This is a genomic window from Roseovarius conchicola (assembly GCF_041403425.1).
GTDB lineage: Bacteria > Pseudomonadota > Alphaproteobacteria > Rhodobacterales > Rhodobacteraceae > Roseovarius > Roseovarius conchicola.
In genome coordinates this window covers 1-55,404 of sequence record NZ_JBGEHK010000009.1, presented here as the reverse complement: position 1 = coordinate 55,404, position 55,404 = coordinate 1, and the positions used below count along the sequence as shown (strand labels likewise).

The 55,404-nt window shown below is 57.6% G+C and carries 61 protein-coding genes and 2 pseudogenes; 37 read left to right on the top strand and 26 right to left on the bottom strand.

Annotation, left to right across the window (positions count from 1 at the left end; genetic code table 11):
- Positions 1-75 precede the first annotated feature (75 nt).
- The 3 genes from V6N02_RS19225 to argF all read left to right on the top strand — a co-directional run bounded on the left by V6N02_RS19225 (position 76) and on the right by argF (position 2,952).
- Positions 76-576, top strand: a complete 501-nt coding sequence (locus tag V6N02_RS19225) for a ClbS/DfsB family four-helix bundle protein (RefSeq protein WP_371228315.1) — start codon at positions 76-78, stop codon at positions 574-576.
- Positions 577-796: 220 nt separating this feature from the next.
- Positions 797-1,972, top strand: coding sequence for an aspartate aminotransferase family protein (locus V6N02_RS19220; RefSeq protein WP_371228313.1), 1,176 nt, complete (start codon positions 797-799; stop codon positions 1,970-1,972).
- A 53-nt stretch (positions 1,973-2,025) separates the two neighbouring features.
- The gene (argF, locus tag V6N02_RS19215) at positions 2,026-2,952 is read left to right on the top strand and encodes an ornithine carbamoyltransferase (RefSeq protein ID WP_371228311.1); all 927 of its coding nucleotides are present in this window, start codon (positions 2,026-2,028) and stop codon (positions 2,950-2,952) included.
- 2 nt (positions 2,953-2,954) lie between these two features.
- On the opposite strand, the gene V6N02_RS19210 is transcribed toward argF, so the two are convergent.
- Entirely contained in the window at positions 2,955-3,506 is a 552-nt protein-coding gene (locus tag V6N02_RS19210; protein WP_371228309.1) for a MarR family winged helix-turn-helix transcriptional regulator, read from the bottom strand.
- Positions 3,507-3,593: 87 nt separating this feature from the next.
- Here V6N02_RS19210 and V6N02_RS19205 point away from each other — a divergent pair, with 87 nt between their 5' ends.
- The 3 genes from V6N02_RS19205 to V6N02_RS19195 all read left to right on the top strand — a co-directional run bounded on the left by V6N02_RS19205 (position 3,594) and on the right by V6N02_RS19195 (position 6,353).
- Positions 3,594-4,346 carry a hypothetical protein gene (locus V6N02_RS19205; protein WP_371228307.1) on the top strand — a complete coding sequence of 251 codons (753 nt, stop codon included), beginning with the start codon at positions 3,594-3,596 and terminating at the stop codon, positions 4,344-4,346.
- Between the two features lie 75 nt (positions 4,347-4,421).
- Entirely contained in the window at positions 4,422-5,825 is a 1,404-nt protein-coding gene (gndA, locus tag V6N02_RS19200) for an NADP-dependent phosphogluconate dehydrogenase (protein ID WP_371228306.1), read from the top strand.
- Positions 5,826-5,993: 168 nt separating this feature from the next.
- The gene (locus tag V6N02_RS19195; protein WP_371228304.1) at positions 5,994-6,353 is read left to right on the top strand and encodes a hypothetical protein; all 360 of its coding nucleotides are present in this window, start codon (positions 5,994-5,996) and stop codon (positions 6,351-6,353) included.
- Positions 6,354-6,457: 104 nt separating this feature from the next.
- On the opposite strand, the gene V6N02_RS19190 is transcribed toward V6N02_RS19195, so the two are convergent.
- From V6N02_RS19190 to V6N02_RS19150, 9 genes are all read right to left on the bottom strand, one after another.
- A complete protein-coding gene (locus V6N02_RS19190; protein WP_371228302.1) occupies positions 6,458-6,910 on the bottom strand; it encodes a molybdenum cofactor biosynthesis protein MoaE in 453 nt (150 codons plus the stop codon).
- Positions 6,911-6,913: 3 nt separating this feature from the next.
- Complete coding sequence (moaD, locus tag V6N02_RS19185; protein WP_371228300.1) at positions 6,914-7,162, bottom strand: molybdopterin converting factor subunit 1; 249 nt, start codon at positions 7,160-7,162, stop codon at positions 6,914-6,916.
- A complete protein-coding gene (gene pgsA / locus V6N02_RS19180; protein WP_371228298.1) occupies positions 7,159-7,830 on the bottom strand; it encodes a CDP-diacylglycerol--glycerol-3-phosphate 3-phosphatidyltransferase in 672 nt (223 codons plus the stop codon). The genes moaD and pgsA overlap by 4 nt, the downstream gene beginning before the upstream one ends.
- A 55-nt stretch (positions 7,831-7,885) precedes the next feature.
- Positions 7,886-9,748 carry an excinuclease ABC subunit UvrC gene (uvrC, locus tag V6N02_RS19175; protein WP_371228296.1) on the bottom strand — a complete coding sequence of 621 codons (1,863 nt, stop codon included), beginning with the start codon at positions 9,746-9,748 and terminating at the stop codon, positions 7,886-7,888.
- Positions 9,749-10,053: 305 nt separating this feature from the next.
- The gene (locus tag V6N02_RS19170; RefSeq protein WP_371228294.1) at positions 10,054-10,833 is read right to left on the bottom strand and encodes an SDR family oxidoreductase; all 780 of its coding nucleotides are present in this window, start codon (positions 10,831-10,833) and stop codon (positions 10,054-10,056) included.
- A 13-nt stretch (positions 10,834-10,846) separates the two neighbouring features.
- Positions 10,847-11,806 (bottom strand): calcium/sodium antiporter, encoded by a 960-nt coding sequence (locus V6N02_RS19165; protein ID WP_371228522.1) that lies wholly within the window; start codon positions 11,804-11,806, stop codon positions 10,847-10,849.
- 171 nt (positions 11,807-11,977) lie between these two features.
- Positions 11,978-12,775, bottom strand: coding sequence for a S49 family peptidase (locus tag V6N02_RS19160; RefSeq protein WP_371228292.1), 798 nt, complete (start codon positions 12,773-12,775; stop codon positions 11,978-11,980).
- 88 nt (positions 12,776-12,863) lie between these two features.
- The gene (locus V6N02_RS19155; RefSeq protein ID WP_371228290.1) at positions 12,864-13,625 is read right to left on the bottom strand and encodes an ABC transporter permease; all 762 of its coding nucleotides are present in this window, start codon (positions 13,623-13,625) and stop codon (positions 12,864-12,866) included.
- A complete protein-coding gene (locus tag V6N02_RS19150) occupies positions 13,622-14,551 on the bottom strand; it encodes an ABC transporter ATP-binding protein (RefSeq protein WP_371228288.1) in 930 nt (309 codons plus the stop codon). Before V6N02_RS19150 ends, V6N02_RS19155 begins: the two co-directional genes overlap by 4 nt.
- 215 nt (positions 14,552-14,766) lie before the next feature.
- On the opposite strand from V6N02_RS19150, the gene V6N02_RS19145 reads away from it, so the two are divergent.
- Entirely contained in the window at positions 14,767-15,465 is a 699-nt protein-coding gene (locus V6N02_RS19145) for an SGNH/GDSL hydrolase family protein (RefSeq protein ID WP_371228286.1), read from the top strand.
- A gap of 75 nt (positions 15,466-15,540) precedes the next feature.
- On the opposite strand, the gene V6N02_RS19140 is transcribed toward V6N02_RS19145, so the two are convergent.
- Positions 15,541-16,059, bottom strand: a complete 519-nt coding sequence (locus tag V6N02_RS19140; RefSeq protein ID WP_371228284.1) for an SRPBCC family protein — start codon at positions 16,057-16,059, stop codon at positions 15,541-15,543.
- A gap of 133 nt (positions 16,060-16,192) precedes the next feature.
- Here V6N02_RS19140 and V6N02_RS19135 point away from each other — a divergent pair, with 133 nt between their 5' ends.
- Entirely contained in the window at positions 16,193-17,179 is a 987-nt protein-coding gene (locus V6N02_RS19135; RefSeq protein WP_371228282.1) for a DMT family transporter, read from the top strand.
- Between the two features lie 6 nt (positions 17,180-17,185).
- Positions 17,186-18,271 (top strand): CaiB/BaiF CoA transferase family protein, encoded by a 1,086-nt coding sequence (locus V6N02_RS19130; protein WP_371228280.1) that lies wholly within the window; start codon positions 17,186-17,188, stop codon positions 18,269-18,271.
- Here the strand turns inward: V6N02_RS19130 and V6N02_RS19125 are convergent.
- Positions 18,268-18,957 (bottom strand): helix-turn-helix transcriptional regulator, encoded by a 690-nt coding sequence (locus tag V6N02_RS19125; protein WP_371228279.1) that lies wholly within the window; start codon positions 18,955-18,957, stop codon positions 18,268-18,270. The two genes, V6N02_RS19130 and V6N02_RS19125, sit on opposite strands and share 4 nt — an antisense overlap.
- A gap of 76 nt (positions 18,958-19,033) precedes the next feature.
- Here V6N02_RS19125 and V6N02_RS19120 point away from each other — a divergent pair, with 76 nt between their 5' ends.
- Genes V6N02_RS19120 through V6N02_RS19110 form a run of 3 tightly spaced genes read left to right on the top strand, consistent with a single transcriptional unit; the run spans position 19,034 to position 20,120 of the window.
- On the top strand, positions 19,034-19,486 hold the full coding sequence (locus V6N02_RS19120) for a hypothetical protein (RefSeq protein WP_371228277.1): 453 nt from the start codon (positions 19,034-19,036) through the stop codon (positions 19,484-19,486).
- A 12-nt stretch (positions 19,487-19,498) separates the two neighbouring features.
- Positions 19,499-19,681 carry a hypothetical protein gene (locus V6N02_RS19115; protein ID WP_371228275.1) on the top strand — a complete coding sequence of 61 codons (183 nt, stop codon included), beginning with the start codon at positions 19,499-19,501 and terminating at the stop codon, positions 19,679-19,681.
- The gene (locus tag V6N02_RS19110) at positions 19,674-20,120 is read left to right on the top strand and encodes a YqfO family protein (protein ID WP_371228273.1); all 447 of its coding nucleotides are present in this window, start codon (positions 19,674-19,676) and stop codon (positions 20,118-20,120) included. The genes V6N02_RS19115 and V6N02_RS19110 overlap by 8 nt, the downstream gene beginning before the upstream one ends.
- Here V6N02_RS19110 and V6N02_RS19105 read toward each other — a convergent pair.
- Positions 20,117-20,707 carry an invasion associated locus B family protein gene (locus tag V6N02_RS19105; protein WP_371228271.1) on the bottom strand — a complete coding sequence of 197 codons (591 nt, stop codon included), beginning with the start codon at positions 20,705-20,707 and terminating at the stop codon, positions 20,117-20,119. The genes V6N02_RS19110 and V6N02_RS19105 overlap by 4 nt on opposite strands.
- A 118-nt stretch (positions 20,708-20,825) precedes the next feature.
- Between V6N02_RS19105 and smpB the strand changes: the two genes are divergently transcribed.
- The 4 genes from smpB to V6N02_RS19085 all read left to right on the top strand — a co-directional run bounded on the left by smpB (position 20,826) and on the right by V6N02_RS19085 (position 23,857).
- Positions 20,826-21,302, top strand: a complete 477-nt coding sequence (smpB, locus tag V6N02_RS19100; protein ID WP_371228269.1) for an SsrA-binding protein SmpB — start codon at positions 20,826-20,828, stop codon at positions 21,300-21,302.
- A 139-nt stretch (positions 21,303-21,441) separates the two neighbouring features.
- Positions 21,442-21,717 carry a hypothetical protein gene (locus V6N02_RS19095; protein ID WP_371228267.1) on the top strand — a complete coding sequence of 92 codons (276 nt, stop codon included), beginning with the start codon at positions 21,442-21,444 and terminating at the stop codon, positions 21,715-21,717.
- A gap of 98 nt (positions 21,718-21,815) precedes the next feature.
- Positions 21,816-22,673, top strand: coding sequence for a 3-mercaptopyruvate sulfurtransferase (gene sseA, locus V6N02_RS19090; RefSeq protein ID WP_371228265.1), 858 nt, complete (start codon positions 21,816-21,818; stop codon positions 22,671-22,673).
- Positions 22,673-23,857 carry an amino acid aminotransferase gene (locus V6N02_RS19085; protein ID WP_371228263.1) on the top strand — a complete coding sequence of 395 codons (1,185 nt, stop codon included), beginning with the start codon at positions 22,673-22,675 and terminating at the stop codon, positions 23,855-23,857. The genes sseA and V6N02_RS19085 overlap by 1 nt, the downstream gene beginning before the upstream one ends.
- Here V6N02_RS19085 and V6N02_RS19080 read toward each other — a convergent pair.
- The 6 genes from V6N02_RS19080 to V6N02_RS19055 form a co-directional block, all read right to left on the bottom strand.
- Entirely contained in the window at positions 23,854-24,471 is a 618-nt protein-coding gene (locus V6N02_RS19080; RefSeq protein WP_371228261.1) for a TetR/AcrR family transcriptional regulator, read from the bottom strand. The genes V6N02_RS19085 and V6N02_RS19080 overlap by 4 nt on opposite strands.
- Positions 24,472-24,582: 111 nt before the next feature.
- Positions 24,583-24,747 carry a hypothetical protein gene (locus V6N02_RS19075; RefSeq protein WP_371228260.1) on the bottom strand — a complete coding sequence of 55 codons (165 nt, stop codon included), beginning with the start codon at positions 24,745-24,747 and terminating at the stop codon, positions 24,583-24,585.
- A 166-nt stretch (positions 24,748-24,913) separates the two neighbouring features.
- On the bottom strand, positions 24,914-26,311 hold the full coding sequence (locus V6N02_RS19070; protein WP_371228258.1) for a TRAP transporter large permease: 1,398 nt from the start codon (positions 26,309-26,311) through the stop codon (positions 24,914-24,916).
- Between the two features lies 1 nt (position 26,312).
- A complete protein-coding gene (locus tag V6N02_RS19065) occupies positions 26,313-26,942 on the bottom strand; it encodes a TRAP transporter small permease subunit (protein WP_371228256.1) in 630 nt (209 codons plus the stop codon).
- 12 nt (positions 26,943-26,954) lie between these two features.
- Entirely contained in the window at positions 26,955-27,971 is a 1,017-nt protein-coding gene (locus V6N02_RS19060; RefSeq protein WP_371228254.1) for a C4-dicarboxylate TRAP transporter substrate-binding protein, read from the bottom strand.
- A gap of 101 nt (positions 27,972-28,072) precedes the next feature.
- Entirely contained in the window at positions 28,073-28,783 is a 711-nt protein-coding gene (locus V6N02_RS19055) for a class I SAM-dependent methyltransferase (RefSeq protein ID WP_371228252.1), read from the bottom strand.
- Between the two features lie 128 nt (positions 28,784-28,911).
- On the opposite strand from V6N02_RS19055, the gene V6N02_RS19050 reads away from it, so the two are divergent.
- The 4 genes from V6N02_RS19050 (at position 28,912) to V6N02_RS19035 (ending at position 32,780) form a co-directional block, all read left to right on the top strand.
- Positions 28,912-29,985, top strand: a complete 1,074-nt coding sequence (locus V6N02_RS19050) for a glycosyltransferase 61 family protein (protein ID WP_371228250.1) — start codon at positions 28,912-28,914, stop codon at positions 29,983-29,985.
- 73 nt (positions 29,986-30,058) lie between these two features.
- The gene (gene mbfA, locus V6N02_RS19045) at positions 30,059-31,036 is read left to right on the top strand and encodes an iron exporter MbfA (protein ID WP_371228248.1); all 978 of its coding nucleotides are present in this window, start codon (positions 30,059-30,061) and stop codon (positions 31,034-31,036) included.
- A gap of 101 nt (positions 31,037-31,137) precedes the next feature.
- The gene (locus tag V6N02_RS19040; protein WP_371228246.1) at positions 31,138-32,076 is read left to right on the top strand and encodes an AEC family transporter; all 939 of its coding nucleotides are present in this window, start codon (positions 31,138-31,140) and stop codon (positions 32,074-32,076) included.
- 2 nt (positions 32,077-32,078) lie between these two features.
- Positions 32,079-32,780 carry a nitroreductase family protein gene (locus V6N02_RS19035; protein ID WP_371228244.1) on the top strand — a complete coding sequence of 234 codons (702 nt, stop codon included), beginning with the start codon at positions 32,079-32,081 and terminating at the stop codon, positions 32,778-32,780.
- Positions 32,781-32,819: 39 nt separating this feature from the next.
- Here V6N02_RS19035 and V6N02_RS19030 read toward each other — a convergent pair whose 3' ends face one another.
- On the bottom strand, positions 32,820-34,421 hold the full coding sequence (locus V6N02_RS19030) for a hypothetical protein (protein WP_371228242.1): 1,602 nt from the start codon (positions 34,419-34,421) through the stop codon (positions 32,820-32,822).
- 471 nt (positions 34,422-34,892) lie between these two features.
- Here V6N02_RS19030 and fghA point away from each other — a divergent pair, with 471 nt between their 5' ends.
- Genes fghA through V6N02_RS18990 form a run of 8 tightly spaced genes read left to right on the top strand, consistent with a single transcriptional unit; the run spans position 34,893 to position 41,750 of the window.
- Entirely contained in the window at positions 34,893-35,726 is an 834-nt protein-coding gene (fghA, locus tag V6N02_RS19025) for an S-formylglutathione hydrolase (protein ID WP_371228240.1), read from the top strand.
- A gap of 4 nt (positions 35,727-35,730) precedes the next feature.
- Positions 35,731-37,176, top strand: a complete 1,446-nt coding sequence (sthA, locus tag V6N02_RS19020; RefSeq protein WP_371228238.1) for a Si-specific NAD(P)(+) transhydrogenase — start codon at positions 35,731-35,733, stop codon at positions 37,174-37,176.
- Positions 37,173-37,622 (top strand): YaiI/YqxD family protein, encoded by a 450-nt coding sequence (locus V6N02_RS19015; protein WP_371228236.1) that lies wholly within the window; start codon positions 37,173-37,175, stop codon positions 37,620-37,622. The genes sthA and V6N02_RS19015 overlap by 4 nt, the downstream gene beginning before the upstream one ends.
- Positions 37,619-38,563: a DMT family transporter gene (locus V6N02_RS19010; RefSeq protein WP_371228234.1), complete on the top strand. Its 945-nt coding sequence runs from the start codon at positions 37,619-37,621 to the stop codon at positions 38,561-38,563. Before V6N02_RS19015 ends, V6N02_RS19010 begins: the two co-directional genes overlap by 4 nt.
- Positions 38,560-39,180, top strand: a complete 621-nt coding sequence (locus tag V6N02_RS19005; RefSeq protein WP_371228232.1) for an HAD family hydrolase — start codon at positions 38,560-38,562, stop codon at positions 39,178-39,180. The genes V6N02_RS19010 and V6N02_RS19005 overlap by 4 nt, the downstream gene beginning before the upstream one ends.
- The gene (locus tag V6N02_RS19000) at positions 39,177-40,091 is read left to right on the top strand and encodes an ornithine cyclodeaminase family protein (protein WP_371228230.1); all 915 of its coding nucleotides are present in this window, start codon (positions 39,177-39,179) and stop codon (positions 40,089-40,091) included. Before V6N02_RS19005 ends, V6N02_RS19000 begins: the two co-directional genes overlap by 4 nt.
- Entirely contained in the window at positions 40,091-41,017 is a 927-nt protein-coding gene (locus V6N02_RS18995) for an alpha/beta fold hydrolase (RefSeq protein ID WP_371228228.1), read from the top strand. Before V6N02_RS19000 ends, V6N02_RS18995 begins: the two co-directional genes overlap by 1 nt.
- Position 41,018: 1 nt before the next feature.
- Positions 41,019-41,750, top strand: coding sequence for a class I SAM-dependent methyltransferase (locus V6N02_RS18990; protein WP_371228226.1), 732 nt, complete (start codon positions 41,019-41,021; stop codon positions 41,748-41,750).
- A gap of 597 nt (positions 41,751-42,347) precedes the next feature.
- On the opposite strand, the gene rlmN is transcribed toward V6N02_RS18990, so the two are convergent.
- Together rlmN and V6N02_RS18980 are read right to left on the bottom strand one after the other, a co-directional pair.
- Complete coding sequence (rlmN, locus tag V6N02_RS18985; protein WP_371228224.1) at positions 42,348-43,544, bottom strand: dual-specificity RNA methyltransferase RlmN; 1,197 nt, start codon at positions 43,542-43,544, stop codon at positions 42,348-42,350.
- An 82-nt stretch (positions 43,545-43,626) separates the two neighbouring features.
- Positions 43,627-44,331 carry a helix-turn-helix transcriptional regulator gene (locus V6N02_RS18980; RefSeq protein ID WP_371228222.1) on the bottom strand — a complete coding sequence of 235 codons (705 nt, stop codon included), beginning with the start codon at positions 44,329-44,331 and terminating at the stop codon, positions 43,627-43,629.
- 61 nt (positions 44,332-44,392) lie between these two features.
- Between V6N02_RS18980 and V6N02_RS18975 the strand changes: the two genes are divergently transcribed.
- Positions 44,393-44,767 carry a DUF1801 domain-containing protein gene (locus V6N02_RS18975; RefSeq protein WP_371228220.1) on the top strand — a complete coding sequence of 125 codons (375 nt, stop codon included), beginning with the start codon at positions 44,393-44,395 and terminating at the stop codon, positions 44,765-44,767.
- 218 nt (positions 44,768-44,985) lie between these two features.
- On the opposite strand, the gene rnr is transcribed toward V6N02_RS18975, so the two are convergent.
- The gene (rnr, locus tag V6N02_RS18970) at positions 44,986-47,241 is read right to left on the bottom strand and encodes a ribonuclease R (RefSeq protein ID WP_371228218.1); all 2,256 of its coding nucleotides are present in this window, start codon (positions 47,239-47,241) and stop codon (positions 44,986-44,988) included.
- A gap of 929 nt (positions 47,242-48,170) precedes the next feature.
- A complete protein-coding gene (locus V6N02_RS18965; RefSeq protein WP_371228216.1) occupies positions 48,171-48,887 on the bottom strand; it encodes a Crp/Fnr family transcriptional regulator in 717 nt (238 codons plus the stop codon).
- A 150-nt stretch (positions 48,888-49,037) separates the two neighbouring features.
- Between V6N02_RS18965 and V6N02_RS18960 the strand changes: the two genes are divergently transcribed.
- From V6N02_RS18960 to V6N02_RS18945, 4 genes and pseudogenes are all read left to right on the top strand, one after another.
- Positions 49,038-49,613, top strand: a complete 576-nt coding sequence (locus V6N02_RS18960) for an HdeD family acid-resistance protein (protein WP_371228214.1) — start codon at positions 49,038-49,040, stop codon at positions 49,611-49,613.
- A 13-nt stretch (positions 49,614-49,626) separates the two neighbouring features.
- The gene (locus V6N02_RS18955) at positions 49,627-50,367 is read left to right on the top strand and encodes a SpoIIAA family protein (protein ID WP_371228212.1); all 741 of its coding nucleotides are present in this window, start codon (positions 49,627-49,629) and stop codon (positions 50,365-50,367) included.
- Between the two features lie 106 nt (positions 50,368-50,473).
- A pseudogene (locus tag V6N02_RS18950) lies at positions 50,474-50,728 on the top strand (twin-arginine translocation signal domain-containing protein); the annotation flags it as partial.
- A gap of 84 nt (positions 50,729-50,812) precedes the next feature.
- Positions 50,813-51,076 (top strand): annotated as a pseudogene (locus tag V6N02_RS18945) (integrase core domain-containing protein); the annotation flags it as partial.
- 126 nt (positions 51,077-51,202) lie between these two features.
- Here V6N02_RS18945 and V6N02_RS18940 read toward each other — a convergent pair.
- Both V6N02_RS18940 and V6N02_RS18935 read right to left on the bottom strand, forming a co-directional pair.
- Positions 51,203-51,487 carry a hypothetical protein gene (locus V6N02_RS18940; protein WP_371228210.1) on the bottom strand — a complete coding sequence of 95 codons (285 nt, stop codon included), beginning with the start codon at positions 51,485-51,487 and terminating at the stop codon, positions 51,203-51,205.
- A gap of 40 nt (positions 51,488-51,527) precedes the next feature.
- The gene (locus tag V6N02_RS18935) at positions 51,528-51,800 is read right to left on the bottom strand and encodes a 3-ketoacyl-ACP reductase (RefSeq protein WP_371228208.1); all 273 of its coding nucleotides are present in this window, start codon (positions 51,798-51,800) and stop codon (positions 51,528-51,530) included.
- Positions 51,801-51,977: 177 nt separating this feature from the next.
- On the opposite strand from V6N02_RS18935, the gene V6N02_RS18930 reads away from it, so the two are divergent.
- From V6N02_RS18930 to V6N02_RS18915, 4 genes are all read left to right on the top strand, one after another.
- Positions 51,978-52,553: a hypothetical protein gene (locus V6N02_RS18930; RefSeq protein ID WP_371228206.1), complete on the top strand. Its 576-nt coding sequence runs from the start codon at positions 51,978-51,980 to the stop codon at positions 52,551-52,553.
- A gap of 39 nt (positions 52,554-52,592) precedes the next feature.
- On the top strand, positions 52,593-53,768 hold the full coding sequence (locus V6N02_RS18925; RefSeq protein ID WP_371228204.1) for an MFS transporter: 1,176 nt from the start codon (positions 52,593-52,595) through the stop codon (positions 53,766-53,768).
- A gap of 196 nt (positions 53,769-53,964) precedes the next feature.
- On the top strand, positions 53,965-54,603 hold the full coding sequence (locus V6N02_RS18920; RefSeq protein ID WP_371228203.1) for a YfdX family protein: 639 nt from the start codon (positions 53,965-53,967) through the stop codon (positions 54,601-54,603).
- 124 nt (positions 54,604-54,727) lie between these two features.
- The gene (locus V6N02_RS18915; protein ID WP_371228201.1) at positions 54,728-55,288 is read left to right on the top strand and encodes a DUF1269 domain-containing protein; all 561 of its coding nucleotides are present in this window, start codon (positions 54,728-54,730) and stop codon (positions 55,286-55,288) included.
- Positions 55,289-55,404: the final 116 nt, after the last annotated feature.

The following is a 55,404-nucleotide window of genomic DNA, read 5'->3' as shown; positions in this document are numbered from 1 at the left end:
TATTGCGACGGATCAAGGCGGCCAAGGCTCACAAGGTCTATAATTATGCCCGCCCCCAACAGGAGAAACTCAACCATGCCTGCCGCTACTACAAAGGCCGATCTGATTGCCGTGACCGAAAAGGAATACAACAAGCTGCACAAAATGATCAGCGAAATTCCTGATACGCAGGCCACGCAAAAGCGAGAGGATGACTGCTCGATCAAGGATATCATCGCCCACCGTGCCCATTGGATACAGCTGTTCTTTGGCTGGTACGCGGATGGTCAGGCCGGAAAGCAAGTGCATTTTCCTGCGCCGGGGTACAAATGGTCCGATCTCAAGGCCTATAATGCCGACCTCAGGGCGAAACAAAACGGGCTTGATTGGGGTCATGCCCGCCATCACCTGGCCGCGTCGCATCAGGCATTGCTGACCTTCCTGCAAGTCCACAATGATGACACGCTTTACGGCGGCCCGATGAAAGGTGCGAACAATTACTGGACACCAGGCCGCTGGGCCGAAGCGGCAGGCGCCTCGCACTACCGCTCGGCTGCCAAATGGATCCGGGCCTGCCTGAAGGCCGAGGCGCACTAGAGGGTCAGGGCGTTTTTCCCTTCCCTTTCGTGTCACAACCTTTTATCAGGCCCGCCATGATCAAACGTTTTGCACACACCGAAGCCCGACGCCGACGCAGCTGACGCCCGTCGCCTCTTTTTCTGTTTGATCCCTGCGCATAGCGCATAACCACCCCAAAAGATTGACTTGAAGCTGCCCTTGCGGCACTCACAGGACTTCTGATTTGAAGGAAACTCTCATGATCCCGTCCGTTCTGCCTACCTATGCACGCGCTCCTCTGACTTTTGTCAAAGGAGAAGGAAGCTGGCTGATCGAGGCAGATGGCCGACGCTTCCTTGATCTGGGTGCTGGTATTGCGGTGAACGCGCTGGGTCATGCCCATCCCGCTTTGGTCGCGGCCCTGACGACCCAAGCCAACGCGCTATGGCACACCTCCAATCTTTATCACATCCCACAGCAAGAGGCGCTGGCCGACAAGCTGGTCGATACCAGTTTTGCCGATACCGTGTTCTTCACCAATTCCGGGACGGAAAGCTGCGAACTGGCGGTCAAGATGACCCGCAAGTACTTCCATGAAAAAGGTCAGCCCGAGCGGGTGAACATCCTGACGTTTGATGGCTCGTTCCATGGTCGTTCCTCGGCCGGAATTTCAGCCGCAGGGTCCGAAAAGATGACCAAGGGCTTTGGGCCGCTGCTGCCCGGTTTTGTGCATCTGCCCTGGGGTGATCACGACGCGCTTGAGGCGGCCATTGATGACAAGACCGCCGCCATTCTGGTTGAGCCGGTACAGGGCGAAGGCGGCATTCGCCCCCTGCCCGATCAATGCCTGAAGGGCCTGCGCGATCTGTGTGATCAACACGGGCTGCTATTGGTTCTCGACGAAGTCCAATGTGGCATGGGCCGCACCGGCAAACTGTTTGCCCATGAATGGGCCGGGATCGAACCGGACATCATGATGGTGGCCAAAGGCATCGGTGGCGGCTTCCCCCTGGGCGCGGTCCTGGCCACCGAGGAGGCGGCCTCGGGCATGACGGCGGGCACGCACGGGTCGACTTATGGCGGCAATCCGTTGGCTTGTGCTGTAGGCTGTGCGGTGATGGATCACGTCGCCATACCCGAAGCCCTTGCCCATGTTAACCGCATGTCCGGCCAGTTGCGTCAGGGTCTCGAAGGTCTGATTTCAGCGCATCCCGATGTGTTTGAAGAAGTGCGCGGCACCGGCCTGATCCTTGGCCTCAAATGCAAGGCCGCCAATACGCATGTTCTGAACGCCTGCTATGACGCCGATCTGATCACCGTGCCCGCCGCCGACAATGTGATCCGCCTGCTGCCTCCTCTCAACATCTCAGAGAGTGAAGTGGCCGAGGCGCTGAGTCGACTGGACCATGCCGCTCGACAGGTCGGGACCAGCTGATCTTCATCTTGCCAAAAATACTCAAAGCTCCACGATTGCCCGAAGGCACCGCCATGACCCATTTTCTTGATATACACAAAACCGACCCCGCTGACCTGCGGACCATCATCGACAACGCCCAGATCATGAAGACTGCGCGCGCTGGCCGCCCACGTGGTGCCGTGGATGATGATGAACCGCTCAAGGGCCATATGGTCGCTCTGATTTTTGAGAAACCTTCAACCCGCACCCGGGTCAGCTTTGACGTAGGGGTGCGCCAGATGGGCGGCGAAACCATGCTGCTGTCCGGTGCCGATATGCAGTTGGGCCATGGCGAAAACATTGCCGACACCGCCCGTGTGCTCAGCCGGTATGTCGACCTGATCATGATCCGGACATTTGACGAATCCGTTCTGCTGGAAATGGCGGAATACGCCTCTGTGCCAGTGATCAACGGCCTGACTGATCGCACGCACCCGTGTCAGATCATGGCCGATGTCATGACCTATGAAGAACATCGCGGCCCGATCAGAGGCAAGAAAGTTGTCTGGTCGGGCGACGGCAACAATGTCTGCTCATCCTTCCTGCACGCCGCCGGGCAGTTTGGGTTTGACCTCACCTTTTCCGGCCCCGCTCAACTGGACCCGGAAGACGAATTCATGGGGCTGGCCCGCAAGGCCGGCAGCAAGATCACCATCGAACGCGACCCGCACAAGGCGGTAGAGGGCGCCGATCTGGTGGTCACGGACACCTGGGTCAGCATGCATGACAGCCAATCCACCAAGGAACGTCGCCATAACATGCTGCGCGGCTATCAGGTGAACGAAGAGCTGATGCGCCATGCCAAGCCCGACGCGCTGTTCATGCATTGCCTGCCTGCCCATCGCGAGGAAGAGGCGACAAGTGCTGTGATGGACGGCCCTCATTCGGTGATCTTCGACGAGGCCGAGAACCGTTTGCATGCACAAAAGGCGATCATGCGCTGGTGTCTGGGCGTGTGATCTCAGACGGGCGTCTGTTCGTGGCAGATCTGACCGGCCTCGTCCAATGCAAGCGCGACACCCAGCAGGGCACAGCGGGCCTTGCCGCCTGTTCCGGTGACGTGATGTCGGCAATCGCGGCAAAACCCGAAGGGCCGCGCGCCGCGCTTTGTCACCATTTCGGTTAACAACGCCCGCATGCCTTGGGTGAGCGCCTTGCGGTCATCCTCGGGCAATGCGGACACCGCGGCGTCCAGCCCGTCGCAGCTGCCTGTCGCCGCCTGCCCGTCGGCGGTGATGTCATAACTGATCCGGCGTTTATCCTCGGTTGAGCGCTGTTCTTCGATCAGCCCCTTACGTTCCAGCGTTCTCAGCGTTTGCGACACGGTTCCGCGGGTCGCACCAAGGTAGTCGGCCACCTGTGAGGGCGCGCGGGAATACCGGTTGGCCCGGTTGAGGTAATCCAGCGCGGCCATCTGCGTGGGCGTCAGGTGATCGGCCCAGGCATCTGCTGCCGACAAACGGGTCAACCGGTCAAGCAGCGGGCGCAGTTGCAGAGAATCAGTGTTGGTCATGGGTAATTAATAGCGATACGAAATCAGTATTGCAATAATAGCGATTCGCTACTAGTTTGTCGCCACCTGACATCAAAGGAGACCGACATGATCAGAATTTCCATCGCGGCACTGGCCGCTGTCATCGCAACCCCTCTTCTGGCCGGCGGCAACCACGCGCCTGCGGCGGAACAGGATGGCGCAGTCACTTCATCCCCGGCAGAGAACGTCAGCGCATCTTTCGACATTCTGGCAGCCCACGCGCATCGCTCGGGCCATACTGTGACCTTCCACATGACGACAGCCGGTGGCGCCGGGTCCGAGATACCCGACCCGGCGGGCGCGCTGGGCGGTGCGCCGGTACTGTCTTATGTCTGGCCCACGACACTTGATCCAAACGTGGTAGGGTTCGAGCCGGGCACCGGCATCCTGGCGCTGGCCGCCACCAGCCATCCGGATTTCGATGATACGCCGCTGTTCGACGAAAACGGCGATGGCGATCTGGCCAATGACGGGGCGGGCTGGCACAGCCACTGGGTGGTGCTGGCCCCGCATGACGATTGCGGTGAGGGCGCATTGTCGGTGCGCGACATACCCGAGGGTGAAACCCCGGCGCTTCCTGCCACCTGGCCAGGGCTGCCGCTTTTCATCGACAGCCCCGGCTTCACACCGGTCTTTGACGGCCCCGAGATTTCACTGACTGTGGCCATCCCCTTTGCCGGTGAGATTGCGGGTACCGGTTATGACGGCGTCACTGCCGCACTTCGTGTCAACGCCAATGTGCATGCCCCGCTGCTTTGCGTGACGGATGTGTTCGATGTCGCGTCGGGCGATCTCAGCCTGCCTGGCGTGCTGGACTAAGTCTGGCCGACCGAACTGCTTGCATTCGCCCGCGCCGTGCCTACGCTTGGTCAAAACAAAAGGCGGGGGCACGGCATGGCGAGAAATACAAAAATCGGCGTCTACGGGTTGGGAACCATGGGCAGCGCGCTGGCGCTGAATATGGCCCAGAACGGGTTCGAGGTTGCAGTCACCAACCGCGAGGTCGAGTGGATTGTCGGTTTCATGGACGAAGCCGGCGATCTGGCCGCACGTCTGCACCCGCATGAGACGCTCGTGGATTTTGTCGCCGGACTGCCCAGCCCTAGGCTGATCCTGTTCATGATCCCATCTGGCAAGCCCATGGATATGATGATCGACACCATCGCTCCGCTGCTGTCACCCGGCGATACGATCATTGACGGCGGCAATGCCAATTTCCACGACACCCGCCGCCGATCGGCCACCTTGGCCGAGAAGGATATCCATTTCGTCGGTATGGGGGTTTCGGGTGGGGAATACGGTGCGCGCCATGGGCCGTCGATGATGGTCGGCGGCACTGATCACAGCTGGACCCAGTTGAAGCCGATCCTCACCACGATTGCGGCCAAGTTCGAGGGCGACCCTTGTGTCGACCATCTTGGTCCCGATGGCGCCGGGCATTTCATCAAGACCGTTCACAACGGCATCGAATATGCCGAAATGCAGGTCATTGCCGAGATATACAGCCTCTTGCGCAATGGCGCGGCCTGGACCCCACCCGAGATCGGCCAGATGTTCGCCGAATGGGACCAAGGCCCGCTGAAATCCTACCTGATCGAGATCACCGGCAAGGCCCTGCAATATGACGACCCGATCACCGGCCACCCAATGGTCGATGTGATCAAGGACGCCGCCGGACAAAAGGGCACAGGCCGCTGGACCGTAGTCGAGGCCGTCCTTTTGGGTCAAGCGGCGAACATGATCGAGGCCGCCGTTGGTGCGCGTAGTTGGTCATCGGAGAAAGACACCCGCCAGCAAGCCGAGGCCATTCTGGGCGGTGCGCGGGGCGCAATCACGCTGGGGTCGGCCACCATGGCCGAGGCCTTCACCGCCGCACGCATCCTTGGTTATGCGCAGGGGTTTCGCGTGCTCGATGCTGCAGCGGAAGAATATGAATGGCCGCTGGACTATGCCCGCATTGCCGAGATTTGGCGTGCGGGCTGCATCATCCGGTCGGCGATGTTGGATGATATCTCTGAAGCGTTTGGATCAGACATGCCCGCCGGTCAGCTGATCCTGTCGCCCAAATTCGCTGAAACCCTCGCCCGCACCATTCCCGCCCTGCGCGAAGTGGTGGGTGCCGCCGTGACCACGGGCCACGCGGCCCCAGCCCTGACTGCGGCGCTGTCATGGTATGACACCATGCGCCAAGGGTATGGGTCCGCCAACATCATTCAGGCCCAACGCGATTTCTTTGGTTATCACGGATTTGAACGGCTGGGCGAAGAGGGCAAACATCACGGCCCCTGGTGGGATTGATCAGCCCCACTGCCGAACCTTACAGGTGAAACGGCTCACCTCACGATTCGACGCGGTGGACTGTCAGGGTCTCTAAATCGGCTAAAAGCATCAGATGGCGGTTTTGAGCCCAAAGCGGATAACAAATTGAGACTGGCATCATTTAGGTGCATCTACGAAAATGTTCTAATGGAACCAATATCTTCTCAGCCGCAGATTAAACTTTCTCGATTGCGAGATATCGGCTGGAAGCTTTGGGACCCCATTTGCCTGTTAGCTCCAGGAGGTCCGTTTGCGGGCAGGTGGGATGATGACGACAACATTTCTTTTGCCGATGAATATGACAGCCATTTGGTTGCAGCGGCCTCTCAACTGCGACGGGGGGCTTGCCGCGAGCAGGTCGTCAACTACTTTATCGAAATTGAGATCAATAACATGGCGCTACGCGAGAACTCGACCACACGAGAGAGGGCAGCGGCAGTGGTGGACGCTATCCTTTCTGATGACGAGATATGGACATGGCCAGATGAGAACGGAAATTTCGCTTAAACTACTGTTTGATTCGCCCGCCAAACCGACTTTCACCACCTCTGTGTTTTAGACTCTGGCTCCAGGCGCGCCGCGAACGCCTTTAGTAAGAAACAGGGTAAACATTACGAGCTGTCGCTCCACCGCCCCAACGCCATCTCATCCTCATCCTTCGCCGCCACCCAATCGGCCCCGTCCTTGGTCTTTTCCTTCTTCCAGAACGGTGCGCGGGATTTGAGGTAATCCATCAGGAATTCCGCCGCTTCAAATGCATCCACGCGATGGGGTGCAGAGGTGGCCACCATCATGATCATGTCATTGGCATGCAGCGGGCCGTGCCGGTGAATGACCAGAACATCGCCCAAGTTCCAACGGCTTAACGCCTCTTCGGCAATCCCGCGCAGGGCGCTTTCGGTCATGCCGGGATAGTGTTCGATCTCCATCACCTCAAGACCACCGGCGATGTCACGCACGATCCCGCTGAAAGTGACAACCGCGCCCATGCCGCTTTGCCGGTTGGCAAAGGTTTCGGCCTCGGCCCCGAATTGAAACGGCTCGGATTGGACACGGATATCCATCGCTTAACCTCCCGTCATGGGCGGGAAAAACGCCACCTCTCGCGCGCCCTTCAAAGGCGCATCAAAGCCGGTCAATTCCTGATCCACGGCCACTCGCAAAGCATCAAGGTCAGCAAAAGCCGCCTCGTAGCGCGGTTCTCGGGCACGCAGTTCTTCGACTAGCTCCATCACCGTCGCGGCGCTGCTGTCCACTTGGTCTTTGGGGTGTCCGATCCGTTCGCGCACCCAGGCAAAGTAAAGCACATCAATCATGGTCTATCCTTCAGGTAAGGAACTGATTTCTTGAAGTAATCAAAACCCGATATAAGCGTCATAGCCGCCGCAATCCATAGCATCCAGAAGCCGATCCGCCCCGACCAGATCATGGCATGGTAATACCCGCGCAAACCGTTTACGTCCTCAACTTGACCCCGCAGCACCTCATCAATCATCGCCTGATCCATGCCAAAGCTGTGCATGACCAGATGATGCTCGAAAATCCCACGGGAAAACAGGATCGCGATTGCCACCATCTGCGCCGTTGTTTTCCACTTGGCCAGTTGGGTCACTTGCAACGTGCCCGCCGTATCCCCCAGAAATTCCCGCAGGCCCGACACGAACACTTCGCGGAACAGGATCACCGTTGCGGGCAGCACCAGCCAAGGGGTCCAGTAGACATCGGAGAACCCGACGATCACCATCAACGCGATCACCACCATCGCCTTATCGGCAATCGGGTCCAGCATCGCACCCAGCTTTGTGGTCTGTTTCCAGGTCCGGGCAAGATGCCCGTCCAGCCAATCTGTCAGTGCTGCCGTGATGAACAGGACCAGCGCAAACCAGTCCGCCCAGGGCCTGTTGAAGTAAAGAAACATCACCGCCACCATGGGTGCCGCCAGCAACCTCAGGATGGTCAGGATATTTGGAATGTTCCACGTCATGGCAACTGTCTAACGAGTATCTGAGGGTGGGGGAAGACACAGGCGCACCGGAGCCCTAGCCATTTTCATGGAAATAATCATAGACCTTTTGCGCAAGGGCATCTGACACACCGTCCACGGCCTTCAGATCGGCCAGCGCCGCGCGGCTGACCGCCTTGGCGGATCCGAAATGCTGCAACAGGGCCCGTTTGCGGGCCGCACCAACGCCCGCCACATCATCCAGAGGCGTCGCGCCAACCGCCTTGGCGCGTTTGGCCCGGTGGGTACCAATAGCAAAACGGTGGGCTTCGTCGCGCAGGCGTTGCACGAAATAAAGTACCGGATCGTTGTGGCGCAGGGCCATGACCTGTTTGCCTATCCGGTGAAACTCTTCCTTGCCCTGATCCCGGTCCACGCCCTTGGCAACGCCGACCATCGGGATATCTTCGACCCCCATTTCGCGCATGATCTGGGCCACGGCACTGACCTGCCCGGCACCGCCATCAATCAGCAACAGATCGGGCCAATGCCCTTCGTCGCGGTCTGGATCATCCTTTAAAAGACGTTTGAACCGCCGGGTCAGCACCTCTTTCATCATCCCGAAGTCATCACCCGGGGTCAGGCTTTCGCCCTTGATGTTGAACTTGCGATAGTGGTTTTTCATAAAACCATCCGGCCCCGCCACGATCATCGCACCAACGGCATGGGCCCCCTGAATGTGGCTGTTGTCATAAACCTCGATCCGCTGCGGCGGGGCGTCCAGATCAAACGCCTCGGCCAGACCTTTAAGCAGTTTTCCTTGTGTCGCCGTCTCGGCCATCTTGCGCGCAAGGCTTTCGCGGGCATTGCGCAGCGCGCCGTCGATCAACTCGGCTTTCTCGCCTTTCTGCGGCACCAGCAAAGTGACCTTGCGGCCCAGCTTTTCGCTCAGGGCGGCCTGCATCAGGTCATCATTCTCAATCCCATGAGACAGGATCAACTGTTTGGGCGGCTCTTTGCTGTCGTAGAACTGCCCGATGAAAGCCTCTAGCACCTCGGGTTCCGCCACATCCGGCCCGACGCGCGGATAGAAATCACGATTGCCCCAGTTCTGGCCGCCGCGGACGAAGAAGACCTGAACACAGGCCTGTCCCTTATCCAGATGCAGGGCGATCAGATCGGCCTCGTTCACCGTGCGCGGGTTGATGCCTTGGGCGGTCTGCACCTGCGTCAACGCTTTGATCCGATCCCGAAGCGCAGCGGCGCGCTCGAACTCCATCGCCTCGGAGGCCGCTTGCATCTGCGCGGCCAGCTTTTCCTGGATCTCGGTCGATTTGCCGGCCAGATAGCGTTCTGCATCGGCCACCTGCCCCCCATACTCCGTCTTGCTGATATGCCCGACGCAAGGGGCCGTGCAGCGTTTGATCTGGTATTGCAGGCAGGGGCGCGTGCGGCTTTCGAACATCGCATCGCTGCAATTGCGCAATTGAAACACCCGCTGCAATTGCCCCAGTGTCCGGTTCACCGCTCCGGCGCTGGCGAAGGGGCCGTAATACGCACCCTTTTCCTTTTTTGCCCCGCGATGCTTTTTGATCATCGGGAAATCATGCGCCTTGGTGACCAGGATATTCGGGAAACTTTTGTCATCCCGCAGCAGCACGTTGAACTTTGGTTTCAGCTGCTTGATCAGGTTCTGTTCCAACAACAGCGCCTCGGTTTCCGTCGCCGTGGTCAGAAACATCATCGAGGCGGTGGCATCAATCATCCGGGCGATCCGGGGCGTATGCCCGGTGGGGCGCGCATAGCTGGACACCCGCGCCTTGAGGTTGCGCGCCTTGCCGACATAAAGCACCCGCGCCTGCGCATCGAGCATACGATAGACGCCCGGAGAACCGTCCAAGGTCTTGAGATAAGACTGGATCACGCCATGGCCTGTTTTTGGGGCAGTTTGCTCGTTCACGGGGCGGGTATACTTTCAGATATGATTCTCGTGTGGTGCTGCAATCTTACCAACCCGGGGGCAAGAGAAAACCTGTCCACGGAACATGTGGATAACTCTGCCTATAAGTTTCGCCGATCTGGAAATTACTGTTGTTTTTGGCCCATTTCCATGATCTGCCTAATTTTTAGGCACTTTTGTAAGCTACTGATTTTATGAGTGAAAAAACTTACCAAATGACAAAACACTGAAAACATTAGTATTTTTGTAACACTTTCGTGACGAACGGAAGCAGTAGTGCAAAAGTCAGGCTCAGACTCACCAATCTACTCGACACCCACCACGTCCGGCGTCTGCCAACCCAGATGCTGACCACCGTCAACACAAAGCAACTGACCGGTCACGGCAGGAGCTTTCAGCAGGTAATCGAGCGCCGCGATGATTCCCTCTGGATCAGCCCCGCGTTGCAGGATGGTCGCCTGCCGCTGGCGTCGAAACTGCTCGGCGCTCTGGGCCGGGCCCTGCAAGGTCGGCCCCGGCCCGATTCCATTCACCCGCACCCGAGGGGCAAGCCCCTGTGCCATCGTCTGTGTCATCATCCAGAGGGCGGATTTGGCGATCGTGTAACTCATGAATTCAGGGGTCAGCTTGCGCACGCGTTGGTCAATCATGTTGATGACCACACCCTGCGCCACCGGTTCGCCCTGAGCGTCGATTTTGGGCTCGGGCACTTGCGCCGCCAATGCCTGGGTCAGCACGAAGGGCGCGCGCAGGTTGCTTTCAAGATGCCGGTCCCAGCTTTCCCGCGTGGCCGTTTCCACCGTGTCATGTTCAAAGATAGACGCATTGTTGATCAGTGTCGTGATCGGCCCGCCCAGCCCCTCAACTGCTCTGGGAAACAGATTTTGCATCTGCGCCTCGTCCAGCAAGTCGGCCTCAAGCACCACGGCCTTGCGGCCCATCGCGGTGATCAGATCAGCCACCTCTTGCGCCTCATCTTCGGAACCAGCGAAATGCACGGCAACATCATGGCCCCGTTCCGCCAAGGCCAATGCCATCGCCCGGCCCAGCCGCCGTGCCGCCCCAGTTACCAGTGCGCGTGTCATCTATCGTCTCCGTTCAGGTCAGGACGATTACAACATAGATCAGATAAAGCGCCGTCAAGATAATCCCCCAACCGCGCCTGATGTCCTGCTTGAAAAAGACAAATGGGATTAAGAGCAGCGACGCCGCCAGCATCACCCAAAGATCGAAACGCAGGAATTCAGGATCGACCGGAATTGGCCCCACCAGCGTGGTGATCCCGATGATAGCCAGCAGGTTGAACATGTTCGACCCGATGACATTGCCCAAGGCCACATCGGCCTGTTTGCGTAGCGCGGCCATCACCGTAGTCGCCAATTCCGGCAAGGACGTACCCAGCGCCACCAAGGTCAGCCCGATCACCGCATCGCTGACCCCAAAGGCCTTGGCGATGATCGACGCGTTGTCCACCAACAGATCCGCCCCCAGGGGCAGGCCGATCAACCCAAGGCCAAGGAAGACATAGATCTGCCACCATGGCATGTCGGGGTCAGCGCCCTCGACCTCTTCGTCATCCTCGTCTTCAGCCTGTACGGCGACCGCCTTGCGGTGCCGATGCGCATCGCGAAACGCGTCAAACAGGACATAGCCAAGGGCCGCCAGCAGAACGATCCCGGCATACCAGTCAAAGACCCCTCGGAACGCCAAGGCGATAAACAGGAAGGTGGATGCGATCATGAACAGAAAGGTTTTCTGGCAACTGCACGAACTGGTGTGCAGCCCGGCCAGCAGCGCAGGCACCCCCAGAACCAGCAGGATATTGGCGGTATTTGATCCCACCACATTGCCCAGCGCCAGACCGGGTTTTTCATCCAGCACGGCGTTGATGGAAATCAACAGCTCGGGGGCCGAGGTGCCAAAGGCGACAATCGTCAGGCTGACAATCAGGGCCGGGATACCGACCCGCAGGCTGAGATTCACCGCCCCTTTGACCAATGCATCACCCGCCAGAAGCAGGATCAGCAGGCCCAGGCCCGACAAAAGCCAGGCCATGATCATGTGCGCGGACCTTTCTGACAGGAACAGGGGCCTTTACCGATCCGGTAGCGCCCGCATTTGGGACACTTGGCCGAGGCGAGGCGCTTTTGCCCCGGAAACCTCAGTTTCCCGAACATGCCCAACACGGCAATAAACACCAAAAAGAGAGCAACGATTTTTGCAATCACGTCAGAGCCCGAAACGCGCGTAATCCGCACGCTCCTCAACCGTAGCCACCGCATCGCGGGCCAGATCAGTGCTGAAACGGCTCAGCAACCCGCGCTTACGGCCATACCATTTCAGGCGTACTTTCTCGCCGTAAAGATCCTGCAGCTTGGGCACCAGATGTGCCTCACCATCCACCAGACCCAGCTCCACGGCGCGACGGCCCAACCAGAATTCACCGGTGAACAAGTCTGTCTTGTCCGTCAGCTTGTCTCCTCGGCGCGTCTTAACTTGTGTTACAAACTGCTCGTGGATTTGTTCCAGCAAAGACTTCAGCCGCGCGACATCCTCTTTTTTCTCGGGCAGGAACGGATCGAGCAGGCTTTTGGATTTCACCGACGTATGCACCCGGCGTTCAATCCCTTGCCGGGCCAAAAACACGGGCGCCCCGAAACCAGCCGAGATCACTCCGATCGAACCGACGATCGAGCCAGCGTCGACCCAGATGTCATCCGCCGCAGTGGCCAGCCAATACCCGCCCGAGGCGGCCACATCCTCGACAAAGGCATGCACGGGAATGGCATGCTCTTCAGCCAACCGGCGAATGCGCGCGCCAATCAGCGAGGATTGCACCGGCGATCCACCGGGTGAGTTGATCAGCAAGGCCACCGCGGCGGGTTTGCCACGCTTGAACGCCTTTTCGATCACCGGGCCCATGGCCTCGTCGTTCAGCTGAGAGCGGCTCGTCGCGCCAATCGACCCGGTCAGCCGGATGACGGCCACGCAGGGTTCAGATTTCAGGAAGGGGACAAGATGCTTCATGCAGGCCGATTTAGAGCCCCGGTGCCCCGCAAACAAGGTGGTGCCTACCCACAAACCACAATGTGGCTGAAAAGATACGCCGATCCGGTCAGGATTTGATCCGATATCCCGTCTTGAATACCCACCAGACGACGCCAAGGCACATCATCGTAAAGCCAAAGATCGCCAGCAGGCTCCACATCACGGGCACGTCCGCCACCCCGAAGAACGACCATCGGAAGCCCGAGATCAGATAGACCACCGGGTTGAACAAGGTCACCGTTTGCCATGCCGCTGGCAGCATCGAGATTGAATAGAACGCCCCGCCCAGGAATACCAAGGGGGTGATCACCAGAAGTGGAATCAATTGCAACTGCTGGAAATTCTCGGCCCAGATGCCGATGATAAACCCGAACAAGGCAAAGGACACGCAGGTGAGGATCAGGAAAGCGATCATCGCCCCGGGATGCAAAATCTCGATATCGACGAACAGTTTCGCGGTGACCAGGATTACCACCCCGATCAACAAGGCCTTGGTTGCCGCCGCCCCGACATAGCCCACCACCACTTCGAGAAAACTGACCGGGGCCGAGAGCAGCTCAAAGATCGTGCCGATGAATTTCGGGAAATAAATGCCGAAACTGGCATTGCTGATCGCCTGTGTCATCACGCTCAGCATGATCAGACCGGGCACGATAAACGCGCCGTAACTGACACCTTCGACCTGATCTATCCGGCTGCCAATCGCTGCACCAAACACAACGAAATACAGCGAAGTCGAAATGACCGGCGACAAAAGGCTCTCCATCAACGTGCGGAAAAACCTGTTCATTTCGTACATGTAGATGGCTTTGATCGCATAGAGGTTCATGCCGCATCCTCCTGCACCAAGCCGACAAAAATCTCTTCCAGGCTGGATTGACTGGTGTGCAGGTCGCGCAGTTGCAGCCCTTCTGCAGCCAGCGCCTGCAACAGTTTGGTAATGCCCGTGCCCTCGCCACGCGTATCGTAGTGATAAAGCAGCGCCGCGCCCTCATCGGCCAGTTCCAGATCATACTCTTTCAAGGCATCCGGCATCGTCTGCACGCGCTCGCGCAGGTCAATCTGCAAGGTCTTGCGCCCCATGCGCGCCATCAACGCCGCCTTATCCTCAACCAGCAGCAGGTCCCCCTTGGCAATCACACCAACGCGGTCGGCAATCGCCTCGGCCTCTTCGATGTAATGCGTGGTCAGGATGATCGTGACGCCGTCGGCCTTCAGCCCTTTGACGATGTCCCACATGTCGCGGCGCAGTTCGACATCCACCCCGGCGGTCGGCTCATCCAGAAACAGCACGCGGGGTTCGTGACACAGCGCCTTGGCGATCATCACGCGCCGCTTCATGCCGCCCGACAACTCGCGGGTGCGGGCCGTGCGCTTGTCCCACAAAGAGAGCTGCCGCAGGATTCGTTCGATAAGTGCATCATCACGTTTCTTGCCAAACACGCCCTGAGAAAACCGCAGCGTGTTGATGACGCGCTCAAACGGTTCCAGTGCGATCTCTTGCGGAACCAGACCGATCAGGATTCGCGCGGCACGATACGCGCTCACGATGTCATGCCCACCAACGCGTGCGCTGCCCGAAGAGGGCGTCGTGATGCCGCAAAGCGTTGAAATCAAAGTGGTCTTACCTGCCCCATTCGGGCCGAGAAGGGCCAGAATCTCACCTTCCTCGATGCTCAACGACACACCTTTGAGCGCCTCAAACCCGCCTTTGTAGGTTTTGCGCAGGTCATTCACATCCACAATCGGGGCCATGCTGCAGTTCCTCTGAGCCATTCTCGGGCACAGTAGGCGAAAGTTACCGGGGTGCAAATCTTCGAAAGCGCAGGGCGGAATGTGCGGAAGTGCGGAAACAGAGTGTTCAGCCCCGGCACCGCCATTCGTTGTCGATTTTTTAACAGTGGTTAGAGATACTACTCTGGGAACTTTGGGTAATCGGCAATGGTCGGTGGACACGAAGGATTGGGGAATTGACTATAAATCACCATTTTATCTGGGCTTTTTGCGCTCTCTTTGCCTTGGCCAGCTGCGGCGAGGCCGTTACCAGAAGTGATCAGGCACGCATCCTATTGGTCGGCGATTCGCTGATGGCGACCAATGGCGGCGTGGGCAAGGCGGTCTCGCACACTCTCGAGAATGAACTCGACGAACAAGTCATCGACCGCTCGGTCGTCGGCGCGCGGATGATCTATGCGCTGCCCATTTCCGGGGCTGCCGGGTTGAACATCACCAAGCAATATCGCCCCGGAAAATGGGATTGGGTGATCGTCAATGGTGGCGGCAATGATCTGTGGCTGGGCTGCGGGTGCAGTTTTTGTGACAACAAGATGGAGCGGCTGATTTCCGAGGACGGTCGCAAGGGCACGATCCCCGGTTTTGTCTCGCAACTGCGCCAGGATGGCGCCAAGGTTCTTTACGTCGGTTATCTGCGCTCACCCGGAGTCGGCTCTCCGATCGAATACTGCAAGGATGAGGGCGATGAGCTTGAACGCCGGATCGACAAGCTGGCCGATCTGGACAAGGGCGTCTACTTCCTGTCCCTTGCCGATCTGGTCCCGCATGGTGATCGAAGCTATCACGCGTTTGACATGATCCATCCGTCGTCCAAGGCCAGTGCCGAGATCGGAAAGCGAATCGCCGAGGTGATTGGGCGGACTTCCAATCGTTGATGTGTCCCCCGGGAAAACCGCCGGTTGATCTATGCGAAACTCTGCGCACCCCCAAAAGTGCTTGCGCGTTTTGCATTAACTGATCAATCGCTTTAACCACCCCTTCTTTTTCGTCTCTTCCGTATCGTCAGCCTCTGGCGCGTCGTCTTCCCCGGGGCCTTCAATCACTTCTTCCAGCCGGACAAAGAACTGATCGGCCATCTTCTTGGCGAACCCATCAACGATGCGGCTGCCCAACTGGGCCAGTTTGCCTCCGACCTTGGCCTCGACATCATAGGTCAGCCGGGTACCGTTTTCGCTGTCTTCCAGCCGCACATTGGCACTGCCCTTGGCAAAGCCGGCGGCCCCGCCCTTGCCAGACCCGGACAGGGTCAGGCTTTCATGTTCAACCATATCCGACAGCGTAACGTGGCCCTTGAAGGTCGCCTTCACGGGGCCAACCTTTTGCACGACGACCGCGTCAAAACCGTCTTCCGGTGTACCGGTCAGCTCTTGCGCGCCGGGCACACATTCTTTCAGAACCTCAGGATGCAACAGCGCCGCCCAAACGGTTGCCCGGTCCGCTTGAATATCCCGTTCGTCATGCATTTTCATCGGCGCGCCCTCCTCGTCCCATCACGGCTTGGTCAGACTACCGCAAGCCCCGCGCACCGCCAAGCAACCATGTCGGAAACAAGCGTGACCACCCGATTTCCCCATGCTAGGTCAATCTGGAAAGGACCCACCGATGACCACGCAGACCAAGCTGAACAACCCCGCGATGGGGATTGGTCTTATCCTGATTGCAATCGTGGGTATTTCGATCAACGACATGCTGATAAAGTTGCTGTCAGGCGGCTATCCGCTACACCAGATGGTGTTCATCCGCTCGAGTATTGGCATCTGTTTCAGCTTGCTCTTCGTGCAGCTTGAAGGCGGCTGGCATATCCTGAAAACCAAAACGCCGTTCCTGCATTTGCTGCGTGGTTTACTAATCGTCGTGGCAAACCTGTCGTTTTTTGCCGCTCTCGCCTCGCTGCCTCTGGCCGACACCACCGCGATCGCCTTTGTGGCCCCTTTGGTGATCACCCTGCTCAGCATTCCGATGCTGGGTGAAAAGGTCGGGCCGCTGCGCATCGGTGCAGTTCTGGTGGGATTTGTCGGCGTGATCATCGTCATCCAGCCCTGGCAAAGCAGCGAAGCGCGAGACGTGCCTTTCGTGATCTACCTTCTGCCGCTTTTGGCGGCGGTCACCTATGCGCTGAATTCCCTGTTAACCCGCCTGCTGGGCGTCGCTTCCAAGGCTTCGGCAATGGCGGTCTATATCCAGATGACCTTTATCGTGGTCAGCCTGTTGTTCTGGCTCGTCGCCGGTGATGGGCGCTATGCCGAAGGACTGGAGAATGAAAGCCTGATTTTCGTATTACGCGCCTGGGTCTGGCCGGAAGGATCGGACCTTTGGTACTTTCTGGCATTGGGCCTGAATTCGGCCATTGTCGGGTATACGCTGGCCGCCGCCTATCGCATGGCCGATGCCGCCACCATCGCGCCGTTTGAATATGTCGGCCTGCCTCTGGCCATCATGTGGGGATGGGTGATCTTTGGTGATCTTCCGGGGACTGTGGCCACCATCGGCATCGCACTGATCCTCGGGTCGGGCCTGTTCGTGTTCATACGCGAACAGCAAAAGAAGCGCCGCATCGCCAGTGACAGGCGCATCAACAGGCGGTACTAGAACAGCATGCTGAACGAGTTTCGCATCATCGAATTCGAGGGTATTGGCCCGGGTCCATTTGCGGCGATGATGCTGGCCGATCTGGGGGCCGAGGTGATCGTCATCCAGCGCCCCCAAAGCGCCAATCCCACGGTAGGCAATCATAACCTGCTGGATCGCGGCAAACGCGCGATTATCCTTGATCTCAAGGACAGCGCCGACCTGAGTGTGGCCATGGCCCTGATCAAATCCTCCGATGCCCTGATTGAAGGCAACCGCCCCGGGGTGATGGAACGTTTGGGTCTTGGGCCCAGGCCTTGCCTCAAGGCGAATCCCAAGCTGGTTTATGGCCGCATGACCGGGTGGGGGCAGGATGGCCCGCGCGCCGCGCAGGCGGGGCATGACTATAACTATATCGCCACCTCCGGTGCGCTCTGGTATGGGTCACAACCCGGACAGCCCCCGCAAACCCCGGCCACACTGGTGGGCGACATCGGGGGCGGCGCCTTATACTTGGTGGCAGGCATTCTGGCCGGGCTTCTGAACGCGCAAAAGACCGGTGAAGGCACTGTTGTGGACGCGGCTATCGTCGATGGATCGGCCCATATGATGGCGCTTTTGATGTCGATGGCGCCCAGTGGCAATCTGGCAAAACCCCGGGGGCAAAGCCTGCTCGATGGTCCGCATTGGAGCCGGGTCTATCAATGCGCTGACGGGCAGTACCTATCGGTCCAGTGCCTTGAGACAAAATTCTATGCCGAGTTTCTACGCATTCTTAACCTGAGCGATGATCCCCGCTTTGCCGCACAATATGATCCCGCCAAATGGACTGCCCAAACCTCGGAGCTTAAGCGACTGTTTGCCAGCCGGCCGTTGCAACACTGGGCTGATCTGTTTGACGGTAGTGACGCTTGCGTCGCCCCTGTTCTGGCCCCCGAGGATGCGGCAGGTGACCCGCATATGGCAGAGCGCGCCGTCTGGCATGACCGGCCGTTGCAACCCGCCCCCGCACCGCGCTTTGATGGTGAGGCACTCAAGCCAAACCCGATCCCCGAACGGGGCGCGGATGGGGATGCATTGCGGGCACAACTGCGCAGCAAGGGACTGCTTTAAGTGACCAGACCATCCTGCGTTCCGGCCTCGCGTTCCCACTCAAACCGCAAACGTCTGCAGCGATCAGGATATGTCTTGCCGGTTGGGGCATAGGCTGTGATCCGGTCAATCCGGAAATGACGAAAGCCCTTGCGCAACTCGCACCACGCGGCCAGCACCACGGCATCCACGTAATAGATCATTGCAAGCGGCAAGACCGTCCGGGAGCTTTGGCTGTCACTCAGGTCGGTGTACTCAATCGACAAGGCAGCACTGTCGCGGATGAACTGGCGCAGATCATCGGCGCGCGGGCCTTTGTCGGGAATGCCAGTCCAGTTTGAAACACGCAGCGGCACCTCGGGGGCCTTGGCCCCGGGAAGCACCGCCGCGATCTTGCCCGTGGCACTGCGTGCCGCTTGCTGCAGCCCGGCATCTCCCGTGCGTTGCAACAAGGCAGCACCGACAAACAGCGCTTCAACCTCTTCCGTTGTCAGCATCAGGGGCGGCAAATCAAACCCTGACCGCATCACATACCCGATCCCGGCCTCGCCTTCGATCGGCACCCGCATTCCCTGCAACGCCGCCATGTCGCGATACACCGTGCGCGGAGTCACCTCCAATGCCTCGGCAATCGCCTGCGCGGTGACGGGCGTCGGGGAAGCGCGCAGGATCTGAATGATCTCAAAAAGGCGAGTCGAACGGGTCATATGAGAAGCTTAGCACGACTACTGACAATATGTTGTCAGGAGGGTGATGTTAGACCACAGCCAAAGGAGACTGCCCATGCTTGAAACTTACAAAGCCGAGTCCGGCCATTTCGAACCCGTCTGGACATTGGAAATCCAGACCCTGCCCGAAGACACGGATCGCATTCTGGATGCGGTGATGAAAGTGCATCCGCTGGGCTATGGCCGGTATCATCGCAATGCCTCGATCTCGGCCACGGGCTGCGAGACGGCGCAACCGCAGGCGCATTCGACCACGACTGCCCACAAGGCCGGATACACGGCGGGTCAGACCGAAACCTACCCGATGGTCGAACTGAAGATTTCGATCGAGCGCGACCTGGGTGCGCTGGAACAGGTGATGGATGCGGTTCTACAAGTGCACCACTACGAGCAGCCCGTAATTTTCCTGCGCGAAGATTGGGCCAGCCGTGCCGCCTATAACCCGGACAACACCAACCCCAATCGCTGGTGGAACAATGGGCGTGGATTGCCCGATCAACTGGACTGAAGGAGATATGAGATGATCAAGTATTACTACCCGGACGGCAGCCATTGCTATCGCGCGCTGCACACCACCCATGCGGTCTATCAATCCGACGATGGCAAACTGATCGCGCGCACCATGCGCCCGGACAACAGTGAACTTTACGAGTTTGAAATCCTCGGTTTCGAGCTTTTGGAGCCGGGGGTGCGCTATGGGTGAGAGCATTCTGGCCACCGGATTCGACACGCGTCCGATTGAGATGCAGCCGATGTGGCAGATCGCATTTCAAGCCCCCGTCGAAGATGTCGACCGCATCTTTGACGCCGTGACCGGGGTGACGCCGCTGGTGCAGGGCAAGACCGACCGGAACGGCTATCGCGCGCCCGGCGGTCATGAATATTATCGCCCGCGCGAAGGCACACCCACCGGGGCCGAAGACCACACGCGCAAACGCCCCGGCGTGGATGAAATGCGGTTCTTCATCCCCCGCGACGAGGCCACGCTGCGCGGGATCATCGAGGCGATCTATGAGGTACATAGTTATTATGAACCGGTGATCACCGTGACGGATGTGCTGCGCAGCCTGTGTAAGGGTTTGGATGACAGCAAGAACCCGCATCGGTGGTGGAACAAGGACGGCGACTGGAAAACCGACTAAGGTAGGTTACGGGCGGCCCGCTGGGTGGCAAAGTCATCAAGCATTGTGGTGATGTCATCCAGTGGCCAGCTGAGTTTGGCAGGCTGCGCCCGGCCTTCTTCAATCTCAAGGTTGATCACCTTGCCCTTGGCCCAGGAATCCAGCAGCGCACGGGCAGGATCGCCAGAGATGCGACAGGTGCTGCCCGCGCAATGCGCGATATCGACCGGCCATGGTCCTGATGGCGTGATCACGGCAATCGAAGTGTCACGGAAGGTAAACCCGGGCTCGACGTCAAACCGGATATGCGGATCGGCCTGCCCATCCACACCCTCATGCATCACCACCTCAACCATCGCCGCGGCAAAATCGGGGCGCGGGCGATAGACATCGACATATTGGATGTAACAGCGGTGATCTGTGCCATCCATTGCAGTATCACAGGCTACATCCCAGAACCCATAGACCTTGTGATAGGTCGACAGCCGCCCCGGCAAGGTCTGACGCGGTTCAAGCCAGCTAAGTTGCCAACTTGCCAGTCCCGAGAGGGCCAGAAGCGGCAGAAGAGAGACGACGAAAGACCAACGCATACGATACTTTAACCGCATGCCCTCTCCTATGTTTTCACATTGGCGCGAGCGCAGAAGCGTGGTTGAACCGCCACCCTTGGTGAATATATCCCTAGGTCTTCTGGACAGGCCCGCGTTGGCCGCATAGGACACCCAAATGGCCAAACCGAAGGACAACCCGAACTACAAAGTGATCGCCGAGAACCGGCGTGCCCGGTACGACTATGCCATCGAGGATGACATCGAGTGCGGCATCATCCTGGAAGGGTCCGAGGTGAAATCCCTACGCCAGCACAGCGCCAATATCGCCGAAAGCTATGCAATGGTGGAAGACGGCGAGCTGTGGCTGGTGAATTCCTACATCGCCCCGTACGAGCAGGCGAAAACCTTTGGCCATGACGAAAAGCGCAAGCGCAAGCTGTTGGTGTCGCGCAAGGAACTATCGCGACTTTGGAATGACACGCAGCGCAAGGGCATGACCCTGGTTCCGCTGGTGCTGTATTTTAACCATCGCGGATTGGCCAAGATGAAACTGGGCATCGCCAAGGGTAAAAAGAACCACGACAAACGCGCCGTCGATGCCAAGCGGGATTGGAATCGTCAGAAGCAACGCCTGCTGCGCCACGGCGACTAAATCCGGGGATAACAGAAGCGTTTTTCCCCTTGGGTCATTCCTGTGCGCCTCTCTATTCTGTGACAATCCAGTTTGCTTGGGCTCTGCGCCGGATAACGCATGGTATTTTTGAGAGCCTGGTTTGTGGGGAGGAAATCTTATGGAACTCTTAATTGGTTTGTTGTCAGGCGCCGTGGGCGGGAACGTCGCTGGTGGTCTGTTGAAAAATCTGAATCTTGGCGTACTGGGGAACTCGATCGCCGGGATTATCGGCGGCGGCTTGGGAGGTCAGATTCTGGGGATGCTTGGCGCAGGCGGTGCTGCCGCGGGCGGAATGGATATCGCGGGCATTCTGGGTCAGGTCGCTTCCGGCGGTGTTGGCGGTGGCGTTGTCATGGCCGTGGTCGGCCTGATCAAGAACGCGATGGCCAAGTAAGCCGGACACATATGATCGGGCGCGCGATGGCGGTGCCCGGTCTTGCCTCTCTGACCCTCGGGATGTAGGCAAGGTGCACGCGAAAGACGGGGGATTGCATGTCAGAAGACGATCCGAAAACACTGGTCTCGACCACATGGCTGGCCGGGCACCTGAAAGACCCTGATCTGCGTGTTCTGGACGGCACCTGGTTCCTGCCTGCCATGGGCCGCGATGCCCGGGCGGAATATGATGCCAGGCATATTCCCGGTGCCCGTTTTTTCGATATTGACGAGATTTCCGATCACCGCTCGGCCCTGCCACATATGGCCCCGCCGGTGGAAAAATTCATGTCCCGGATGCGCGCGATGGGTGTGGGTGATGGCCATCAGGTGGTGGTTTATGACGCGATGGGCTTGTTTTCCGCGGCCCGCGTGTGGTGGCTGTTCCGCCTGATGGGGCAGGACAACATCGCGGTGCTGGATGGCGGCCTGCTCAAATGGCTGGCCGATGGGCACCCGACCGAGGACACGCCCCCCGTGATCCGCGACCGCCACATGACCGTGCGCAGACAGCCGCAGATGGTGAAGGATGTTACGCAAGTTTCGGCCGCCGCCAAACTGCGCGATCACGAGATTGTGGATGCCCGCGCCGCCGAACGGTATAGCGGAGATGCCCCCGAACCGCGCGAAGGCCTGCGCTCGGGGCATATTCCAGGGTCGCATAGCGTCCCGTTCACCACGCTGTTAAATGCCGATCAGACCATGAAGTCGCCCGATCAGTTGCGCGCGGCCTTCGAAGCCGCCAATGTTGATCTGAGCAAGCCAATGATCACCTCTTGCGGTTCGGGCGTAACCGCCGCCGTGCTGAACCTTGCCCTTGAGCGGATGGGGAAGACTGATCATGCGCTTTATGATGGGTCCTGGACCGAATGGGGTGCTTTCCCCACCCTGCCAATCGCCACCGGAGACAGCTGATGCTGACCAACCTGACTGACCAGCCTGCCGATAAAATCCTCGAATTGATGCAGATGTTCCGCGCCGACCCCCGGCCTGTGAAAATCGATCTTGGTGTAGGGGTGTACAAAAACGCCGAAGGGCACACGCCCGTGATGCGGGCCGTAAAGGCAGCCGAGAAGAAGCTTTGGGAAGAAGAAACCAGCAAATCTTACGTCGCGCTGGCTGGTGATCCGGCCTATCTCGATGCCATGCGCGAGCTGATTCTTGGCACCCATGTCGCGGCGGGTCACGTTGCGGCGGCCGCGACACCTGGTGGCACGGGGGCAATCCGGCAGGGTTTCGAACTGGTCAGGATGGCCAGCCCGGACGCCCGTGTGTTTGTCTCGGACCCGACATGGCCCAACCACCTCAGCATCCTTAAACATCTGGGCACCGAAACCGTCACCTACCGCTATTTCGATAGCGAAACAGGCGGTGTGAATTTCGAGGGCATGCTAGAGGATATCAAAGAGGCACGGCCCGGCGATGTCGTGCTCTTGCATGGTTGCTGCCACAACCCCACCGGAGCCAATCTGAACATGACGCAGTGGCAGGCCGTCGTCGACAGCCTGCTGGAAACCGGCGCAACCCCGATGATCGACATTGCTTATCAGGGTTTTGGCGACGGTCTGGAAGAAGACGCCGCGGGCACGCGCCTGGTGGCCAGATCCTGCCCCGAAGTTCTGATCGCGGCCAGTTGTTCCAAGAATTTCGGCATCTACCGCGAACGCACAGGCATCCTGATGGCAGTGCTGCAAGACAGCGGGCTGAAAGGCACTGTGCAGGGCAACCTTGCCCATCTGAACCGACAGAATTACTCCTTTCCGCCCGATCACGGCGCGCGACTGGTCAGCATGGTACTGAACGATGATGATCTGCGCGCTGATTGGATGGCCGAGCTGGAAGACGTGCGCCTTGGCATGCTGTCGCTGCGTGAAAGTCTGGCGCAGGAGTTGCAGCAGCTCACCGGCTCGGACCGTTTCGGCTTTATCGCCCAGCATCGCGGGATGTTCTCACGGCTTGGCCTGTCAAGCGCGACGGTCGATACCCTGCGCAAGGAAAACGGCATCTACATGGTCAGTGACAGCCGCATCAACGTGGCGGGACTTAATGCAGAAACCGTACCCCTGTTGGCAAAGGCGATTGTCAAGGCGGGCGGCTAGGTTCCGTAGCGGGCCATGAACATGTCAACGACACCGTTGACCACCCGTTCAACTTCGGCCTCGGTGAAGTCTTTTTCCAGTCCGCACAGACAGCGCACAAACAAATCGGATTTGCACAGTTCGCCAAATTGCGAGGTGGCCAGTTCCATATCGTCGATCTGCAGATCGCCTTTGGCCACATAGGGCGCGAGGATCCTTCCCAACCGTTCACGCAGCAGCGCGGGGCCGGATTTGTAAAACCGTGCGCCAAGTTCGGGAAAGCGATGGGATTCCGAGACGCAAATCCGAAACACCTGCTGCCCGAAATCGGATAGGAAGAACCTCACCACCCGATCGGCAGCCTCATGCAGCACATCGGCAACCGGTGCGCTTGCATCCACCTCTTTCAGGGCATCTTCGGCCTGACGGTTGCACTCCATTCGTGCGATTTCGGAGAACAGCAATCGTTTGTCTGGAAAATAGCTATAGAGCGTCGCCTTGGATACCTGTGCCTCGCGGGCGATGTCATCGACGCTAGCCCCTTCAAACCCGTCGCGCATGAAAACCGTTCGGGCTCCTTCGAGCACCTGATCGAATTTTCTGCCCTTTTTGATCTCAGCGACCAATGCGGTCATACATGTTTCTCCTGCTTGGCTTCACCAGTCTAGGCGGCTGGGGGCCTTGGTGACAAGAAGAACCACGCGGCACCCGGGCGCGGGAGGATCACCCGGATGCCGCCGGTGCTGTTACTTCAGCACGTCATTGCCGTCTTGCGTCACGGTCTCAGGGGCTGGGGCGGGAACGGTTTCAGGAAAGGTCAGTGGTGGAAACATGGTGCCCATATCCACACCCAACGCCAGGCTCGGGGCGGCAGCAAGAGACAACAGGATAGCGGTTACAAGCGGTTTCATCGGGTCACTCCATTTCTGAACTGTTTCGTTCACATTTACCAATCTAAACAGATCAGTTTAGTTTTCAAGTCCAAAAATGAACTAATTAGTTTACTTTTCCGAAACCCTGTATTGCGCCCGACGCATATCAACGCGGAGCTTTGAATTTATGAAGTTTTCTGAAAGGTCAGGCGAGGCTGGGCAGCCACAGAACGATGATCGGGAAAGCCACGAGCAGGGCAATCGTGATCGCATCAGCGACGAAAAACGGCATCACACCCTTGAACACATCCTGCACCGTAAGGTCATCGCGTACACCTGCCACGACAAAGCAATTCAGCCCGATAGGGGGTGTGATCAGACAAAACTCGGCCATCTTGACCACCAATATCCCGAACCAGATCGCACACATCTCGCCGGACATACCAAAGGCGCTGTCTGCGGCGCTGACGGTTTCGCCCCCGTTCAACGCCATCACCGCCGGGTATACCACTGGCAGGGTCAACAGCAGCATCCCGATGGCGTCCATGAACATCCCCAGCACCGCATAGGCCAGCAGGATGCACACAAGGATCAGCATCGGGGAAACGGTCAGCGATGTGATCCAATCCGAGAAGGCGGTCGGCAAGTCGGCAAAGCCGAGGAAGCGCACATAGATCAACACGCCCCAGATGATGGTGAAGATCATCACCGTCAGCTTGGCGGTTTCCAGCAGCGCATCTTTCAACTCGCCCCAGCGCATGCCGCGATAAAGCGCCATCAGGAACACGATGAAGGCGCCCACGGCGCCGCCCTCTGTCGGGGTGCCCCAGGCATCGCCAAACGGGTTGTAGACAAAGAAGATGATGATCACGACCACCGCCACGATGGGCAGCGCCGGCGGCAGCGACGCAAACCGTTCCCGCCAGGTAAAGCCCGTGACAGGCGGGCCAACAGACTTGAACACCACAGCGATGGAAATGATCAGAATGGCATAAACAATCGCTGAGAAGGCCCCAGGGATGAACCCGGCCAGCAACAGCTTGCCCACATCCTGTTCCACGATAATGGCATAGATCACAAGGATCGCCGAGGGCGGGATGAGTGAGGCGAGCGTGCCACCTGCCGCCACAACACCGGCCGCGAACTGCTTATTATACCCGATCTTCAGCATCTCCGGGATCGCAATGCGCGCAAACACCGCCGCTGTGGCGACCGACGCGCCGGAAACAGCGGCAAAGCCCGCGGTTGAGAACACCGTCGAAACGGCCAAACCGCCCGGCACCCAGGCCACCCATCGTTTTGCTGCCTCAAACAGCGCGCGGGTCAGCCCGGCGTAATAGGCCAGAAAACCGATCAGAATGAAGGTCGGGATCAGTGACAGCGCGTGGGCAGACACTTTTGAGTGCGGCACTTGCCCCGCCAGTTTCACACTAACTTCGACAGCGCGCCAGAACCGATCAGGATCATAATCAAACCCGTTCCAGCGTAGCCAGACAAGACCCACGAAACCCGCCATCCCAGCGGCGAACGCCACGCGCATGCCAAGGATCACCATGACAAGCATGCCGCCGGTGACGATCAGGCCAATGGTGGTAGGCTCCATACTAATCGTGCCCTTCCAGATGAGAGGCTTCAGCGCGGGCCTGTTCTTCGATTGTCATGTAAAGTGGTACGGCCGCCGGGGCCTCGATCCCCTTGATCAGCGCGCGGCCAAAGCCCCAGACTTGCAAGGACAGGCGTAAGGCCAGAACAGTGAACGCTACAGGCACGATCAGTTTCGAGGGCCAGACCGGCAGACCGATATCAATCGTGCTGTCCCGGCTCCAGAGCGGGCGGGACATATCAAAGCTGCGGTCGAAATGCGCCCATGATCCCCAGATCAGAAAGATCACGAAGATCAGGATCAATACGACCGAAAGCAGTTCCGCCGCCCAAAGGGCACGGCCCCGAAGCCGCCCAATCAGGATATCCATGCGGATATGACCGCCTTCGCGTTGCACAAAGGCAATGCCCATCACCGCCATCAACGGCAACAGTACCTCGATCCAATCCACATAGCCGGGTAAGGGTGCTTCAAAGAACTTGCGCCCGACGACCGAGCGCACAGCGAGGAACATCAGCGAAAACACGGCCAAGCCGCTGATCAGGGCCAGGACGCGCTCGGCGCGCATCAGGCCCTGATCAAGACGGCTGAGCAACGTGTTGTCGCTCAGAACAGTGGATCCCCCCGCCATGGGGTGCGCCCTTTAGTTCGACATCTTGGCATCTTTGAGGGTGGCTTGAACGAGGTCATAAAGTTCCTGACCGGGCAACCCTTGTGCGTTGATATCGGCGATCCAGGCTTCGCGGATCGGATCGGCAGCCTTGGCACGGAAAGCGTCCAGCTCGGACTCGGCGATCTCGACTTTCTCGACGCCTTTCTCGGCCAGAACGCCATCCCACTTCTCCAGCAGGGCAGCGTAATTTTCGAGATAATGGGCAATGGCCTCATCCACCGACTCATCCAATGCCGCGCGATGTTCATCGCTCAGGTCTTCGTAAGCGTCGATATTCACCACTACCGGGCAGTTCACCGTGCCGGGGTTCAGGTTCGCGGTCCACCAGTTGGCCTCATTGATGGTGCCAAAGCTGAGATGCGCATGCTGGGCGAAAGCCACCGTGTCGACCACGCCGGATTCCATCGCCTGGTAAGCCTCGGTTGCGGTCACGGATGTGGGCACGGCACCAACAGCCTCGAACGCTTTGCCAAGACCACCCGTGGCCCGCACACGCATGCCTTCGAACGCGCTTAGCGTATCACGCGCCTCACCAGTGCCGACTATGTTGTATTGCGGCATGGGCGAGGTCATCAACAGCTTCGCGTTCCACTGCGCCATTTCCTCGGCAACGGCCGGGTGGTCATAGACCGCGTGGCTTACAGCGACTTCCTGATCGAGGTTTTCAACACCAAGGAAGGGCAGTTCCAGTACCGTGATCAGACGGTTCTTATCGGGGTGATACCCGGCACAGAACTGGGCCATTTCAAACGCACCGATGGAAATCCCGTCGAGGTTCTCGCGGTTCTTCGACAAGCCGCCATAGCTGATGTTCAGGGTGAACTCGCCGCCGGTTTTCTGATCCACCAGTTCGGCCAGTTTTTCGACATGTTCGGTAAAGGCCCGGCGTTTGCCCCAAAGCGAGACATTCCATTCAGTGGCCAAAGCCTCACCAGCGAACGCAAGCGACAAGGTGGCGACGGTCGCGCCGCGCAGTACATTTTTCATAAGGATCCTCCCAAGAATCACGTTTTTGTTTTGTTATTGCTGAAAACTTAGCAGGTCTGCGCCGGGTTTCCAGCAGTCAGGTTAGGGCCTGAGCTGAACCCCTACTTGCCCCTCCGCGAATGGACCGGCGGCACGATCTTGGCCTTTTCAAGCACTGCAATCGAATCATGAATATGGATCGCCTTCACGTACCCCGCAGTCGAAGGCACCTGCGGCTGCTCATCGTGATACCATTTGTGCATATCGTCGATCATCCCACCGATGGTGCGGAAGAAGTTCATATTCTCCAGCGGCCCACCGCCGAATTCCGGCCAATAGGCCGTGTGCAGATCTTCGACAAGGTAGATGCCATCCTCGGCCAGAAGGGGGAACAGCGTATCAAGGCTTGTGCGGATATGATCCATCCGGTGGCTGCCATCATCGATGATCACATCGACGCCCCCCATTTCCTCGATCACCGCGCGCAGAAAGTCCGGATCATCCTGCGATCCGATCCGCACCTGGCCGTACTGACCATCAAACTGGGCGCAATTCGGGTCAATATCGATCCCGTAAATCGTTGCGTCCTCTCCGAAATAAGCGCGCCAAAGCTGGATTGACCCGCCTTTGGATACGCCGATCTCAAGCATCTTGAACGACTTGCCACGATAGCGGGACAGGTACTTGTCATAGATCGGGATGTAGTGGTGCCACTTATGCACGACCGCGCCTTTATTGTTCTTGAAAAGCGTGGCCAGCTTTCCGGAAAACCCGTATTTTTCCTTAATATCCTTGGCGACGTCGTCTCCCTTAAACCTGAAGCGTCCAATCATTTAAACTTCCTTACATCGCCGAGCTTGGGTATGATCTGCGCGAACTCTACCTTTATGGGGGCGCAACGCAAGCCTCCGGGACAGGCGAAACCGTCAGAATGAAAGACTTGGACCCAGCGGCCCCTCCATTGCCAGATCAAGGATGGTCGGGCGAGATCGCTGTTGAGCGAAACGCCACCATCATCCCCCCCACGACCAACGGGTTTCGTCAGGCAGCAGGCGTGTTGAATTCCGATGGCGAGCATTGTGATCAGGGGGCCACATGGCGCAACGGACAGGCCCTGACCCACGCCCCGCCCGTACCAGAAGCCACGCCAGACCAACTGCCGGGTCGGTGGATGTGGGCCGGCCTGCTGTTCAAACATTTCGGACATTTTCTTGTGGAAAGCAGCGCCCGGCTCTGGGCGCTGGATCAAATCGACGGCACGTTGGACGGGATCATTTATGTTCCCAAACGCAAGGGGCAAGGCACCCATCTGCGCGGGTATCAGCAACAGTATCTTGAGGCCTTCGGAATCGACATCCCCATCAAGGTCCTCTCGGGCCCCACCCGCGTCGATGAACTGATCATCCCCGGTCAGGGCTTTGGCCTTGGCCCCATCGCAGCTGGCACGCCCGCAATGCGCGCCGCATTTCACAAACGACTGGGTCAGAACATCGCACCAGAGGGGCCCGACAAACTGTTTGTGTCCCGCGCGGCCCTTGGCCTTGGCAGCGGCGGCATCTTTGGCGAAGACAGTTTCGCCGACTACCTGCGGGCCGAGGGGTACGAAGTTTTCTATCCCGAACAGCATGACATTTCGACCCAGATCGCGCGCTACAAAGCGGCCCAAAAAATCATCATCACGGATGGCTCCGCCGCACATTTCTATGCGCATCTTGGCCTCAAGAACCGGCAGATAGCATATCTTCTCCGGCGCTCTTACTGGACTGAAAGCATCATCACCCAGATCGAAAGTTTCTGTCAGACCAAACCTCTGATCCTCGACACGATCCGGCGTGAATGGGCGCCAAAGCCCGAACATCACAAGGCCTATCGTGGTGTTTCGTTCGCGCAGCATGACTTTGCCCGGCTGCAGCAGGTGCTGCTTGCCCATGGCTTTGTTCAGGATGCTGCTCCTTGGGCCGAGATCTCCAATGACACGATTGTCAAAACCCTGCATGCATTGGGCCTTAGTGATATCTGTGCGCTGAGCGAGTGAGGTTCCGGAAGCGGGGATTGAAGAATGCCTTCATTCTGCTAGATTAGAATCATTCTAATCTATGGATGCAAGAATGAACCTTGGATATCGCAACCGGCGTCGCTTTTCCGACCTCAGTGAACAGGACGTGCTGGCGCTGGCCATCTCGTCAGAAGAGGATGACGCGCGCATCTATCGCAGTTACGCCGAGAAACTACGCGTCGACTATCCCGACACAGCCCAAATGTTCGATGGCATGGCGGTTGAGGAAGACGAGCATCGCCAGGCGCTGATCGACCTGCATCGCGAACGGTTCGGCGATGTGATCCCGCTTATCCGGCGCGAGCATGTGGCCGGGTATTACGCCCGCCGTCCCATCTGGCTGATCGAAAATCTCGGGGTTGAACGGATGCGCGCCGAAGCCGAAGCAATGGAACGCGACGCTGCTGCGTTTTACCTTAGGGCGGCGCAAAACACGAAGGATGCCGCGACACGCAAGTTGCTGGGCACGCTGGCCGCAGCCGAGGCTGGGCACCAAACGCGTGCCGGGCAACTTGAAGCAGAGTATCTTGATGACGATGCCAAGGCCGCTGAAGAGCGCACCGCCAGACGCCAGTTTCTGCTGACATGGGTGCAGCCGGGTTTGGCGGGGTTGATGGATGGCTCGGTCAGCACCCTGGCCCCGATCTTTGCGGTCGCCTTCGCCACGCAAGACACCTGGACGACGTTCCTTGTGGGGCTCGCGGCTTCGGTCGGCGCGGGCATCTCGATGGGCTTTACCGAAGCGGCCAGTGATGACGGGCAGCTTTCGGGGCGTGGCAGCCCGATCAAACGCGGATTTGCCAGCGGGGTAATGACCACGTTGGGCGGTCTTGGCCACGCATTGCCCTATCTGATCACCGATTTCTGGACTGCCACGGTCATCGCCATCATCGTCGTGTTTTTTGAACTCTGGGCCATCGCATGGATTCAGAACAAGTATATGGAGACACCCTTCTTCCGGGCTGCCTTGCAAGTGGTACTGGGAGGGGCGTTGGTGCTGGCTGCCGGTATTCTTATCGGGTCCGGCTAAGCTGAGATTTTCGCGCGAAAAATCTGCGTGTCCGCAAACGGGGCGCAGAATCGCAAACCCATAGCGATTGACCTCTCCTCGCGCTCTGCTACCAAAGGCGCATGCTGGCGATCTTTCTGCAAACCCTGCCATTCTTCCTGATCATCGGCCTCGGCTATGGCGCAGGCCGCACAGGGTTTTTCAGCGAAGAGGCCACGGCTTACCTCACCAGATTCGTCTTCTACTTTGCCCTCTCGGCCATGTTGTTCCGATTTTCTGCCAACCTGTCCCTAGCCGAGGTGGTCGATTGGCGCTTTATCGCTGCCTATCTCTGGGGCACCGGATTTGTTTACTTACTGGCTACGATGGTGGCGATGGCCCGGCAGATTTCGGTTGAGGAAGCCGCGATCGAGGCGCAATGCGCGGTGATCGGCAATGTCGGCTTTCTGGGAATTCCGATGCTGGTCATGCTGATGGGCGAAGGTGCGATTGTGCCGGTCATGCTGGTTCTGGCGGTGGATCTGATCGTTTTTGGGTCGCTGATCGTGATCCTTGTAACCGGGTCGCGCGATGGCCGGATGAGCATCGGGATATTGCGCACCGTCGGTCTGGGCCTGCTCAAGAACCCGATGATTGTGTCGATCTCTCTGGGCCTGACATGGTCGGCGCTGGCGATCCCGATCCCCGACACGATGAACGATTTCCTGTCGATCCTTGGCGGCGCAGCAACACCCGGCGCGCTGTTTGCCATTGGCGCGTCTCTGGCCAGCAAATCGGCAGAGCGCCCCTTCGTGGCGGGGTGGCTCAGCTTTTGCAAACTGGTGCTGCACCCGGCCTTCGTCGCGATCTCGGCGTTGTTCTTCTTTCCGGTGGAGCCTTACGCTGCCGCCGTGATGATCGCCGCCGCCGCCCTGCCCGTCGCGGGGAATGTCTATATCCTGGCGCAGCATTACGGGGTTGCACCGCAACGTGTCTCGGCTTCGATCCTGATCTCGACGACGTTGGCGGTGCTGACCGTGTCGCTGGTAATCGGCTGGGCCAATGGGCTTTATGCAGGATAGCAATGATGAGCGATGCGCCTAAGTACACTCCGCTGCCTCTGCCTGACCGGCGCAACCTGAGCGACGACGACGCACTGGCCGAGGCGCAGTCTTTCCTCGACCTCATGCGGCGGCGCCATAGCGTACGAGATTACAGCACACGGCCCATCCCCGAAGCCGTGATTGCCACCTGCATCGCCGCCGCGGGCACAGCCCCGAGCGGTGCCAATCAACAGCCCTGGCATTTCTCCGCGATCAGCGATCCGACGATGAAAGCCCGTATTCGCGAGGCTGCCGAAGCCGAAGAAGAGAAGTTCTATGATGGCGGAGGCGGCGATGAATGGTTGGCCGCGCTGGAACCCATCGGCACCGGTGCCGACAAACCACATCTGACCGACGCGCCCTGGCTGATCGTGATCTTCGCCCAGCGCTACGGGCTTGCCGCCGACGGCACACGGCGCAAGCATTACTACGTCCCCGAAAGCGTCGGCATCGCCACGGGTATTCTGATCACGGCGCTGCACAAGGCAGGCCTTGTCTGCCTGACCCACACACCCAACCCGATGAAATTCCTAAACGGCCTGTGTAACCGGCCGGAAAATGAAAAGCCGGTGATGATTCTTGCGGTCGGACATGCCGGCGAAACCGCAACCGTCCCAGCTGTCGCCAAGCAGAAAAAGCCCCTGGGTGAAATCATGTCGATCTACCGTGACGCCGACACCTGATGCAACCGAACGGCTCGCGTTTCGGGCGCAATAACGGCGTTAACCACCCAAATCGCCAGGATTTTCAACCGGCACCGGCTCATAATAGAGCCACGATACAGGTGAAAACCGCTCCTTAGTGCATATTTGCCTCTCTACAGCATCAGCCCAGATCGCATCCAGATCAGCCTGATAGTATTTGGAGTATTCACAACTGCTTGAATGCTCATCCTTCGTGGCCAGGCAGACCTTCTCATAAAGGCGCTGCGCCCGGATCAATGGGCAGATGATATCATTGTCCACGTCCTGAGTGAGTGTGTATCCGCCAAGTTCGCCATAGGCAGTCTCTTGCGTCAGTTCGAGTTGGTCTTTCTTCTTCTGCATCAACCGTTTCAGCTCCCACATGCTGTGGTTGGAATAGACAACGGTATTGATCAGATAGGGATCCACGCTCAGCAGTTCATCGGGCGCAAGCTCATGCCACAAAATCTCTGACATTCTCCACCAGTGGCCAGACTCATAGGGAGACGCAACAAGCTGTCGGCGCACCATCTCCTTTTTATCTTCGGGGCTGAGGGCCCAGTCCTCCTTTTTCATGGGCTCGCCCAAACTGTTGCGATGAACATCTGGGACGATCCGGATATTAAGTTTGGCGATCAGGTCTGGATTATAGGGATCCAGTTCAAGCGCCTCGCGGGTGAAGGCAATACGTTTACGGAGATGAGCCTCATACAGGAAAGGGTATCCATATCGTTCCGAGATGTTCAAATCAAAGGTCTCGGCCGCCTTTGACCAGATGATATCTTTTCGACTGAGGTATCGGAACGCAAATTCCGCATCTTTACGATTATGCACACCCCAGAAGAACATCAACCCATACATCCTGTAATAGGCAAGATTGGGATCATCGCTATCCGCCACAACACTGCGCGCCCATCCCTGCATCGACCAATTGTGGTGTTCGCTCCAGGCATATAGAAGACACTGGGTAACGGGATCTAAGGCACCACCCAAGCCGGGTGCATAGGTCTGACACATGCGCTCAGCCTGTTTGACTGAACCACCCCAGCCCTCGGCAGTCAGCCAGAGTGCGCGCCGTAGAGTACCCATATTGGGATCGGTACTCATCACCTGTTTAAGAATCCCGAATGCTTCAATGTCGCTGCCCGCCCCGTTCGCAAACTTGATCATGGCATCAGATGCCGGGATCAGCCGCGGTGCCCTTTCATAGGCGTACGCGGCATGCGCCAGCGCTTCGCGGTGCCAGGCATAAAACCCATTGATCGCATCAGGATAAGATTTGCGGATGATATTGGGGCCACGAATGTTCCAGGCAATGTCATTATAGAGCCACGCCTGAACGACATGCGCGAACGGCGATTCCGGATAAAGGCGCAACCATTCATCTGTCAGTTCGGTCATTTTCGGGTGCGACACAGTCAACACCATGACTAGCGCGCGCATGTCATCTGCAGGTATGTCGCCGCTCTCAAACGCAGCCTGCGCTTCGACAAAAGCAGCTTCGACGCGGTCCACCTGCCCCGCATAGGCTGCCTCGCGCAGATCGTCTTCGCTGATGATTTCAGACGATTCAGCCCATGCGGCAGTCGTCAGACCAATCAACAAAAGTGAGGTGAACAGTTGTTGAAGAATACGGCGCATCGGTCGACACCACTAATATGAAACAGGCAGATCAGCCCACTCATCGAGAGGCTTAATTTCGCACATGTGCACTGGTTCTTCCCCGGCGATTCTCCCAATCCGCTGACGCAGATTAGTAGCTGGAACACAGGCTATCTTCAGTGTTTCGCCAACGGCCTCATCAGCACCTGATTGTACGGACCAGACTGGCTCAGACGACTCGCAAAGCCGCTCGTTGATGATTGGTTGCTCAGCTGCCCCAGCAGCCGGCGCCAGAACAAGAAGTATGATTAAACGCAACACGGGATCACCCCTTTCCGCCAGTTCCCGCGTTATGGCACCCCAATAGGTCAGGAGTTGGGCAAACCATTGACACAACCAAGACGTGCGCGCGGCGACCTGCATTCTGGTCGCGAATTTACGTTTCGTTCAGAACGTTGCGCTGCTAGACATCTCTCACATTCGGCAACTAAGCTAAGGGAGACCCCACATATGGAAACCGTATCGGAAAACGCCTGTTTCGGCGGTGTGCAGGGGGTGTACTCGCATGAATCCGACGCCTGCGCCTGTGACATGACATTCGGGCTGTTCCTGCCCGCCGAGGCCAAGGATGGCCCGGTGCCGGTGCTGTGGTATCTGTCGGGCCTGACCTGTACCCATGAAAACGCCATGGTCAAAGCGGGCGCACAAAGCTGGGCTGCCGAACAGGGCATCGCGCTGGTCTTCCCCGACACCTCGCCGCGCGGTGAGGATGTGGCCGATGACGAGGCCTATGATCTGGGCAAGGGCGCGGGCTTTTACGTCAACGCCACGCAAGACCCGTGGAAACCGCATTTCCGCATGTGGGATTACGTGGCCGATGAACTGCCCCGCATTATCACCGGCAATTTCGCAGTGGATGAGGAACGTCAGGCGATCACCGGCCATTCGATGGGCGGGCATGGTGCGCTGACATTGGCGATGGGCCTGCCGGGGCGCTTTGCCTCGGTGTCGGCATTTGCCCCCATCGTGAACCCCACTGCCAGCGATTGGGGCCGCAAACAGCTGACCGCCTATCTGGGTGAAGACGAAAGCAATTGGGCGGGGCATGATGCCACCCTGCTGATGCGCGATCTGGGCTTCAACGGTCCAATCCTGACCGACACCGGAACAAATGATCAGTTCATCGACCTTCTGAAACCCGAAGCCTTCGCCGCCGCCGTCAATGCACGCCGTCAACAAGCCACGTTGCGCCTGCAACCGGGGTATGATCACAGCTATTTCTTTGTCTCGACCTTCATGGAAGAACATATCGCCTTCCATGCCGAGGCCCTCTACGCAGGATAAACCGATGAGCAATCCTTATGATTATGATCTGATCATCATCGGGTCGGGCCCTGCCGGACGCGCCGCCGCCATTCAGGCCGGCAAACTGAAACGCCGGGTTCTGGTGGTGGACCGCAAGGACCGCCTGGGTGGGGTTTCAGTGCATACCGGCACGATCCCGTCCAAAACATTGCGGGAAACCGTGCTGAACCTGTCGGGCTGGCGCGAACGCAGTTTTTACGGCCGTTCTTACCGCGTGAAAGACGATATCGAGGCGCAGGACCTCAAGGCGCGGTTGCACAAGACGCTGGATTACGAGGTTGATATTCTCGAACACCAGTTCAATCGCAATCATGTGGAAACGCTGAATGGCTTCGCCAGTTTCGTTGATGCCAACACCATCGAAGTGGCCACCGAGGCGGGTGATGTCACCACCCTGACCGCCGACAAGTTCCTGATTTCCACCGGCACCAAGACCTATCGCCCCGATTACGTGCCCTTCAATGGTCAGACTGTCGTGGACAGTGACGAGTTTCTGGAACTGGCCACGATCCCACGCAGCCTTGTTGTCGTCGGCGCAGGCGTGATCGGGGTTGAATACGCCACCATGTTCTCGGCGCTGGATGTGCGCATCACCCTGATCGAACCGCGCGACAGTTTCCTCGATTTCATCGACCAGACCACGATCCGCGAATTCACCCACCAGATCCGCGAAAACGGGGTTGATCTGCGGCTTGGGTCGGCGATTGAGAAGATCGACGACATGGGCCAACATATCGAGGTCAGCATGGGCAATGGTCGCCATGTACGGGCCGAGATGCTGCTGTTTGCTGCCGGGCGGATGGGTGCCACAGACAAGCTGAACCTTGAAGCGGTTGGCATTGAAACCGACCATCGTGGCCGTATCGACGTGGATCGCAAGAGCTATCAGACCACCGTGCCAAACATCTATGCCGCCGGGGATGTCATCGGGCATCCCAGCCTTGCCTCCACCTCGGTTCAACAGGGCCGCGTCGCCGCCTGTCATGCGCTTGACACGCCCACTTTGGCGGAAAGCCCGTGGTTCCCCTATGGCATCTATTCGGTCCCCGAGATTTCGACCTGTGGCATGTCCGAGGAAGAAATGCAGGAACGTGGCATCCCTTACGAGGTCGGCATCGCACGGTTCCGCGAGACCAGTCGCGGGCATATTATGGGGCTGGAGCACGGCATGCTGAAGATGCTGTTCTCGCTCAAGACCCGCCGGGTGCTGGGTGTGCAGATCGTTGGCGAAGGTGCAACCGAGTTGATCCATATCGCGCAGGCGGTGCTGAACCTGAAAGGCACGGTGGATTACTTCGTGAAGAACACGTTCAACTATCCGACGCTGGCCGAGGCTTACAAAATCGCCGGGTTGGATGCATTCAACCGCATGCCGATCCCCGAGGAATACAAGGTGAAGCCAACAAAATCCAAAAAGGCCGCAGAGTGACTGCGATCTATGTCGATGCCGATGCCTGCCCTGTGAAGGAAGAGGTCGAACGCGTCGGCACCCGTCATCGCCTTAAGATGTTCATCGTCTCGAATGGCGGCTTGCGCCCCTCGCAAAACCCACTCGTTGAAACGGTGATCGTGCCCGATGGACCGGATGTGGCCGATATGTGGATTGCGGACCGAGCAGGTATGGGCGACGTGGTGATCACCGGCGACATCCCTCTGGCCGCGAAATGCGTCGAGGCGGGCGCGCGCGTTCTCAAACATAATGGTGAGGCGCTAACACAGGCAAACATCGGCAATATCCTCGCTACCCGCGATCTGATGGCCGATATCCGCGCCGCTGATCCGTTCCGACAGGGCGGTGGCAAGGGGTTTACCAAGACAGATCGCTCACGCTTTCTAGAGGCGCTGGAGCGCGAAATTCGCGCGGCCAGCAGATGACTATCGCCAGTACCAACCTGCGCGGCGCGTTATGCGCTTTTGTGGCGGTGCTGTGCTTTTCCCTGAATGATGTGGGCTTCAAATTTCTCTCCGACAGCTATGCGCTGCACCAGGTGGTGCTGTTCCGCGCACTGGTCGGGCTGACCACGTTTGCCATCTTCATCATGCCGTTTTACGGCGGCCTCACTGTGTTTCGGACCCGCCGCCCCGGTATTCATCTGGCGCGTGGTCTGTGTGTGGTCATGGCCAATATGTGCCTGTTTCTGGGGCTCGCCGCGATGCCGATTGCCGATGCAGTTGCGGTGTTCTTTATCTCGCCTACGGTGATCACCGTCTTCTCGGTCATCTTCCTGGGTGAACGCGTCGGACCGCGTCGCTGGCTGGCAATTGCCATCGGCTTCATCGGCGTGATGGTGATCGTCAAACCCGGCACCTCTGCGTTTCAGGTCGCCTCGCTTTTACCGCTCACCTCCGCAGTGCTCTACGCCACGCTGCACACGCTGACCCGCAAGATCGGCGGAACAGAAAGCGCAGCGACCATGGTGCTTTACATGCAGATCACCTTTCTCTTCGCCTCGGTCGGGTTCGGGCTCGCCCTTGGCGATGGACGCTTTTCCGGCACCGATCACGCCTCGCTTGAGTTTCTGCTGCGCGCCTGGGGACCGATAGCAGCGGGGGATTGGTGGATCGTGATCATGCTGGGTGTCAGCGGGGTGTTTGGCGGTTACTTCATCTCACAGGCTTATCGGCTGAGCGAGGCAGGGTTCATCGCGCCCATCGAATATGTCGCGATGCCCCTGGCCGTGATGTGGGGCATTACCGTGTTCGGCACCTTCCCCGGCCCCTCCGCCTGGGCCGGGATCGCGTTGATCATCGGATCGGGCCTTTATCTGGTCTGGCGCGAAAGCCGGAAAGGCCAGACACCGCGGTTAAGGCGATGAGTGTTCAGGCCGTCGTTTTCGATATCGGCAATGTGCTGATCGAATGGAACCCGGAACGGTTCTATGATGGGCGGATCGGACCCGTACGCCGCAAGGCGTTGTTTGGTGAGGTCGATCTACATGCGGTCAACCTGGAAGTGGACCGCGGTGCCGATCTGCACTCCGAGATCGAGGCACTGGCCGCAACCCATCCCGACTGGAGAGCCGAGATCCGCTGGTGGCGTGATGACTGGCTTCGGATGGCCAGCCCGGCGATAGACTATTCCGTCCGGTTGCTGAGTGCCCTGCGCCAGCGCCGGATACCAGTCTTTGCGCTCAGCAATTTTGGCATTGCACCGTTCGAAATCGCCAAGACGGCCTATCCGTTTCTGAACGAATTCGATCACCGCTGGATTTCCGGGCATATGGGGGTGATCAAGCCTGACTCGGCAATCTATGCAGCTTTGGAAGCCGAAAGTGGCGTCGCCCCGCAAGGGTTGTTGTTCACCGACGATCGTCCCGAGAACATCGCGGCGGCGCGGGACCGCGGCTGGCAGACGCATCTGTTTGACGGAGCGGCAGGCTTGGCGCAATGTTTGACCGACCACGGGTTACTGACCACAAGCGAGGCGCAATGAGCATCACGATGATCCCCTTTGCCGAGGGCGAGGCCAATCTGAACTGGCTTGATTTATGCGCCGCCTTTCGCGCCGGGCACCAACTGCCCAAGGCAGAGATCGCCGACAGCTTTCTCTATCGTGGCGATGACACCGTGCTGTCGCGCGCCGCATGGATTGACGGAATGGGCATGGCTGTGAAAACCGCCACGATCTTCCCGGGCAATCCTGCAAAGGGCGACCCGATGATCAACGGCGCAGTGAACCTTTACTCGGACAAGGACGGCACGCTTGAGGCGATTGTCGATTTCCATCTGGTGACCAAGTGGAAAACCGCCGGGGACAGTCTTTACGCCGCCACGCAACTGGCCCGCCCGGACAGCGAATCCATCCTGATCGTCGGCGCCGGCACCGTGGGGCGTAACCTGTTTCAGGCGTATTCGGCCGCCTTCCCCAAGGCCCGCATCAGTGTCTGGAACCGGACCCGCGCCAATGCCGAGGCGATGGTGGAAGATTGTCCCGGCCTGTCCGCGGCTGATGACCTTGAGACCTCCGTCAAAGCCGCCGACATCGTCACCTCGGCCACCATGTCGACCGAACCGCTGATCAAGGGCGCATGGTTTCGCCCCGGTCAACATATCGATCTGATCGGGGCCTATCGACCGGATATGCGCGAGGTGGATAATGAGGCTTTGAAACGTGCCCGTATCTTCGTGGACAGCTATGACACCACCGTGGGACATATTGGCGAGATCAAAATCCCGCTGGAAACCGGCGCAATCAACCGCGATGACCTGCTCGCGGATTACTACGAGCCAGACAAGTTCATGCGCCGAAACGAAGACGAGATAACGCTGTTCAAAAATGGTGGCGGTGCCCATCTGGACCTGATGACCAGCAGCTATATTCTGAACGCGTGGAGGGCCGCATAATGGGATGGTTTTTCCTGATCCTTTTGGCGGTGATCATCGCCCTGCCCTTCCTTCTCGAACGGCGCAAACCGGAAATGGATGCCGAGGCCCGGCGCTCTGCCCCCGGTGAATTTGCACAGCTCTCACGCGGGCTCACCCATTACCGCTGGCTGGGGGCCGCGCGTGGCCCGGTGGCTGTGTGCGTACATGGGCTGACCACGCCCTCATGGGTCTGGGGGCCGATTGCCGCCGGTCTCGGGGGGCTTGGGTTCCGCGTGCTGGTCTATGACCTTTACGGGCGCGGATATTCTGATCGGCCCAAGGGTCCGCAGGACGCCCCGTTCTTCGTTGCCCAACTGGCTGATCTGCTGGAAGATCAGGAAATCGAAGACGACATCACCCTTCTCGGTTATTCCATGGGCGGAGCTATAGCCACCGCTTTTGCCGCGACTTATCCTGAAAAACTGCGTCAGATGGTGCTGCTTGCATCCGCCGGGATGGGACACGATCTGGGCCCGATTGCCCGCGTTGTGAAAGAACGTAAACGGTTGGGCACCTGGCTGACATACGCGTTTTACGCGCGCAGTTTTCGCGCCGCCACCGAGGCGGAACGTGGTATGCCCAGCGCCATCGACAATGTCGTCGATATGCAATTGCACGAGTTGAGTTATCGGGGCTTTGTCCCCTCCATCCTGGCCTCGCTTCGGGGCATGCTGGATGAAGATCTGCATGAGGAACACGCTGAAATCGGTCGCGAGGGCGTCCCTGTTCTGGCCATCTGGGGCAAAGACGACGACGTGATCCCAATCGGCGGCATGGGCAAGCTGGCGGAATGGAACCGCGCGGCGCGCCACGAGGTAATCGAAGGGGCGGGCCATGGGCTGGCGTACACGCACCCTGAAGAGGTCATGCACGCGATGCGTGACCTGATGCGCGACGAGCCCTGATTTGCCTGCCAGATATGACACAATCGGCCTGACCTATTCGGACCTGCGCAAACCTGATACCCGGATTGCCAAAGCGATCTATGACGCTCTGGGAGATGCCCAAACCGTCCTGAATGTCGGAGCAGGAACCGGATCGTATGAGCCTGCGGATCGGGATGTGACAGCGGTTGAACCTTCGATCGAGATGATCAAACAACGCCCCCTGGATGCAGCCCCTGTCATTCAGGGAACGGCCGAGGCTCTGCCCTTTGACGACAATAGCTTTGATGCGGCTATGGCTGTCCTGACAATCCATCACTGGAGCGATCAGGCTGCAGGCCTGCGCAAAATGCGTCGGGTAACGCGTGGACCGGTTGTGATCCTCACCTATGATCCGGCCTTCCGGGGATTCTGGCTGACCGATTACTTCCCCAAGCTGATCACGCTGGACGAAGGCCAGATGCCACAGATGACGGCCTTTGCCGATTGGCTGGGCGAGGTTGAGATCACACCGGTGCCCATCCCGCATGATTGCACCGATGGCTTCCTCAGCGCCTATTGGCGGCGTCCCGCAGCCTATCTTGACCCACGCGTTCGGGCGGTCATGTCACCCTTCTGGGCCATTGGCGATCTGACACCGGGGCTGGAGCGGTTAGAGACCGACCTGAACAGCGGCGTTTGGGACCAGCAGTGTGGCGATCTGCTTGAGCAACAGAGCTGCGATTGTGGCTATCGGTTGGTCGTGGCCGGATAAAATAGCTACTCAAGACCCTCAAGGCCTCGACCTGCAGAGCATATTCGAATGCAGTTCGACCCCCAATGCGAAGCAAATACTGTTGGACAGAGGAGGTGTTCAGAATTTAAGAGCTTGCTAACTCAGAACTCCCCTGGACGAGGTGGCCCGGCCTGCCAAAGAGTAGTGTAACCATTATCTAGGTTTCCCTTCAGAACTTTGACGACAACGTCCAACCCGTCTTGATTACAAAAGTAGCCTGAGAATTCACCAAAAGTCTGGTATCTTGAGCAATTGAAGCCTTCTTCTATGTCGTTGTACCAAACAACCAGAGTGCCAAGTAGGGCAACCACCCAGAATCCTTGGCCTGGGTCACTCCAAGGTGAGCATTGCCACTTAGTCTGTTCAATACGTATTGTCTCCCAAAAGTGCCTTTCGGGTGGCGTCATACGCTCCCAATCGCGGTTTATCCGGTCCAAGAGATTAGCTTCAGAGATCGGTTCCCACTGCAATGCATCTACCCCAACGCAACTTGTCGAATAAGCTTAGTCTTCTGATAATGATGGCCAATGATTAATCTGGGCTCAAAGTAGACAACCACATAAGCTGTCCAACACCCTAAAGCTTCGCTTCGGCTTCAATCTGGCGTTTGGATTTGCGGGCGCGTTCGGTGGCTGATTTCAGCTGACCACAGGCGGCCATGATATCCTCGCCACGCGGCGTGCGGATCGGGCTGGCATAGCCGGCCTTGTAGATGATATCGGCGAATTTCCTGATCCGGGCCTGGTCGCTGCGCTCGTAAGGGGCACCGGGCCATTCGTTGAAAGGGATCAGATTGACCTTGGCCGGAATGCCCTTGATCAGTTGCACCAGACGCCGCGCATCGGCATCCGTGTCATTAACGCCTTTCAGCATCACATACTCAAAGGTGATCCGCTCGGAATTGCTAAGCCGAGGATAGTCGCGCAGCGCGGCCAGTAGCGCCTCGATATTCCACTTCTTGTTGATCGGCACCAGCCGGTCACGGACCTCATCCGTGGTGGCATGAAACGACACCGCCAGAAGACAGCCGATTTCCTCCGCCGTCTTGGCGATCTCGGGCACCACACCTGAAGTGGACAGGGTGATGCGACGGCGGCTGAGCTGAATGCCCTCGGCATCCATCGCGATCTTCATCGCGTCGCGCACGTTGTCGAAATTATAGAGCGGCTCGCCCATGCCCATCAGAACGATGTTGCTCAGCAGACGGGTCTCATCCTTGGGGGCGCCACGTTCAGGCCATTCGCCCAGATCGTCCCGCGCCACCATCACCTGTCCGATGATCTCACCGGCTGTCAGGTTGCGCACCAGTTTCTGCGTGCCGGTGTGACAGAAGGAACAGGTCAGCGTGCAGCCCACCTGAGAGGAAATGCACAAGGTACCGCGATCCGCCTCGGGGATATAGACCACCTCAACCTCGTGCCCGCCCGCAATGCGCACAAGATATTTGCGGGTGCCGTCCGCGCTGACCTGTTTGCTGACCAACTCGGGCACCGCAATCACGAAGGTTTCGGCCAATGCGGCGCGATAGTCTTTTGACAGGTTCGTCATCTCGGCAAAGTCACGCACACCCCACTGATAAATCCATTGCCAGATCTGCCCTACCCGCATTTTCGCCTGCTTCTCAGGCGTGCCATGCGCGATCAGCAGTTCACGCAAGGCAGGGCGTGTCAGACCCACAAGGTTGATCGGCCCGTCCGGAACCTTCCGGGGGATCGTCATCACATCCTGTGTGATCGGCGCGGTCGGCGCAGGGGTGTCTGATGTCTTTTCCATAAGCTGCCGTCTAATATAGGATTCGACGGGCAAAGCAAAACCTTTCGGCCCGGAGGGCGGCAAAGATGCCGCGCCGAATCCTCTACCGGCTCTCGTGTTGCGCCACTTCTTCGCGGATGCGGGCCATGTAGTCGCGCAGCAGCGGCACCCGGCGGGGCCGGAACGATGCGCCCGTGTCCTCAAGATTCTGCATTCGGTCCAACCGGAAGGCGCGGAAATCCTGCCGCAGATGGCACCATGCCAACAGGCAGTGCGACGCCTGCATATAGATGATCGACAATGGATCCACATCGCGCTGGGTTTCACGCCCCTCGGCATCGGCATAGTCAAACCGGATCGTGCGTTCATCCCATGTCGCCTGACGCAATTGGGCGACGTCAACTCCCGGTTCAGGCATCGCCGAAAACCGCCGTGCGGTCAGCACTGCATGTTCCAGCCGGTGGGCCTGTGCCGCAGGAAGACGCGCGCGCAGTTTGGCCAGCGCGGCTGCGGCGGCATCACGCAAGGCCGCATCACCCACCTGCCCGACTTCTCGCAGACCCAGAACCAGCGCCTCAAGCTCGTCACTGGTAAAGCCCAGCGGCGGCAAGGTGGCATCCTCGATCAGCGTATAGCCAAACCCAGCCTCACCATCGATCACAGCGCCCAGACTGCGCAGCGTGTCGATATCGCGGTACACCGTGCGCGGCGAAACATCCAAAGAATCCGCCAGTTTGGTGGCGGTTGCGGGTGGTTCAGCCAGGCGCAGGGCCTGCATCAGTTGGAACAATCGGTGGGTTCGGCTCATCAGAAGACTATCGTCGCACATGCTGACAGATAATGTCACTATCAGGTATCATGATGCGCGCATGACCCGTCCTCTTCCTCGCGATATTGCGCCCGTGTTCGACAGCTATCCGGATGACACACGCACCGGCACCCTTGCCCTGCGCGATCTGATCCTGGAGATCGGCGGCGATGATGTGACCGAAGCCTTGCGTTGGGGCCAACCTGCCTATCTGGCGCCCAAAGGATCAACCTTGCGTGTAGGGCCCCATAAGGACGCCCGGTTTGCGCTTTTTGCCCATTGCCAAAGCACGATCATCAGCAGCTACGGCGCGGCTTTTCCGGGCTGGGACAGGCTGGATGGCAACCGGGCGGTGCTGTTTGATACGCCCAAAGACATTGAACCCGAGCGTTTGTCACACCTGATCCGCCATGCGTTGAGCTACCACAAACGGTAGCCGGGCCTTTGCCAGACCGCGGGGTGGCGATCTGACGGGTGTTATGGATCACTTTATAGTAGCCAAGTCCGTACACGGAATGGGTGGTTCACCTAACTCAGCCAAATCGCCAGCCCTTGCGGGCGGCCCCCCTTGCGTCGATTGCTGGGCAATCGACTTTCGGTCAGTGGACGATGGCCCGGCGGCCTTCGGCCTTGATTCCGGGCTGGAATACGCCTTCACCGCCGCTTGCGGGCCACCTTGCGTTTGGTCTTGTCCGATTTTCGCTTATGCTTGACCGCCTTGCGCCGGGGCGATTTCCCGCGCCCGCCGGACCCGCCGCGCGGCATCATCTTGCCATCAAGGCTAACCAGTTCCAGCGCGATGCCGCCTGTCACAGGGGCCGCTTCGGACAGTTTCACCGTCACCCGCTGGCCCAATCCGATGAGGGTGCCGGTATCGGCTCCCATCAACGTTGCGGCGTCCCGATCAAAATGGAAGAATTCGCGCCCAAGGCTGCGCACCGGGATCAACCCATCCGCGCCGGTTTCATCCAACCGCACAAAGGCGCCGAACTTGGCCACGCCGCTGATCCGGCCTGTAAACTCATCCCCCAGCCGTTCAGACAAGAAGGCCGCCAGATAGCGATCATTGGTGTCCCGTTCGGCCATCATCGAGCGCCGCTCGGTGTCGGAAATATGCTCTCCCGTGCTTTGCAGGACTTCGATATCGCGCGGCGACAGACCATCACTGCCCCAGTCATGCGCCGAGATCAGCGCACGGTGCACGATCAGGTCAGCATAGCGTCGGATGGGCGAAGTGAAATGCGCATAGGATTGCAGCGCCAGACCAAAATGCCCGAAATTGCTGGGCGCGTAATAGGCTTGGGTCATCGCCCGCAGGGTGGCCATGTTGACCACCTCGGAATGATCCGTATCACGCGCGCCATTCAGCAGTTGATTAAGGTGCTGCGTCTTCAGCGCCTGCCCCTTGGCCAGCACCAGACCGGCGGCCTCGGCTACCTCGCGCAGGCTGTCCAGCTTCTCGGGCGGCGGTTCCTCGTGCACGCGGAACAGCAGCGGGGACTTACGGGCTATCAACGTTTCGGCAGCGGCGACATTGGCCAGCACCATGCATTCCTCGATCAGCTTATGCGCCTCAAACCGGTCGGCGAAATTGACACTCAGCACCTTGCCCTCGTCGCTCAGCTGCACCTTCCGTTCCGGCAGGTCCAGATCAAGCGGTTGGCGACGATGGCGCGCATCCGTCAAGGCGGCATGGGCGGCGTAAAGCGGTTTGATCACGTCCTCAAGCAACGGCGCAACCTTGTCATTGACGTTGCCATCCATCGCCGCCTGCACCTCTTGATAATTCAGCGAGGCGGGCGAGCGCATCAACCCGCGCACAAAACGATGGCTGATCTTTTCGCCATGGGCATCAATCTGCATGCGCACAGCGATACAAGCGCGCGGGACGCCTTCATGCAGAGAACACAGATCACCTGACAGCCGGTCGGGCAACATCGGCACCACGCGATCCGGGAAGTAACTGGAATTGCCGCGCTTTCGGGCCTCGGCATCCAACGCCGAACCCGAGGTCACATAATAAGCCACATCGGCAATGGCGACCCAGATGACATGCCCGCCGTCGTTCTTCGGGTCATCATCGGCATGGGCATAGACCGCGTCGTCATGATCACGCGCATCGGCCGGGTCGATGGTGATCAGTGGCATCTCGCGCAGGTCTTCGCGACCCTTGAGGCCAGCGGGTTTCATGCTGTCCGCCTCGGCAATCACCTCATCCGGGAAATCATCGGGGATGCCGTGTTGATGAATGGCGATCAGCGATACGGCCTTGGGGGCCGACGGATCACCCAGACGGTCCACCACCCGCGCGCGGGGCAGGCCAAGGTGCCCCTTGGGTCCGGATTGTTCGGCCTCAACCAGTTCGCCATCCTTGGCACCACCGGTGGCGTCAGCGGGTACCGACCATTCCTTATCCTTGCCCTTGTCGATGGGCAGGATGCGCCCGCCTTCGGCGCGTTTGCTAAAGATGCCAAGAATTTTCAGCGGATTGGTGCCAATCCTGCGGATCAGCTTGGCCTCATAATGATGCGCCTCGCCCTTGACCTCTTGCAGCCTGGCCAGAATGCGATCGCCCTCGCCCAGCGCCGGATCAGAGGCGCGGGGGATCAGCAGCACCTTGGGCTCAGACCCCTCGCCATGCCATTCCATCGGCTTGCACCACAGCTCGCCATCCGGCGTCTGGCCGGTGATTTGCAGCACGCTGACCGGGGGCAGTTTGTCAGGGTCACGATAGGTTTTCTTGCGCCGCGCCAGATGCCCCTCGGCCTCAAGCTCTTTCAGCAGGCGTTTCAGATCAATGCGATCCGCCCCCTTGATGCCAAAGGCCTTGGAGATATCGCGTTTCGAAGTGAGGGTCGGGTTCTGCGAAATCCAGTCGAGGATGTCGGCTTTCGTGGGCAGCTTGCTCATGGGCGTGACCTAACATGTCTGCGCCAGAACGTCATCCGCGAAAAGCAGGTGTTGCGTGAAACCCAAACGGAAAGAGCCTTTTGTGCCGTGCCAGATAGTTTGACCATTGGGTGCCTGATAACCCATTGATCTTTCGTCACCCAAAATCTGAATGACGCATCTGATTGACCTTTTTTGACAGATAGATTGACCCCTGAGCGCGGTTTTATCGAAACCAGCCGTTCAAAGTATCGCTATCGAGGGTCGTAGGGCGGGACTTAGCCGCCTTTTGCTCACGCCGCTATTGCTGACGCAGAAAATGTTCGCGAACGCGGCAAGGATTTCGCTGTGACGCAGCGGGCATCACCAGAGCGGTCATTGAAAGCCGATCTGAGGTGCGAAATTTATACCACCCTTTCGCTGCGTACTGGCGGAACCAGAATGGAGCGGACAAAACTGAGCCGCCAAGTCGATTGTCAGTTCGCCCAATCGTCTAAGATCACTGAACGACCAATTTGGCGAACGAATTGTTAGCCATCAAACAGAAGTTCTAAGCTAAAGCAGCTACCAATTCGGAATGCAATTTTACTGTGGGAGCATTTTAGCGTGACAAATTGCAGCGTAGAAAGCAGAGCAAATTGCGTGGTTTCGGCAAATGAAATCGCGACGCTGCGTCGTAAGCTCAGGCGGCAGATTGCTGAAAGCAAACTGCTTATTGATGGGTTCGACCAATATTTGGTTCATCGATCATTCTTGGATCGGGTTCATGGAAAGACACATTATCGCCGCATCGCGATGATCAAGAAACCTCTGAAGCTGGGGAATGTCATCTATTTGCCTCCATCGAGGCGATGGTTTGGAGGTCGACGGCATCAGACTGCACAGATATTACCGTTTTAACCAAAGCCAGAAGCGCTTTAGCCAGAATTTCGCAAGATTGACATGGCGGGTCAACCTTGAGATGCCCTGCGGGAATTACGAGGTAGGTCGTCATGGGCAACGGATGCCAAGTGGTTGAAGTCAACTACTCTCATTCCTGACTTCTCCAATAATATCGCCCCGTCTTTTTGAAGTTCATTCAGCGCGATATTCACAGACGGCCTCGACGCCCCCACGAGCTGTGCGAACTCCGTCTGGGTCAAACGAACGGGCACCTGGTATTCGTCACCCTTGGGTTTCCCGAAGTCCTCCACCATTTCTAAGAGGACGTTTGCAAGTCGTGATCTGACACTTCGGAACACCAGCGTCTCGATGCGTCTTTGAAATCGGATGGATTCCTCCGCTATCGTTTTGGTGATGAAGAGCGATGCAGGTTGGCACTGCCGAATAATCTTGAGCAATGTGACGCGAGGAATGCTTAGCGCAGAACAAGGTTCGAGCGCTGTCGCAAATGTCTCTCTGCCCAACTCCCCCAGTATGGGCAGCTCGCCAAACAGTTGACCTGGCCTGACAAAGCCCATCGTAAGTTGATCGCCGTCGCGTGTGATGCGAAACAACGAAACCAATCCCGTGAGAAGCAGGTAAGCCGATTCCGGATTGGGCGTTGGTGAAAAGACAGGTGCACGTCGCGCGAAATGGTGCTCGGTAGCACTTTCGTTCAAGATGCGTTTGGCGTTCTCGTCTAAAACATCGAACCACTCACTATGTGAGAAGTGCCAAAAATCCATATGTTTCCCTCGCTGTGCGGGTCTTCTCGTCCGTTAACTCAACGCATTGAAATCGATACTAAACATAGAAATCAATCCAAAGTGTTCGCCAGCTAACAGATTGCTTTCAGCCCTCGCGCCATAACCGACGAAAAGGCGGAAGAACCGAACATGATTAGCTCCGAAGAAAAAATTCTCCAACGGGTGCACAGAAATTGGGGGTGGATCACCGCTTTGGGTGTCGTTCTTTTGGTGTTTGGTACCTTCATTCTCACAAGCCCCCTGCAACTTTTCGTGGCTAGTCTGACAATCGAAGTTCTGATCTCGATGGGTCTGGCCATCGCAGGCATTCTTCAGATTGTCATTGGTTGGGGCGCGGGTAAGGCCGGCGACGGCTGGTGGCAATTCCTGGGAGGGTTTGTCTACTTCCTTGGTGGGGTTTTCTTGTTGTTCCATCCCACGGCCGCCCTTGTATCGCTCTTGGTGGTTGTGGCACTCGTGCTGCTTGCGGATGGTTTCGCTACTGCCATGTTCAGCATGCGTCTGAAGAACAAGAAATCACGGGTTTGGGGGATTATCAGCGCGGCCTGCTCAATTCTCATCGGTGTGCTTTTGCTGTCTGGCCTTCCGGGAACTGCCGCGTGGGCATTGGGCTTTCTGGTTGGGGTGGCCTTCGTTTTTGAAGGCATTGGATTCGTGGTACTTGGCCTGGAGGCCCGCACATTTGAAACACCAGGTACCCACTGAAGGAGCTACTAAGATGGACCCGATTTCGATCACCAAGGGCGAAAACGTTCTGCTTGTGAACATCAATGAAGCGCTAAACAAGGATATGATCGCGACGCTCAAGGATAGCTTGGATGGATTTGTCAATGAGAACGATCATGTGCCAAACCTGGTCATCAGTTGCGAGACCGCGCCACATTGGGCGAGCCTTGGTGCGTTCGCGGATCATATGGAATTGGTGCATGATCATCAAAAGCTGATCAAGAAAGTGGCGCTCGTTAGCGACAGCGCTGTCTTTGGTGTCTTGCCAAGACTTGTCGATCACTTCGTTGGCGCAAAGCTGAGGCATTTCCATGAAGACGACTTCGACAAGGCTGTCGAATGGGCAAATACAACCGAGGAGTCAACCGGTGCATTCCACGTGCTTGATGGCTTTCCACGCGATGTAGTCGCGGTAGAGGCCGTTGGCGAGATAACTGGCCATGACTACGATGAAATGCTTGTTCCGCTGATCGAAGAGAAGCTGAAGGAGCACGACAAACTCAAGCTGTTTTGTAAGCTCGGGAGTGAGTTCGAATCCTACAGCCTTGGCGCGGCTTGGGATGATTTGCAGCTGGGGCTCAAACATCCGCTCAGTTTTTCAAAATGCGCACTTGTCACGGACGTCGAATGGCTGCGCCGTGGGGCTAATGTTTTGGGTCCCTTGATGCCAATGGAATTGATGGTGTTCCAATTAGAGGAAGAAGATGCGGCCAAGGCTTGGATTAAGAGCTAAGATCATTTCGTCGTTTCAGACGTTCTCCGGGCCGCTTCAAACGAAAAGAACTGGCGACGCTCAGCAGTACTGGAATCCCCGACCCAACTGACCACCTAGCTTTAAGATGGCCAAAATGCGTACGTTTAAAATCAACCGTCGCAATTTCCTCGCGGGGAGTGCCGCGATGTTTGGCGTGGGTGGTCTCTACAGTTCGACGGCATTGGGCAACATTGATCCGAATTCCTTTTCAGGTCGGATTTTTCATGCGAGTCACTACGGACCTTTTGAGGCGGTTGTCCGAGATGGACAGATTGTAGGGATCAACAGCGACCCGGAGTTAGATGCGCAACCGACTGAAATGCTCAGTTTTGGCATTGTGAATCGGACGTATGACAAGACCCGTATTGACTACCCCATGGTGCGCAAATCCTATCTCGAAAGCTGGCAATCAGGCGACACCAAGCCGGCACTACGAGGCAAGATCGAGCGATGGCACCAAACCCTGAAGAACCGCATCCTGCTTGAAAACTACTACCTGCCCGGGGCACTTGAGCAGGCAATCGGCGACTTCATCGATCACTACAATCATCACCGCTATCACGAGAGCCTCGGCAACATGACACCCGCCGATGTCCACTTCGGCCGGGCCGAAACCATCCTAAGACGCAGAATGGAGATCAAGACAATCCAGAAACGCCGCTTGCTGCATCGGCAGAACGCGGCATAGATTGAGACAACAACGAGCCTGATCCTCGTAAACCAATCAAACGCTCGTGTTCCAAATCATTCGATAACGGATAATTAACTCATTGCACCGTTAGGGCAGGGTCAACGAGCGCTTACCTTCTAGGGCCTAACCCGGAACGAATTCGATCGCCGGGCTCAGTTTGATGAAGAGCTTACATTTCGTTTTCATGCGGAAGAGGAAACGCCCTTCCGATACGCCTTTTGGATTTACCGCGATGTGGACGACCTGAGAAAACGGAAAAATGTAAGTCGTTTCATCCGCATCGTCAAAGATCGTGAAGTGATCTGAGCCCACTTCCTTCAAAACCACCGTTTCGATCTTACTCGACCCGTGCACATTCACGCCAACTTCCCCGCCCTCGCATGGACTCAATATTCCTTCGAGTGTCATTTTGATCTCTTGTCTTTTGGTTGGGTAGGCGAGTTACAGATTAACTGTCGATGTCTACTGCCTTCAGCCATGTCATGACATCTTGCTCTAGCGCATTCACGTGATGCCCATGTGCTTCCAAATCGGAAATTTCACCATCGATCTCCGACTTCAGAAAAGCATATCGCGCCTTCATTTCACCGCTGCTGAGGTGATGGCCGTCTTTGAGGTTCTTCTTGAATGAGAGTTTTTCGCGAGCTCCGGCGAGCTGTTTCGCTAGAGCATCCAAGCGATCGTGCAACTTTGCGGCTTCGGACATGTCTTGGTCTTTCATGTTATGTCGCTGTTTGATCTCGAAGCTCTTCGAAACCAATGGGCTATGGAACATCATTCTTCCGTTTGTATAAGAATAACAGACGGAAAAGCCATAGTATTTCAGTTCGTTCAATGCTGTAGTGAAGCTAACAGGTTACGCAAGATTTTTGCCCCACAAGAGGAACGAACGAACAAGATGTCGTTGAAACTTCAACACCGAACCCATCAGGAAAGTCTGTGGCGTTTTTTGATTTTGGTCGGGCTGCTGATAGCCTATTTTGCATATATGAGTTGGAAGTTTGATGCGGCGACCGGTGCGTGGTTGGCTGTTCTATCATGGAGCTTCTTTGTGCTGTGCACGCCCGTCGCAGATGGCGGGTTTATCGTAGCGTTCCCTGTCAGGTTGTTGTTCGGGACGCGCATGATCTGGACCCAGGTCGTTGTTTGGGGGGTGGCAATCGTCATTAACGTGGTTGCAATCATAGTCGCGCCGACCGCCTATGACGACAGTGCCTTAACACGCCTGCTGCATGCCATTCTCACCCAGCCTTGGCCGTTTTGGTCTATTCTCGCTTTGTCGGCCATTGGCACAGGATTGTCGATCTGGTTTGGCGATGAGATGATGGACGTCACCGGCCACCATGAGCGTGTGAAGCATCATAAACACGGGTTCGTTTTCAAGGTGGTTGCTGTCGCGGCACTGGGGACACTTACTATCCTTGCATATTATCAACTGCTCAGTGAGTTGGGCGTTGAGATACCGGGTAGCTGATCCATGACGAATAGATCCGGTAATCGCCCTGGAGCCTGGTTGGCGTTCACGATCGTCTCATTGTTTTTTCTGTTCGAATTTGTAGCCCGGATTGAGCCCTCGTTGGCGTCTGACGATATCGCGATTTGGTTTGGCCTTAGCAATGGGGGCTTTGGCACGCTTTCCAGCATCTTCTTTTGGATCTACGCGCCGATGCAACTTGTCGTTGGCCTTGTTCTGGATCGATATGGCCCACGCCGATTCGTAGTGCCGGCTATCCTGGTCCTTTCATTGGGTGTCGCGCTTTTCGCATGGAGTAATGATCCGATCTTGGCAGGTCTGGGACGTTTTTTGACCGGCCTCGGAGCGTCCTTCGGGTTCGTCAGCGGGTTATACGTTGTAAACCACTGGTTTGTGCCTTCGCGGTTTGCGGTCTTATCAGGAGCGGTGAACGCTTTGGGCATGCTCGGCACTGCAATTGGTGCTGTCGCGCTGACCAGTGTGATTGATCACTCTGGATGGCGTCCGGTTTTCTTTGCAACATCCGCGGCTGGCTTTGTCTTGTTTCTGTTGGCCGTTGTCTTCCTGCGCGATGGGCAGGATCAATCTGATGACACGCAGTCCTTAATGACCCCGCTGCGCCTCGTAGTTTCCGACAAACGCGTTTGGTGGATTGCTGTGCTGGGTGCGCTTTACTACATGCCCGTGAACGTCTTTGGTGGGCTTTGGGGGAAAGCGGAACTGACGGCCGATCACGGCCTGACCTCTGTCAAAGCAGAAACCGCGATTTCCATGATTTTTTGGGGAATGGCTGTCGGGTCGATCGCTGCGGGATGGATTTCAGACAAGATCGGGCACCGAAAATGGATTGTTGTGTCCAACGTGATCTTGGCAGCTTTAGCATACAGCGCCGCCGTTTACAGTAACAGTTCATCCGTGGTTTTCATCTCAGCCATGCTATTCCTCGGAGGGCTCTTCGGTGGGGCACAGATGCTGACATTTGCGATGGCCAAAGAAGGGCATCCCAAAGCGGTCAGCGGCACGGTCATAGCGTTCGTGAACATGATCGGGATCGGAGGGGCGCTGATTTTCCAGCCGCTCGTTGGAACATTGATCGATATGAGCGGCGGTGCGTTTGGGATGGCTTTGCTGACTATACCGATTTGCCTCATCATCAGTGCGGTTATGGCAGTGTTCGTATCTGAACAGCGCCATGAAGATCACCTAGAAATCTAGCTCGTCGACTGACTTGGCTTCGCGATGCCGTTGTCGTCCGACGCTGTACTCAGAAACAACCGCAAGATCACGAATTCGAGACCAGGCTCGCTTTCTGAAAACACCTGTTAGTTCTCTAACAACCAAAGAATGCACCTTTGCCTAAAGCTTGAGCATGAATCGATACCTTCGATTTTCTTTAGCAAAGGAGACACTTATGAAATCTCAATCAACCCTCAAGAATGCAGTACTGGCAACTTCGCTTGGCCTAGGCTTAAGCCTGTCGACCGCGGCTTTTGCCGAACAGGCTCAAGAGTATCCAACCCAAGACGAAATGCTCGAGACAGCAGATGAGGCACTTGCGACCTTGACTGGTGTGCATACCGCGCGCATCGCGCTCTTTAACAACAAAATTGAAGAAGCAAAGGATGCGTTGGAAAATGCCCGGACAAACCTTGTGGACGCGGAGTCCGATCTGACATCATTGATGATGCGCGACTTCATCGAAGTTGACTCAAAAACCAACTATCTCCCGTTTGATATGTCGATGAGTCTGACCGAAGCATTCGATGCAACCGAAGAGAACAAGCTTGCCCTTCAAAAGGCCTATGGGCTCTTCGAGTCTGCTGAACCGGATGAAGCAGTCGAAGTGCTGCGGTTGGCGGAAATCGAAGTTCAAGTAGCAGCAGCCTTGTTGCCCTATGATGAAACGATTACCAATCTTGATGATGCGATCGGCAACATCATCGATGGTGATTATTTTGATGCAAATCTCGAACTAAAGGCCATCGAAGACTCAGTTATTCTTCGCGAGTTCTCAATCGATGCGGTGCCCGAGCAGGGCGATATCCAGTAAAGCCTTACCTGATAGCACTGTGGCCGCCACAAAGCTGGCCACAGCCATTGTCCATTTTCGTGGTACTTAGCCCCCTAACTCCTTGCTGTGTTTAGGTTTAGCACTAAGAAGAGTAGGATCCGCATTGATCGTCAATGCTGTTTTGAAGGAAAACAGTCACAAAGGCTGCATATGCAGCGAATTACAGTGGAGCCAAGGTGTGTCAGAGTTGATTGTCGTTGAGTATCAAAGCGAAAAAGAGGCCTACACCGCTCGAAAACGGCTGATCCAGTTGAAAACAGATCATCAAGCGGATGTGGCAGATGCTGTCATTGCTACTGTGGATGCGGACGGTCATGTCAAATTAGACCAGTTGGTCAACCAATGGACGGTCAATACCAAAGGAGGAAGCCTCATTGGGTTGTTGTACGGTGCGATGTTTGCACACCCAGTGCTCGGCGCAGCCGTTGGTGCCGGGGTGATAGCGCTCTCAAATGCCGTGTCGGACTATGGGATTGGCGACAAGTTCATGACCGATACAGCTGAGATGCTGCAGCCGGGACAATCCGCCCTCTTTATCATGCTGCGACAGCTTCCGTCAGATCACGTCATTGATGTCATTGCCACTAAAGGCGGGAAGGTCATTAGGACGGGACTGGATGCAGAAGCGGTTGGCCGTCTCGACCAGTTGTTTAGTACTGTCTGACGTCAGCGTCGATGGGACAGTTTAGGGCGATTTGATAAGGGAGGGTTTCTGGCCCATCGTAACCACCAAGGAGTGGAGATGAGACAGAAACCCGGAACACGTAAGAGCCACGGCGA

Bases quoted from the DNA above. Each gene is read 5' to 3' on its own strand.
- V6N02_RS19055 (WP_371228252.1), bottom strand. From the start codon at position 28,783: ATGATTGGACGCTTCAGGTTTAAGGGAGACGACGTCGCCAAGGATATT.
- V6N02_RS19005 (WP_371228232.1), top strand. From the start codon at position 38,560: ATGAGTGTTCAGGCCGTCGTTTTCGATATCGGCAATGTGCTGATCGAA.
- gndA (WP_371228306.1), top strand. From the start codon at position 4,422: ATGGCGAGAAATACAAAAATCGGCGTCTACGGGTTGGGAACCATGGGC.
- V6N02_RS18980 (WP_371228222.1), bottom strand. From the start codon at position 44,331: ATGAGCCGAACCCACCGATTGTTCCAACTGATGCAGGCCCTGCGCCTG.
- V6N02_RS19125 (WP_371228279.1), bottom strand. From the start codon at position 18,957: ATGACCCGTTCGACTCGCCTTTTTGAGATCATTCAGATCCTGCGCGCT.
- V6N02_RS19060 (WP_371228254.1), bottom strand. From the start codon at position 27,971: ATGAAAAATGTACTGCGCGGCGCGACCGTCGCCACCTTGTCGCTTGCG.
- V6N02_RS19110 (WP_371228273.1), top strand. From the start codon at position 19,674: ATGGGTGAGAGCATTCTGGCCACCGGATTCGACACGCGTCCGATTGAG.
- rlmN (WP_371228224.1), bottom strand. From the start codon at position 43,544: ATGGAAAAGACATCAGACACCCCTGCGCCGACCGCGCCGATCACACAG.
- rnr (WP_371228218.1), bottom strand. From the start codon at position 47,241: ATGAGCAAGCTGCCCACGAAAGCCGACATCCTCGACTGGATTTCGCAG.
- V6N02_RS19105 (WP_371228271.1), bottom strand. From the start codon at position 20,707: ATGCGGTTAAAGTATCGTATGCGTTGGTCTTTCGTCGTCTCTCTTCTG.
- V6N02_RS19140 (WP_371228284.1), bottom strand. From the start codon at position 16,059: ATGAAAATGCATGACGAACGGGATATTCAAGCGGACCGGGCAACCGTT.
- V6N02_RS19220 (WP_371228313.1), top strand. From the start codon at position 797: ATGATCCCGTCCGTTCTGCCTACCTATGCACGCGCTCCTCTGACTTTT.
- V6N02_RS19225 (WP_371228315.1), top strand. From the start codon at position 76: ATGCCTGCCGCTACTACAAAGGCCGATCTGATTGCCGTGACCGAAAAG.
- V6N02_RS19070 (WP_371228258.1), bottom strand. From the start codon at position 26,311: ATGGAGCCTACCACCATTGGCCTGATCGTCACCGGCGGCATGCTTGTC.
- V6N02_RS19205 (WP_371228307.1), top strand. From the start codon at position 3,594: ATGATCAGAATTTCCATCGCGGCACTGGCCGCTGTCATCGCAACCCCT.
- pgsA (WP_371228298.1), bottom strand. From the start codon at position 7,830: ATGACGTGGAACATTCCAAATATCCTGACCATCCTGAGGTTGCTGGCG.
- V6N02_RS19130 (WP_371228280.1), top strand. From the start codon at position 17,186: ATGCTGAACGAGTTTCGCATCATCGAATTCGAGGGTATTGGCCCGGGT.
- V6N02_RS18955 (WP_371228212.1), top strand. From the start codon at position 49,627: ATGGACCCGATTTCGATCACCAAGGGCGAAAACGTTCTGCTTGTGAAC.
- V6N02_RS18930 (WP_371228206.1), top strand. From the start codon at position 51,978: ATGTCGTTGAAACTTCAACACCGAACCCATCAGGAAAGTCTGTGGCGT.
- V6N02_RS19075 (WP_371228260.1), bottom strand. From the start codon at position 24,747: ATGAAACCGCTTGTAACCGCTATCCTGTTGTCTCTTGCTGCCGCCCCG.
- V6N02_RS19155 (WP_371228290.1), bottom strand. From the start codon at position 13,625: ATGAACCTCTATGCGATCAAAGCCATCTACATGTACGAAATGAACAGG.
- V6N02_RS19150 (WP_371228288.1), bottom strand. From the start codon at position 14,551: ATGGCCCCGATTGTGGATGTGAATGACCTGCGCAAAACCTACAAAGGC.
- V6N02_RS19080 (WP_371228261.1), bottom strand. From the start codon at position 24,471: ATGACCGCATTGGTCGCTGAGATCAAAAAGGGCAGAAAATTCGATCAG.
- V6N02_RS18940 (WP_371228210.1), bottom strand. From the start codon at position 51,487: ATGACACTCGAAGGAATATTGAGTCCATGCGAGGGCGGGGAAGTTGGC.
- V6N02_RS19030 (WP_371228242.1), bottom strand. From the start codon at position 34,421: ATGCGCCGTATTCTTCAACAACTGTTCACCTCACTTTTGTTGATTGGT.
- V6N02_RS19135 (WP_371228282.1), top strand. From the start codon at position 16,193: ATGACCACGCAGACCAAGCTGAACAACCCCGCGATGGGGATTGGTCTT.
- V6N02_RS19190 (WP_371228302.1), bottom strand. From the start codon at position 6,910: ATGGATATCCGTGTCCAATCCGAGCCGTTTCAATTCGGGGCCGAGGCC.
- V6N02_RS18920 (WP_371228203.1), top strand. From the start codon at position 53,965: ATGAAATCTCAATCAACCCTCAAGAATGCAGTACTGGCAACTTCGCTT.
- V6N02_RS18935 (WP_371228208.1), bottom strand. From the start codon at position 51,800: ATGAAAGACCAAGACATGTCCGAAGCCGCAAAGTTGCACGATCGCTTG.
- moaD (WP_371228300.1), bottom strand. From the start codon at position 7,162: ATGATTGATGTGCTTTACTTTGCCTGGGTGCGCGAACGGATCGGACAC.
- V6N02_RS19210 (WP_371228309.1), bottom strand. From the start codon at position 3,506: ATGACCAACACTGATTCTCTGCAACTGCGCCCGCTGCTTGACCGGTTG.
- smpB (WP_371228269.1), top strand. From the start codon at position 20,826: ATGGCCAAACCGAAGGACAACCCGAACTACAAAGTGATCGCCGAGAAC.
- V6N02_RS18965 (WP_371228216.1), bottom strand. From the start codon at position 48,887: ATGGATTTTTGGCACTTCTCACATAGTGAGTGGTTCGATGTTTTAGAC.
- V6N02_RS19095 (WP_371228267.1), top strand. From the start codon at position 21,442: ATGGAACTCTTAATTGGTTTGTTGTCAGGCGCCGTGGGCGGGAACGTC.
- V6N02_RS19065 (WP_371228256.1), bottom strand. From the start codon at position 26,942: ATGGCGGGGGGATCCACTGTTCTGAGCGACAACACGTTGCTCAGCCGT.
- V6N02_RS19120 (WP_371228277.1), top strand. From the start codon at position 19,034: ATGCTTGAAACTTACAAAGCCGAGTCCGGCCATTTCGAACCCGTCTGG.
- V6N02_RS18975 (WP_371228220.1), top strand. From the start codon at position 44,393: ATGACCCGTCCTCTTCCTCGCGATATTGCGCCCGTGTTCGACAGCTAT.
- mbfA (WP_371228248.1), top strand. From the start codon at position 30,059: ATGAACCTTGGATATCGCAACCGGCGTCGCTTTTCCGACCTCAGTGAA.
- V6N02_RS19085 (WP_371228263.1), top strand. From the start codon at position 22,673: ATGCTGACCAACCTGACTGACCAGCCTGCCGATAAAATCCTCGAATTG.
- V6N02_RS19000 (WP_371228230.1), top strand. From the start codon at position 39,177: ATGAGCATCACGATGATCCCCTTTGCCGAGGGCGAGGCCAATCTGAAC.
- V6N02_RS19160 (WP_371228292.1), bottom strand. From the start codon at position 12,775: ATGAAGCATCTTGTCCCCTTCCTGAAATCTGAACCCTGCGTGGCCGTC.
- V6N02_RS19115 (WP_371228275.1), top strand. From the start codon at position 19,499: ATGATCAAGTATTACTACCCGGACGGCAGCCATTGCTATCGCGCGCTG.
- fghA (WP_371228240.1), top strand. From the start codon at position 34,893: ATGGAAACCGTATCGGAAAACGCCTGTTTCGGCGGTGTGCAGGGGGTG.
- V6N02_RS19040 (WP_371228246.1), top strand. From the start codon at position 31,138: ATGCTGGCGATCTTTCTGCAAACCCTGCCATTCTTCCTGATCATCGGC.
- V6N02_RS18960 (WP_371228214.1), top strand. From the start codon at position 49,038: ATGATTAGCTCCGAAGAAAAAATTCTCCAACGGGTGCACAGAAATTGG.
- sthA (WP_371228238.1), top strand. From the start codon at position 35,731: ATGAGCAATCCTTATGATTATGATCTGATCATCATCGGGTCGGGCCCT.
- V6N02_RS18995 (WP_371228228.1), top strand. From the start codon at position 40,091: ATGGGATGGTTTTTCCTGATCCTTTTGGCGGTGATCATCGCCCTGCCC.
- V6N02_RS19195 (WP_371228304.1), top strand. From the start codon at position 5,994: ATGGAACCAATATCTTCTCAGCCGCAGATTAAACTTTCTCGATTGCGA.
- sseA (WP_371228265.1), top strand. From the start codon at position 21,816: ATGTCAGAAGACGATCCGAAAACACTGGTCTCGACCACATGGCTGGCC.
- V6N02_RS19010 (WP_371228234.1), top strand. From the start codon at position 37,619: ATGACTATCGCCAGTACCAACCTGCGCGGCGCGTTATGCGCTTTTGTG.
- V6N02_RS19170 (WP_371228294.1), bottom strand. From the start codon at position 10,833: ATGACACGCGCACTGGTAACTGGGGCGGCACGGCGGCTGGGCCGGGCG.
- argF (WP_371228311.1), top strand. From the start codon at position 2,026: ATGACCCATTTTCTTGATATACACAAAACCGACCCCGCTGACCTGCGG.
- V6N02_RS19035 (WP_371228244.1), top strand. From the start codon at position 32,079: ATGATGAGCGATGCGCCTAAGTACACTCCGCTGCCTCTGCCTGACCGG.